A 55,999-nucleotide genomic window follows, 5' to 3' on the forward strand; every position below is an offset into this window, starting at 1 on the left:
TCTTCGGCGTCAAGCGGCTGGGCAGCGGCGCGCCGGTCGTCGGGGTGACCACGCTGCTGCCGATCGTCGTCGGCGCCGCGCTGCTGATCGTCTTCGTCCGCCGGCAGGGCCGCCGTGCCCATCCGCTGATCGACATGCGGCTGTTCGCCCGGCCGGCGTTCGGCACCTCGATCGGGTGCATCGTGCTGGCGATGCTCGCCCTCGTCGGGCTGCAGCTGATCGCCGTCCAGTACCTCCAACTGGTGCTGCACCTGAGCCCGCTGGAGACCGGGCTGCGGATGCTGCCGCTGGTGTTCTCCGCGATGGCCGCCGGCCTCACCGGCTCCCGGCTGCTGCAGGCCCTCGGCCCGCGGCTGATGGTCTCCGGTGGCTTCACCCTCACCGCGATCGCGGTGGTCTCGCTGACCGCGCTGGGCAGCCAGGACCACTTCTGGCAGCTCTCCCTCGGCTTCGTGCTGCTCGGCTTCGGCTTCCAGTCCACGCTCTTCGGGGCGTACGAGTCGATGCTCAGCGAGGCCCCGGCGGCGCAGTCCGGCGGGGCGGCGGCGCTCGGCGAGACCGCCTACCAGCTGGGCGCCGGGATCGGCGTGGCGCTGCTCGGCAGCGTCATGAACGCCGCCTACGCGCCGGGTCTGAACCATGTCGCCGGGGTCTCGGAGGGGGCCGCCCGCTCGGCGTCGCACTCGCTCGGGGAGGCGTACAAGGTCGCCGCCGGGCTGGGCGAGCACGCCCGGGAGGCGCTCCGGCTGGTCGCCCGGGACTCCTTCATCCACGGGCTGCGGGTCACCCTCGTCGCCAGCGCGGTACTGCTGCTGGCCGGTGCCGGGCTCGCGCTGCGGCTGCCGCGCCGGGCCGCGGAGTCCGCGGAACGGGCCGAGGCCGACGCCGCGGCCGAGGAGGGCGCCCCCGCCGGGCGCGAAGGGGCGCCGGCCCCCGCGAGCTCCGGCCGCTGACCGGCGCGACGGGCCGCCGCGCGGCGGTGACCCTTGCCCGCCCGGCGCCGGGGCCCGTACCGTCGGACGCGCGTAACTACCACTGCTAGTTTTTCGCGCGAGCGCCGAATCCGCCGGAGGACCCGCCATGCCCGCAACGCCGTCCCCGCTCCCGCCGTTTGACCCCAGCGACCCCCTGGGCCTGGACGACCTGCTCACCGACGAGGACCGGGCGGTCCGTGCCACCGTCCGCCAGTGGGCCGCCGACCGGGTCCTGCCGGACGTCGCCGACTGGTACGAGCGCGGCGAACTCCCCGCCGTCCGCGAACTCGCCCGCGAACTGGGCGCGCTCGGCGCCCTGGGGATGTCCCTGACCGGCTACGGCTGCGCCGGCGCCTCGCACGTCCAGTACGGGCTGGCCTGCCTGGAGCTGGAGGCCGCCGACTCCGGCATCCGCTCGCTGGTCTCCGTACAAGGCTCGCTGGCCATGTACGCGATCTGGCGGTTCGGCTCCGAGGAGCAGAAGCAGCAGTGGCTGCCGCGGATGGCCGCCGGCGAGGTCATCGGCTGCTTCGGGCTGACCGAGCCGGACCACGGCTCCGACCCCGCGAGCATGCGCACCCACGCCCAGCGGGACGGTACGGACTGGGTGCTGACCGGGCGCAAGATGTGGATCACCAACGGGTCGGTGGCCGGCGTCGCGGTGGTCTGGGCCCACACCGACGACGGCATCCGCGGCTTCGTCGTCCCCACCGACAGCCCCGGCTTCGCCGCCCCCGAGATCCGGCACAAGTGGTCGCTGCGCGCCTCCGTCACCAGCGAGCTGGTCCTGGACGGGGTGCGACTGCCCGCCGACGCGGTGCTGCCGGAGGCCCGCGGGCTGGGCGCCCCGCTGCGGTGCCTGGGCCAGGCCCGCTACGGCATCGTCTGGGGTTCGATGGGGGCGGCGCGCGCCTGCTTCGACGCGGCGCTGGACTACGCGCGCACCCGCGAGCAGTTCGGCCGGCCCATCGGCGGCTTCCAGCTCACCCAGGCCAAACTGGCCGACATGGCGCTGGAGCTCCACAAGGGGGTGCTGCTCGCGCACCACCTGGGGCGGCGGTTCGACGCCGGCACCCTGCGGCCGGAGCAGATCAGCTTCGGCAAGCTCAACAACGTCCGCGAGGCGATCGACATCTGCCGCACCGCGCGGACGATCCTCGGCGCCAACGGGATCTCGCTCGAATACCCCGTCATGCGGCACGCCACGAACCTGGAGTCGGTGCTGACCTACGAGGGCACCGCGGAGATGCACCAACTGGTGCTGGGCAAGGCGCTCACCGGGCTCGACGCCTTCCGGTGAGCGCCCCGCGGCCGGCGCGCGCCTAGGGCTCTGGTTGCCGTGATTCCCGGGGGACAACCCCCGGCCCCCGGCCGAGGAGACCTCTGCGGCTCGTCAACTCTGGTTGAAGAAGCCGCCGTTGCGGTGCGTGCGGGGCTCGCCGGTGACGATCTGGTAGTCGGCGGGGGTGAGCAGGAACACCCGGGTGGCGACCCGTTCGATGGAGCCGCGCAGACCGAAGGTGAGGCCGGCGGCGAAGTCCACCACGCGCTTGGCGTCGGCGGGCTCCATGGCCGTCAGGTTGACGATCACCGGGACACCGTCCCGGAAGAGCTCGCCGATGCCGCGGGCGTCCCGGAACGAGGCCGGGGTGACCGTGGCGATACGGGTGCCCTGGGTACGGGCGGCCTCGTCGGCCACCCGGACCCGGGGGTCGGTCACCCAGGGACCGCTGCCCGAGTCGGCGGAATCGGGTCCCTCGGCGTAGTCGTCGTCGTAGTAGCGCTCGTCATCGTTGTCGTCGACGAGGCCAAGCCAGGCGCTCGCCTTGCGTACCGATCCCATTGACGCCTCCTCTCACTCGCGGCGGGTGTGTTCCGTTCTCCCTATCGTCGTCCATGAGGGCGAGGGTGTGCCAAGCGGATAGCCGCCGCACGGGGGGTTCGTGACATATCTGGTGCAAAGAGGGTGGTGCACCGTCAGCTCGTGTGCCCCGGTGGTGAACTGACAGTACGAAAGGCGTCACGATCGGTACGTGCGGCGGTCCATCGGCCGGTCGACGGGGTGGGAGCGGTCGCGGCTCGCGAGCGGGTCCGGGCGTCGGACCAGGGCTTATGTCCGTGGCGGTGGCGCCGGGTCAGCGGATTTCCGGCGGGCTGATCCGCGAGGTGGTGAGGGCGGAGGAGGAGGTGCCCCACTTCTTCAGGATCCGGGCGTAGGTCCCGTCCTTCCGGAGCCGGTTGACCGCGGCTCGGAAGGCGGGGGCCAGCGGGGTTCCCTTCTTGAAGGCGAAGCCGACGTCCAGACGTTTGAACTCGTTGAGGAAGCGCAGGCCCGGCTGCTGGGCGACGGCGTAGCGCAGGCCGTTGATGGTGCTCATCACCACATCGCTGCGGCCCTGCTGGAGGGAGATCCACAGTGCGCCCTGGTCGGCGTAGGTCCGCATGTCGTAGGGCGGCTTCCCGGCGTCCGCGCAGACGTGCCGGTGCTCGGCGAGGGTCGTCTCGAAGGTGGTGCCGGCGCCGGTGGCCACCGTCAGGCCGCACAGCTGGGTCAGTGCGGTGACCTTCTTCAGCGGGCTGTCCCGGCGGACCGCGAAGCCCTGGCCGTCGTTGATGTAGGTGACGAAGTCGAGGGTCCTGCGGCGCTCGTCGGTGACGCCGAAGTTGCCGGTGCCGACGTCGTACTTGCCGCTGTCCAGGGCCGGCAGGATCGCCTCGAAGCCGGCCACCTCCCGGGTGAGCCGCAGGCCGAGGACCCTGCCGACCGCGTCCGCGAAGTCGATGTCCTGGCCGGCCGGCGTCCGGCCGTCGGGCAGGTAGGTGGCGCCGGGCGGGGTGCCGATGCTGCTGGCCAGGCGGAGGGTGCCGCGGGCGCGGACGTCGGCGGGCAGCAGCGCGGCGGCGGCCGGGTCCTGCCGGACGCCGGAGACGACGTCGGCGGTGGGGATCCGGGCCTGTGCGGCGGCCGGTCCGGCGTCCTGGGCGCCGGCGACCGGGGTGCCGGACCCGCAGGCGGTGACCGTCAGGGCCGCGGTGACCAGGAGGGCGGCGGTGCGCAGCGCGGTGGCGGCGGGCATACGGGTGCGGGTCATGGGCGCGGGGTCTCCAGGTGCTTCTCGAACGGCAGCGGGCCGATCGACTCCGGGTCGGCGGTCAGGTCGAACAGCGGGCGGTAGCCGGCCGCGAGGTAGAGGCCCCGGGCCTCGGGCTGGCGGGGGCCGGTGGTGAGGTGGATCCGCGTGTAGCCGCGGGCGGCGGCGTGCTCTTCCAGGGCGGTCAGCACGTGCCGGGCCAGGCCGCGGCGGCGGTGCGCGTGGTGCGTCCAGATGCGTTTGAGTTCGGCGGTGTCCGGGGCGTAGCGGCGGTAGGCGCCGCCGGCGACCGGGACGCCGTCCTCCAGGAGCAGCAGGAACGCGCCCCAGGGCGGGGCGAATTCGGCGGCCGGGTACTCCCGGCTCAGGTCGACCGGGCGGCCGTAGCGGGTGGTGTATTCGTGCGTCAGCTCGTCCAGGAGCGGGCGGGCGAGCGGGTCGGTGACGGTGGTGTGATGGAGCGTCAGGCGGGCCGCGCGGGGCGGCCGGGGCGCGACAGACATCGGGGCGCCTCCGTGGCCGGTGGCGGTGCTCGGTGGAGTCCGAGCGTGCCGGATGAACGGGGGGCGGGAACAGGGGAGTTGACAGGGGGGAAACGTGCGCGGTGGTGCGAGGGGAGGGGTGCGCCGGACGGCGGCGCGGGTGTGAAGGCGCGCGGCGGGGAAGGCAGAACCGCGGAACGGGTCCGGCCGGGAACGGCGGGCCGCAGGGGCAGGGGGTCAGCTCAACAGGAAGACGACCACACACGACCGAAGTCGATGTGGTCACGGGAGACCAGCCGCTGCCATGGATGCATGCGACCAAGTGGAACAGGCATCCGTTTCCGCGTCAACCACGAAGTGATCCATCGCTCACCGTGCGCACCGCGTCCGGCCGGCCCTTGACAACCGGCCAGGTCCTGCCCATAGCCTCAAGGGCCGGTCGTGCTGAGGGGCGCGACCCGCTCTGCCTGTGTGAAGGCGCTCAACTCCCGTGCTGGATCCCACGTGTCCACGGAGCCTTCGCATGCCTTCCCGTACCCTCGACGCCCCTGCCGTGTCCGCGGCGCCGCCCGGCCCACCGGACCGCACCGCCCCGCGCATCGTGCCGCGCCGCCGCACCGGCCAGTGGGCGGCCGCCGCCGTCCTCCTCGCCCTGCTGGCGCTCGCCCTCGCCTCCGCGGTCCGCAACCCCGCCTTCCAATGGGACGTGGTCGCCGACTACTTCCTGACCTCCGCCGTGCTGCGCGGCCTGGGGCTGACGCTCTGGCTGACCGCCGTGGTGATGGTGCTGGGCTTCGCGCTGGGCACCCTGCTCGCCGTGCTGCGGCTGTCGGGCAACCCCGTGCTGCGCGCCATCGGCTGGGGCTATGTCTGGCTGTTCCGGTCGATGCCGATCCTGGTGCAGCTGCTGTTCTGGTTCAACATCGGGGCGCTGTACCCGGTCGTGCTCGGCGTGCGGACCGTCGATCTGCTCTCGCCGGCCGCCGTCGCCGTCATCGGACTGACCCTGCACGAGGCCGCGTACGCCGCCGAGGTGGTCCGCGGCGGCATCCTCTCCGTCGACAAGGGGCAGTCCGAGGCCGCCCAGGCGCTGGGGCTGGGGGCCGGCCGGCGGCTGCGCCGGATCGTGCTGCCGCAGGCGATGCGGTCGATCCTGCCGCCGGCCGGGAACATGCTGATCGGCACCCTCAAGGGCACCTCCATCGTCAGCGTCATCGCCGTCCAGGACCTGCTCTACTCCGTCCAGTTGGTGTACCACCGCACCTACCAGGTCATCCCGCTGCTGCTGGTGGCGACCCTCTGGTACGTCCTGGTCACCTCGGTCCTCGGCGCCGGGCAGTACCTCGTCGAGCGGCACTACGCCCGCGGCACGGCGGGTGCCCGGTGAGCCCGGCCGCGCGCCACCCGGCCCGGCCGTCCGTGGTGATCGTGGGCGCCGGCCCGCGGGGCACCGGCGTGCTGGAGCGGATCGCCGCCAACGCCCCCGAGCTGTGGGGCGACGCGCCGCTCGACCTGCACCTGGTCGACCCGCACCCGCCCGGCGGCGGCCGGATCTGGCGCCGGGCGCAGTCCCCGCTGCTGTGGATGAACTCCACGGCCGAGGACGTCACCATGTTCACCGACGAGACCGTCGAGCAGGCCGGGCCGGTGCGCCCGGGGCCCTCGCTCGCCGAGTGGGCCCGCGCCGTGCGCGAGGGGCGGCTGCCCGCCCCGCCCGGCCCCGGCGGTGCCGCGGCGGCGCTGGGCCCGCGGGACTTCGCCGGGCGCCGGCTGCTCAACGGCTACCTCCGCTGGGTCCACGAGGACGCGGTGGCCGCCCTCCCGCCCGGCGTCACCGTGCACGTGCACCGGGCGAGGGCGGTGCGCGTCTCCGGCCCGCGCGACGGGCGCCAGCAGGTATGGCTGGCGGGCCGCGCCGCCCCGCTGCTGGCCGATGCGGTCGTGCTGACGCTGGGCCATCTGGAGTCCCGACCGGGCGCGGAGGAACGGGAGTTGGGGGCGTTCGCGGCCCGGCACGGGCTGACGTACCTGCCGCCCGCGTTCACCGCCGACAGCGACCTGAGCGTGCTGCGGCCCGGCGAGGCGGTGCTGGTGCGCGGCTTCGGGCTGGCCTTCGTCGACCTGATGGTGCTGCTGACCGAGGGGCGCGGCGGGACGTACACCACCGGCCCCGGCGGGCAGTTGACGTACCACCCCTCCGGCCGGGAACCGGTGCTGCACGTCGGGTCCCGGCGCGGGGTCCCCTACCACTCCAAGATCGGCTACCCGCTGTCCGGTGAACGGCCGCCGCTGCCGCGGTTCTTCGGGCCCGCCGAGGTCGACGCGCTGCTCGCCCGCCCCGGCGGCGTCGACTTCCGGCGGGACGTCCGGCCGCTGATCGACAAGGAGCTGGGCTTCGCCCACTACCACCGGCTGTTCACCGCGCACGCCGACCGGACCCGGATGGTGTGGCCGGACTTCGAGGAGAAGTACGCCGCCTGCGAACCGGGCGGCGCCGCCCTCCAGGCCCTGGTCTCCGCCGCCGTCCCCGACCCGGCCGACCGGTTCGACCCGGACGCGCTGGACCATCCGCTCGACGGCGTCCGCTACGCCGACGACGCGGCGCTCCAGGCCGGGCTGCGCGGCCACATCGAGGCCGACCTCAAGCGCCGCCACGACCCCGCGCACAGCCCCGACCTGGCGGTCTTCCTCGCGCTGCTGTCGGTCTACGGCCAGCTGACCCGGCTCGGCGACCAGGGGCCCTGGTGGCACGGCTTCTTCAGCTTCCTCGCCTCCGGGCCGCCCGGCCCCCGGCTGCGGCAGCTGTCGGCGCTGTCCCGGGCCGGGGTGGTGCGCTTCCTGGGCGCCGGGCTGACCGTCACCGCCGACGAGGCCCGCGGGGTGTTCCGCGCCCGGTCCACCAGCCTGCCGGGGCCGGGGACCGCGGCCCGGGCCCTGGTGGAGGCGCGCCTGCCGGAACCCTCCGTGGCCCGCACCACGGACCGGCTGCTGCGCGCCCTGCACGCCGACGGCGCCCGCGCCACCGCCGGCGGGCTGCTGGCCGTCGACCCGGCCGACGGCCGGATCCTGGACCGCGCCGGCCGTCCGCACCCGCGCCGGTTCGCCCTCGGCCCGCACACCGATGCCCGGTCCAGCGGCGCCTTCGTCCGCCCCCGCACCAACGCGCCCGCCCTCCGGCAGAACGACGCGAGCGCACGCGCCCTGCTCACCCTCCTCCGCGACCGCACCGCCCCACCGGTCCCGGTCCCCGCACTCACCCCCGAGGACTGACCATGCCGCTGACCAGCGACTCCGCCCTCGCCGGCGATCCACCCGCCGGCCCCGCCCCGGCCGCCCGGCCCGTCCCGCAGCGCGCCGGACCACCGGAACCGGACGATCCGGCGGCCCTGAAGGTCGTCCCCGTACGCCACCCCTGGCGCTGGGCGGGCATCGCGGTGACCGCGGTGCTGCTCGCCCAGTTCGCCCACGGCCTGCTCACCAACCCGGCCTGGGAATGGGGGGTGTTCGCCCGGTTCTTCGCGAGCGGGACGGTACTGAAGGCGGTCGGGGTCACCCTCCAGCTCACCGTCTACGGCACCGCCCTCGGCTTCGCGCTGGGCCTGGTGCTGGCCCTGATGCGACTGTCCGCCAGCCCGTTCCTGCGCTGGGTGGCCTTCGGCTACGTCTGGGCCTTCCGGTCCATCCCGCTCATCGTCCAGCTGCTGTTCTGGTTCAACCTCGCCTACCTCTACCGGCGGCTGGACTTCGGGATCCCGTTCGGCCCCGGCTTCTTCCACTTCGACACCATGGGGCTGGTCGGTGCGATGGGCGCGGCGGTCCTCGGGCTGGCGCTGCACCAGGCCGCGTACGCCGCGGAGATCGTCCGGGCCGGGGTGCAGGCCGTGGACGCCGGGCAGGTGGAGGCCGCCGCCGCGCTCGGCCTGCCGCGGCTGCGCCGGCTGCGGCGGATCGTGCTGCCGCAGGCGATGCGCTCGATCCTGCCGAACGCCACCAACGAGGTGATCTCCCTCTTCAAGGGCACCTCGATCGTCTCGGTGATGGCGATCGGCGAACTCTTCTACCAGGTCCAGGTCGTCTACGGACGGAACGGCCGGGTGGTGCCCCTGCTGATGGTCGCCACCGCCTGGTACATCCTCCTCACCACCGTGCTCTCCGTCCTCCAGCACTACGTCGAACGCCACTACGCCAAGGGGGCCGCGCGATGAGCGCGATGGTCGAAATCCGGTCCGTGCACAAGAGTTTCGGTGCCGTGGAGGTGCTGCGGGGCATCGACCTGGAGGTGGCGGCCGGCGAGGTGACGGTGGTGCTCGGCCCGTCCGGATCGGGCAAGTCCACGCTGCTGCGCACCATCAACCACCTGGAGAAGGTCGACAGCGGCTGGATCAGCGTGGACGGGACGCTGGTCGGATACCGCAGGTCCGGCGACAAGCTGTACGAGCTGCGGGAACGCGAGATCCTCAAGCAGCGCACCGGGATCGGGTTCGTCTTCCAGAACTTCAACCTCTTCCCGCATCTGACGGTGCTGGAGAACCTCGTCGAGGCACCGGTCGCGGTGCAGCGCCGCCCGCGCGCGCAGGCCGAGGCCACCGCCCGCCGGCTGCTGGCCCGGGTGGGCCTCGCGGAGAAGGCGGACGCCTACCCCCGGCAGCTCTCCGGCGGCCAGCAGCAGCGGGTCGCCATCGCCCGGGCGCTCGCCCTGGAACCCCGGCTGCTGCTCTTCGACGAGCCGACCTCGGCGCTCGACCCCGAGCTGGTCGGCGAAGTCCTGGACGTCATCAAGGACTTGGCGCACCAGGGCACCACCATGATCGTCGTCACCCATGAGATCGGCTTCGCCCGCGAGGTCGCCGACACCGTCGTCTTCATGGACGGCGGACGGATCGTCGAGCAGGGCCCGCCGGCCCAGGTGCTCGACCACCCGCGCCACGAACGCACCCGCGCCTTCCTCTCGAAGGTCCTGTGACGTGCCCGCCGCCCCCGTACGCCGCCCGACAAGGAGGCACCCCGTGATCCGCCGTACGCTCGCCGCCGTCCTCGCCCTCGCCGCCGGGTCCGTCCTGCTCACCGCCTGCGGCACCGGCGACGCGGCGAACGCGGAGGTCGCCGCCGGGAACGGCGGCCCGAAGCTCAATATCGGCCCCGACCAGCACCGCATCCGCGGCAGCAAGGACCCGGTGAGCGCCGCGCTGGTGCCCGCCCGGGTCCGGCGGACCGGCGAACTGCGGATCGGGGTGGGCGCCGAGAGCAGCCCCCCGCTGACCTTCTACGCCACCGACGACACCACCCTCATCGGCGTCGAGGAGGACCTGGCCACCCTCGTCGCCGACACCCTCGGGCTGAAGCCGCACTTCGAGCCGCTGTCCTGGGAGAACCTCTTCGTCGGCCTGGACAGCGGCAAGCTCGACGCGGTCTTCGCCAACGTCACCGTCACCGAGGAGCGCAAGGAGAAGTACGACTTCGCCACCTACCGCCTCGACCAGCTGGCCATGGAGGCCAGGAAGGGCAGCGGCTGGAAGGTGCGCGGCCCCGCGGACGTGGCGGGCCGGACCATCGCCGTCAGCTCCGGCACCAACCAGGAGAAGATCCTCCTCGACTGGAGCCGGGAGGACGAGAAGGCCGGCCGCAAACCGGTGGACGTCAAGTACTTCCAGAAGCCCTCGGACGTACAGCTCGCGCTCCAATCGGGCCGGATCGACGGCTACTTCGCCCCGAACCCGACCGTCGCCTACCACGTCGCCACCGCCGGCCGGACCGAGATCGCCGGCACCTTCTCCGGCGGCGGCGCCCACCTCCGGGGCGAGATCGCCGCCACCACCCGTAAGGGCAGCGGCCTGGCCGGGGCGTACGCCGCGGCCCTGCGCAAGGTCATCGCCGACGGCCGCTACGGCCGGGTGCTGGCCCGCTGGGGGCTGTCCGGCGAGGCCGTCGCGACCTCGCGGATCAACCCGCCCGGACTCCCCAGGACCGCCGACTGAACCCGGCGCCCGGCCCCGCACCGCACCGACCGGCCCCCGCACCGGCCGCCCCCGTACCGCACAGAAAGGCTCCCACCATGCCCGTACCGCACCACCCGCCGCGGCTGGCCGTCGCGCTGGACGCCCCGCAGGACCCGCCCCGCCCCGACGCCGGCCACTACACCGCGCTCGCCCGGCTCGCCGAGCGCGGCACCCTGGACTTCGTCACCCTCGGCGACCGCTTCGGCGGCCCCGGCCCGGACGCCCTCGCGGTGCTCGCCCGGATCGCCCCCGCCACCCGAAGGATCGGGCTGGTCCCGACGGTGACCACCACGCACACCGAACCCTTCCACGTCTCCACCGCCGTGGCCACGCTGGACTGGGTCAGCCGCGGCCGGGCCGGCTGGACGGTGGAGGTGTCCACCACCGAGGCCGAGGCCGCGCTCGTCGGGAGGCGCCCGGCCGCCCCGCCCGCCGAGGTCTGGCCGGAGGCCGGCGAGGTCGCCGAGGTCGCCGGGCGGCTGTGGGACAGCTGGGAGGACGACGCGGAGATCCGCGACCGGGCCACCGGCCGCTTCGTCGACCGCGACCGGCTCCACTACGTCGACTTCACCGGCCGGTCCTTCTCGGTCCGCGGGCCGTCCATCGTCCCCCGCCCGCCGCAGGGCCGCCCGGTGACCGTCGTCGACGCGACCGGGGACACCGGCGGGCCCGGGGGAGCGGCCCGCCGGGAGGTGGCCGCCGCCCGGGCCGATGTCGCGCTGGTCCGGGTCGAGGACCCGCAGACCGCCGGCGCCGCCCGCGCCGCACTGCGCGCGCGGGCCCGGGCGCACGGCCGCGACCCCGGCGACCTGCTGGTGCTGGCCTCGCTGCCGGTCGAGCTGGAGTCCGCGGCCGACGCCGCCGGCCTCGCCGACCTGCTCGGCGACTGGTACGCCCAGGGCGCCGCCGACGGCTTCCACCTGCGCCCCGCCGACCCCGCCCGGGACCTGCCCCGGATCGTCGAGGGCACCGTCCCGCTCCTCCGAGAGCGCGGTCTGCTCCGCCGCTCCTACGAGGGCACCACCCTGCGCGCCCACCTCGGCCTGCCGCGCCCCGCCAGCATCTACGCCCTCGCCCGGGAGGCTTCCTGATGGGCTCCGACCCCCGCCCGCGCAAGCAGATCCACCTCGCCGCGCACTTCCCCGGCGTCAACAACACCACCGTCTGGGCCGACGCGCCCACCCGTCGCCCGACCGCCACCCCGGCAGGAGGGGCTCCGCCCCGCCCCTCTCTCGGCAGCCAGATCGACTTCGCCTCCTTCGAGCACCTGGCGCGCACCGCGGAGCGCGGTCTGTTCGACTTCTTCTTCCTGGCCGAGGGGCTGCGGCTGCGCGAGCACAAGGGCCGCATCCACGACCTCGACGTGCTCGGCCGGCCCGAGTCGCTCACCGTGCTGAACGCCCTGGCGGCGGTCACCGAGCGGCTGGGCCTGGCCGGCACGGTCAGCGCCACCTTCAACGAGCCCTACGAACTCGCCCGCCGCATCGCCTCCCTGGACCACCTCAGCGGCGGCCGGGCCGCCTGGAACGTCGTCACCACCTCCGACGCCTTCACCGGGGAGAACTTCCGCCGCGGCGGCTACCTCGACCGCGCCGACCGCTACACCCGCGCCGCCGAATTCCTCGCCACCGCACGGGAGTTGTGGGACTCCCGGCCGGACGGCGGGGCGCCGCGCCGGGTCGAGCACCGCGGGCCGCACTTCACCGTCCGCGGCGAGTTCGCCCTCCCGCGCAGCCCGCAGGGCCACCCCGTCGTCATCCAGGCCGGGGACTCCGCCGAGGGCCGGGAGTTCGCCGCCTCGGCCGCCGACGTGATCTTCACTCGGCACAGCGGCCTGGAGGCCGGCCGGGCCTTCTACGCCGACGTCAAGCGCCGGCTCCCGGCGTACGGGCGGCGGCCCGCGGACCTCAAGATCATGCCTGGGGTGACCTTCGTCCTCGGCGACACCGCGGCCGAGGCCCAGGAGGCGGCCGCCGAGATCCGCCGCCGGCAGGTCTCCCCACAGACCGCGCTGCTCACCCTGGAGCAGGTCTGGGGAGTGGACCTGTCCTCCTACGACCCCGACGGGCCGCTGCCGGAGATCGACCCGGACCCGGACGGCGAGCTGGCCCGGGGCCGGGTCCGGATCGCCGACCCGCGGGCCGTCGCGGACAAGTGGCGGGCGCTCTCCCGCGCCAAGGGGCTGTCCATCCGGGAGACCGTCATCGAGACCACCGGGCGGCAGTCCTTCGTCGGCACCCCGGAGAGCGTCGCCCGCGAGATGGACGCCTTCGTGCAGAGCGACGCCGCCGACGGCTTCATCCTCGTCCCGCACCTCACCCCCGGCGGCCTCGACCCGTTCGTGGCGCGGGTCGTCCCGCTGCTCCAGGAACGCGGCGTCTTCCGCACGGAATACACCGGGACCACCCTGCGCTCCCACCTGGGGCTGCCGGAACCGGCGCGCCCCGCACGGAAGGACTGAGATGACCAGCAGCACGACCCCGCCGGACGCCGCCCGGGCGTGGCAGGAGTGGCACGAGGGGCGCCTGGCCGCGGTCACCGGCCCGTACGGCCCGCTCGCGCTCGCCGGCACCCACTGGCTCGCCGACCACCCCGACGGCCGGATCGACGGGCTGCCGGGGCGCTGGACGGCCGCCGCCGACGGCACCGCGGTGGTCCTGGAGGCCGCGCCCGGGGACGGCCTCACCGTGGACGGCGCACCGGCCGCTGGCGTCCACCGGCTCGACCAGGACGCCGGGCCGGCGGCCGCCCGGGTCCGCCACGGGGCGCGCCGCCTGGTGGTGCTGCACCGCGAGGGGCTGTGGGCGGTCCGCGACTTCGACCCGGAGTCCCCGGCCCGGCGCGCCTTCGCCGGCCTCGACGCCCATCCGTATGACGAGCGCTGGGTGCGGCCGGGCCTGTTCCGCCCGTACGCCGCGCGGCGGACGGTCCAGGTGACCAACGCCGACGGGCGGGAGCGGGGCCTCGTCCTGGGCGGGGAGCTGGCCTTCACCCTCGACGGCGACGAGCACACCCTCCAGGTCGCGGTGGAGCCGGACGGCTCGCTGTGGGCGGTGCTGGCCGACGCCGGCAGCGGCACCGACGGCTATCGCTTCCGCTTCCTGCGGCCGCCCGCGCCGGCCGCCGACGGCACCGTGCCGGTCGATCTGAACCGCACCCAGTTGCCGCCGTGCGCCTTCGCCGACCACTTCCTCTGCCCCTTCCCGCCGCCCGGCAACACCCTGCCGTTCGCCCTGCGGGCGGGGGAGCGGAGCGCGCGCTTCCACTGAGCCGGACCCCGCCCCACCGCGCCGGACGCCGTCCCCACGGGCGGGGCCTGACGCCCCGGCAGTCCCCAACCCGGCTGCCGGGGCGGCGCGTTGGGGGCGCCCGGTGGTAGTGGTGCGCGGGCGCGGAATCGGGTCCTCCCTCTTGCGCGGCGGGGCGCCGCCCCCGAGACTCCCGCCCAGGAGCGTTTGTCAGGGGCACGCAAAGAAATGCGGGGGCCTCCCCTGCACGCGTCCGCGCGCCCCTCGGCTGCGCCTCACCGGCCGCCCACCGGCGGCCCCCGATCCCCCTCGGAGGAATCAGTGAGGAACGAGCGCACCACCCCCCGCAGCGGCGTGGCGAGACGCACCCGGCTGATCGCCGTGGCGTCCGGACTGGTGGCGGTCGGCGCCGTCGCCGTCCCGTCCGCCGCCGGCGCCCAGACCCCCGCCCCTGAAACGTTCAGCGCCGCCCGTCTCACCGCCGCGAGTGACGCGGTCCGCGCCGCGGACGTCGCGGGCACCGCCTGGCAGATCGACCCGGCGACCCACACCCTGGTGGTCACCGCCGACAGCACCGTCTCCACGGCCCGGCTCGGCAGGATCCGGCAGGCCGCGGGGAGCAACGCCGGCGCGCTCCGGATCGAGCGCACCGCGGGCAGGTTCCGCAAGCTGATCTCCGGCGGCGACGCCATCTACGCACCCAGCTGGCGCTGCTCGCTCGGCTTCAACGTCCGCAGCGGCAGCACCTATTACTTCCTGACGGCGGGTCACTGCACCCAGGGCAAACCGCCGTGGTACACCAACTCCTCCGACTCCACCAGCATCGGCCCGACCACCGGCTCCAGCTTCCCCGGCAACGACTACGGCATCGTGAAGTACACCAACGGCTCGCTGGCGCACGCCGGCACGGTCGGCAGCCAGGACATCACCAGCGCCGGGAACCCCACGGTCGGCCAGACCGTCACCCGCCGGGGCTCCACCACCGGCGTGCACCGCGGCAGGGTCACCGCCCTGAACGCCACGGTGAACTACGGCAACGGCGACATCGTCTCCGGCCTCATCCGGACCACGGTCTGCGCCGAACCCGGCGACAGCGGCGGCCCCCTCTACGCCGGCACCAAGGCGCTGGGACTGACCTCCGGCGGCAGCGGCGACTGCACCAGCGGCGGCACCACCTTCTTCCAGCCCGTCACCGAGGCCCTCAGCGCCTACGGCGTGAGCGTCTACTGACCGGCTGATCCCGCCCGGTCCCCAAGGCGGCGAAGGGTCCCTGCCGACCGGTCGGCAGGGACCCGGCGGCGGGCCTGCCGGAAGCCTCGACCGGCCTTATGGGCCGGGTCGCCGGGCCGGGCCTACCATGGGAGGCACAGGCAACCTGGGCGACGCGACGGCACATGTCAGGGGGCCGTGATGGTCGAAGAAGTGGTGGCGGCCGCAGTGGCGCTGGCCTGCGCGGGGACGGTCTATCTGATGGCCGCGGCACGGGTGGTCAAGCAGTACGAGCGCGGTGTGGTGCTGCGCCTGGGACGGCTGACCTCGACGGTGCGCGACCCGGGCTTCACCATGATCATTCCCGGCGTCGACCGGATGCGGAAAGTCAACATGCAGATCGTCACGATGCCGGTGCCGGCCCAGGAGGGCATCACCCGGGACAACGTCACGGTCCGGGTCGACGCGGTGGTCTACTTCAAGGTCGTGGACGCCGCCGACGCGATCGTCCGGGTCGAGGACTACCGCTTCGCGGTCTCCCAGATGGCGCAGACCTCGCTGCGGTCGATCATCGGCAAGAGCGAGCTGGACGATCTGCTGTCCAACCGCGAGAAGCTCAACCAGGGCCTGGAGCTGATGATGGACAGCCCGGCCATCGGCTGGGGCGTGAGCGTCGACCGGGTCGAGATCAAGGACGTCTCGCTGCCGGAGACGATGAAGCGCTCGATGGCCCGCCAGGCGGAGGCCACCCGGGACCGCCGGGCCCGGGTGATCAACGCCGACGCCGAGCTCCAGGCGTCGCGGAAGCTGGCGGAGGCCGCGGCGGCCATGTCCGACCAGCCCGCCGCGCTGCAACTGCGGCTGCTGCAGACGGTGGTGGCGGTCGCCGCCGAGAAGAACTCCACCCTCGTCCTGCCCTTCCCCGTGGAGCTGCTGCGGTTCCTGGAGCGCTCCGGCCTCCAGGCCCAGGCGCAGACCGCGCACACGGAGGCGGAGACCGAACGCGCCCGCGCGCAGCGGCCGGAGACCCCCGACGCGGCCCCGGCCCCGGCGGCTCCGGAGGCCCCGACCCCGCCTCCGGCCCCGGCCCCGGTGGAGGACGGCCACGTCGCCCCGGTGGAGAACGGCCACGTCGACGACGCCCTGCCGGCGCTGGAGGACCTCCCGGAGGCCGAGAACCTCCCGTAGCGCCCGGGGTGCTGCCACTCCTCCCCCCGGTTTTCCGCTTCCGCCGCGGAAAACCGGGGGTCGTTTTCCGGACAGGTGCGACCCTCACACTTCGCGCGCCCCCGGCGGCGCCGTCCGCCCTCTGATGTCCGCACTCGGGATACGGACGCGCGCATATCGGTGTGAACGACTCGTGCCGAAAACGTGAACTCCCGTACCGGAGACCGGAACCCGGTCTTGTGCACGAGTGGGACGGATGGGAATACTCGGCTCCGTTGGCATGGACGCGACGCTCCGCGGCGGCCGCCACGGAGCCGACCCGTCCGTGCCGGGTACTCGCACCTCACTCTCGGGCCCGCCCGACTCCCCACAGTCCCGGGCCCATCCCCCCACGGGAGGCACTGAGTTGACGCACCGACGCATACCCCACCGCCGCGCGATGCTGGCCGGCGCGGGCGCGCTCGCGCTCGCCGCCACCGCGACCGTCACCCTCGCCAACGCCCACGCGGCCCCCGCCCCCACGGTGGCCAGTCTCTCCCCGGCCGCGGCGACCACCCTGGCGTCCCAGCTCAAGTCCGGTACGGCCGGCGCGTTCTACGACGCGCAGGACCGGAAGCTGGTCGTCAACGTGGTGGACGAGGCGTCCGCCGCGGCCGTCCGGGCCAAGGGCGCGGAGGCGAGAATCGTCAAGCACTCGATGGCCCAGCTCGACGCGGCCCGGCAGACGCTGAAGGACCGGGCGACGATCCCCGGCACCGCCTGGGCGATGGACCCCAGGGCCAACAAGGTCGTGGTGTCCGCCGACCGCACGGTCACCGGCGCCAAGCTGGACCGGCTCACCAAGGTCGCCAGGAGCCTCGGCGACACCGTCGAACTGCGGCGCACCCAGGGCGAGTTCAAACCCCTCATCGCCGGCGGCGACGCGATCTGGGGCAGCAGCGCCCGCTGCTCGCTCGGCTTCAACGTGACCAAGGGCGGCCAGCCGTACATCCTGACCGCCGGCCACTGCGGCAACGCCGTCAAGGAGTGGTCCGACCAGCAGGGCGGCCAGACGATCGCGACCACCGAGGACTCCAAGTTCCCCGGTAACGACTACTCGATCGCCAAGTACACCGGCAACACCGACCACCCCAGCGAGGTCGACCTCTACAACGGCAGCACCCAGAAGATCACCAAGGCCGCGGACGCCACCGTCGGCGAGAAGGTGAAGCGGTCCGGCAGCACCACCCAGGTGCACGACGGCACCGTCAAGGCGCTGAACGCCAGCGTCAACTACCAGGAGGGCACGGTCAACGGTCTGATCCAGACCGATGTCTGCGCCGAGCCCGGTGACAGCGGCGGCGCCCTCTTCGACGGCGAGAGCGCCCTCGGCCTCACCTCCGGCGGCAGCGGTGACTGCAGCCAGGGCGGCGAGACCTTCTTCCAGCCGGTGCCGGCCGCCCTCCAGGCGACGGGCACGCAGATCGGCTGAACCGAACGGCCGATCGGCTCCGGCCAACGGCACGAACCGGCCCCCGGACGCTCTCCTCGTCCGGGGGCCGGTGCCGTTCCGTCACGTCGACGCGTCGTTGCGCCGGCGCACCGGTTCTAGAACTCGAAGACCGTGCCCTTGCCGCCCCCCATCTCGCAGGAGTTGGCGAAGGTGTGGGTGTACGAGATCCGGCGGCCCTGCCAGACGCCGTCCGCGGTGACCACGATGGGGGCCCAGATCTTGTTGCATATCCGCTGGCCCGTGGTGTTGGTCACCTTGGCGAAGTCACCGGCGACCGAGCGCAGCTGGGCGCAGGCGGCCTTCGCGTACGGGTGGCTTCCGGTCGCGGTCGGCATACAGCTCAGCGTCGCCGCGCGCAGCGCCGTGGCGGTCGCGCGGCTGTCGCCCTGACCGATCGTCAGGACCATCTCGGTGGGCGCGTAGAGACCACCGGTCCGGGCGGGCTGGGCCGGTGCGGCGGCGGCCTGCGCGGTGGTGGACAGCGCGCCCAGAACCAGCGCCGCGCCAACTGCGACCGCCCCAGTGATGTACCGCATGACGAACACTCCTTTGTGTCGTGGGTGGAGATTCCGGACGCGAGTCTGGACCAACCGCATCTCAAACGCACACGGCCCGATCACTTTCAGGCGATAGGTGAAAGCTGAGAGTAATGGCGCGAAAGTGCCCGGCGCCGCCGGGGGTGGTGCACCCGGGGGTTCGTGCGCTGCCAGCGCGGATGAGGTCCCTCCGGCGGGGCCCGGCGCGCCTCCGGATGGAAGGATTCCGGCCGCCGACCGTCCGTTCGGCCGGGCTTCGATCTCCGGTGATTGGCCGAAGCGCGGGGCCGGGATCCGCCGGTGGATCAGTGCGCGGGCGGGTCCCGGCGGTCGTCGGCGGGCCCCTCGGGACCGTCCAAGTCCCGTTCGCCGCCGCCCCGTTCGCCGGAGTGCACGTCCAGATGGGGCGGGCGGGACTTCGGACTCACCCATCCAGATCGGCCAGTCCCGCGGTGAGCGCCCGCATGCCGCGGACGACCAGCTCCGCGGGGCCGTGCGGGCCGTCCGCCCGCGCGTCGCCCGCGGCCCACTCCTCCACCGCGACCCGCATCGCGGTGTTCGCGGCGGCCGCGGCCAGTCGCACGGTCAGCGGATCGGCGCCGGTGAGCCGCGCCAGCACCGGCCGCAACTCCTCCTCGGAGTCGTGGTGGACGCGGTGCCAGACCGCGCGCAGCGCCGGGTCGCCGGGCATGGCGCGCAGCAGTCCGCGGGTCCACCGCAGCGCCTCCGCGGCCGGTTCGTCGGCGGGGGTCAGTGCCCGGCGGGCGGCCTGCTCCAGCGCCGTGCGGGCCGGCGGTGCCTCCGGTACCGCGGTGGCGGCGGCCAGATCGCCGATCCACTGCCGGACGCCGACCGCGAGCAGCGGGGCCACCGCGTCCTCCTTGGTGCGGAAGTACCGGTAGAAGGTGCGCAGTGCGACGCCCGAGGCGCGGGCGATCTCGTCGGCGGTGACGCCGGGCCCGCGCTCCGCGAACAGCGCCGCCGCGGTGCGGGCGATCTCCAGCTGGGTCTCGGCCTTGCGGCGCTCGGTGAGGGACGGCCGCGCGGGGGCGGGCGGTGCGGTGGGGCGCGGTGCGGTGGGCATGCGGCCAGCTTACGGAGCGCGGTGGCACATCGGCATGTCATGCGAATATGACACATCGTGCCAAGTGGGCGTACCGTGCTAGACGCCCCCAGGCACTTCACGAAACGGAGCAGCACCATGGACCGCTTTGACGGACGCCGCGCACTGATCACCGGAGCCGGCTCGGGCATCGGGCAGGCCACCGCCCACCGGATCCTCGCCGAGGGCGGCCGGGTCGTCGCGGTGGACGTCGACGAGGCGGGCCTGGCGGCCACCGCCGAGCGGGCCGCCGCGGACGGCACCGCCGGCCGCCTGGAGACCGCGCGGCTGGACATCGCGGACGAGGCCGCGGTGCGCTCCGGCGTGGCCGCCGCGGTGGACCGCCTCGGCGGGCTGGACGTGCTGGTCAACGCGGCCGGCATTCTGCGCTCCGCGCACACCCACGCGACCACCCTGGAGTTCTTCGAGCGGATCGTCTCGGTCAACCTGACCGGCACCTTTCTGATGATCCGCGAGGCGCTGCCGGCCCTGTTGGCGGGGCAGGCGCCGGTGATCGTCAACTTCAGCTCCACCTCGGCCTCGTTCGCCCACCCGTACATGGCGGCGTACGCGGCGAGCAAGGGCGGCATCCAGTCGATGACCCACGCCATCGCCGCCGAGTACAGCAGGCAGGGGCTGCGCGCGGTGTGCGTGGCGCCGGGCTCCATCGCCAGCAACATGACCACCGGCCGCGGTCCGGGGCTGCCCGAGGACGCCGACATGAGCCTGTTCGCCAAGCTCGCCCCGGCCATCGGGCAGGGCTTCGCCGGCCCGGAGACCGTCGCCGGCGTGATCGCGATGCTCGCCTCGGAGGACGGCGCGTTCATCACCGGCACCGAGATCCGGATCGACGGCGGTACGCACATGTGACGGACCGACGGCGGCCGGGAATCGACGGTTCCGCGGGGGTTTGCCCGCGGGCCGGGCCGAAGACCGCGAGAATGGGGACGGCGCCTCGCGCGTGCCGCGTCGGGAGGGGCGTGGCAGGTGCGGGGCGCTTCTCGTCGTACCGGGTGTCCGGGGTCAGGCCGGCAGGCTCCCGGCGTCGCCGGTCGGCCCGCCGCCGGCCCGGTCGTCGGCCGTCCGGTGCAGCGTGGCCAGGACGACGGTGACCAGCGCGCCGCCCACTGCCCAGGCGGAGAGCACCAGCAGCGGCCCGGTCAGCGCCCGGCCCCGGAAGTAGGCGATCGAGCGGGCCGCCCAGGTGCCGGCGCCCGGCGGCAGCGCGGGCCCGATCGCCCGCCAGAACGGCGGCAGCAGCGGATACGGATAGGCGCCGCCCGCGCTCGGGTTGCCGAACACCACGATCACCAGGATCGCCAGGCCGATGCCGATGATGCCGAGCAGACCCTGGAAGGCCAGGGTGGTGGCGCCCACCGCGAAGACGGTCAGCGCGCCCAGCCCCCACAGCCCGAAGAGGCTGCCGGGCAGCGCGCCGAGCACCGGGCCGACCACGATCGCCCCGGCCAGCCCGGCGGCGATCGCGTAGAGCGCCAGCGCGGCCAGCCGGATGACCGCCCGCGGGCGGTTGGCCGGGCGGGCCCCGGCGCTGATCGCCAGGATCGCGGCGCACAGATAGCCGCCCACGCACCACCCCACGACGAGGTAGAAGGACGACAGGCTGCGGCCGTCGCCGGGGTCGGCCGGGACCACGTCCTCGGTGCGCACGGTCCGCCCCTGTTGCTTCTCGGCCGCCGTCACCACCGCCTCGACCGCCTGCGCCAGCGAGGCACCGCCGCCGCCGGCGACCAGCAGCCGGTCGGTGGTGCCGCGCGGATCGACCAGCAGCGCGGCGTCGCGGGTGCGGTCCCCGATCCGGCGCCGGGCGTCCTGCTCGGAGGCGGCCGGGCTCGGGTCCAGCGGTGCGCCCGGGAGCCGGTCGAGCTTGTGCACCAGCTCGCCGCGGACCTGGGCGGGGGCGACCACGGCGAGCGGCACCCGGTCCGGCTTCGGGTGGTGGAAGGCGCCGGCGTACGACGTGATGAACGCGACCATCAGGCCCAGCACCCCGATCACCAGGAGTGCCGCGCGGGTCGTCACGGCGCTCCGCACCTCCTCGACGAAGGTGAGGGGCCTGCCGTCGTCGGTCGTGGCCATGCGCCGCTCCGTTCCGGAATCCGTAGATCTTTCAGGGGTTTTTATATCCCTTTGAGGCGATATATCCCGGTCGGAGTGGCCCCCGGGCGTGTGTTCGTACGGATGTTCGAAGAAGCGTTATGGTGGAGGGAAGTGAAACAAGGGACGCGAATACAGCCGGGGGGCGTATGAGGTGCAGGAGGTGCGGATGCCCGGGTTCACGCATCTGCACACCGCTTCGGGCTTCTCGCTGCGCTACGGCGCCTCCCACCCGGAGCGGCTGGCCGAGCGCGCCGCCGAGCGCGGGCTGGACGCCCTCGCGCTGACCGACCGGGACGGGCTCGCCGGCGCCGTGCGGTTCGCCAAGGCCGCCGCCGAGGCCGGCATCCGCCCGCTGTTCGGCACCGAACTCGCCGTGGCCGAACGGGAACCGGCGCCCCGGCCCACCGCCCGCCCCCGCACCCCGGTGCGCGGCGGCGCCTTCCTCGACGAGTCCGCCGCCCGGGTCGTCTTCCTGGCCCGGGACGGCGCCGCCGGCTGGGCCGCCCTGTGCCGGCTGGTCTCGGCCGCCCACGCGGCGCGGGGCGAGCAGCCCGTACTTCCCCAAGGCGCCCTGGAATCCGCCACGGACGGGCTGACCGTGCTGCTCGGGCCGGACTCCGAGGTCGGCCGGGCGCTGGCCGCCGGCCGGCCGGACCGCGCCGCACGGCTCCTCGCCCCCTGGCGCGAGCGGTACGGCGACGCGCTGCGTCTGGAGGCCGTCGACCACGGCCGCCCCGGCAGCGGCCCCGGCTCCCTGCAGCTGGCCGCCCGCACCCTCGGCTTCGCCGTCGACCAGGGCGTCCGCGCCGTCCTGACCAACGCGGTCCGCTACGCCGACCCCGGCCAGGGCCCGGTCGCCGACGTCCTGGACTCCGCCCGCCGCCTGGTGCCGGTGGACCGCCGCCGTCCCGAGACCTGGGACAGCGGCGAACGCTGGCTCAAGGACACCGCCGCGATGGCCGCCGCCGCCGAGCGGATCGCCGAGGCGGCCGGCTTCCGGCGCGGCCTCGCCCACCGGCTGCTCGCCATGACCGAGGAGACCGCGGGGGAGTGCCGGGTGGACCCGCGGGGCGACATCGGGCTGGGCCGCATCCACTTCCCCGAGCCCCGGCTGGTCGGCGCGGAGCACCGCACCGCCGCCCGGGTGCTGCGCTCCCGCTGCGCCGCCGCGATGGTGCTGCGCGGCTACGACCGCGACCGGGAGCGCTGGGCGCGGCTGCACGAGGAGCTGCGCACCATCGAGCGGCTCGGCTTCCCCTCGTACTTCCTGACGGTCTCTCAGGTCGTGGCGGACATCAGGGAGCGGGGCATCCGTGTCGCGGCCCGCGGCTCCGGTGCCGGCTCGCTGGTCAACCACCTTCTCGGCATCGCCCACGCCGACCCGGTCGAGCACGGGCTGCTGATGGAGCGGTTCCTGTCCGAGCGGCGGGCCGCGCTGCCGGACATCGACATCGACGTCGAGTCGGCCCGCCGGCTGGAGGTCTACCACGCGATCTTCGACCGCTTCGGCGCCGCGCGGGTGGCGACCGTCTCGATGCCCGAGACCTACCGCGTCCGGCACGCCGTACGGGACGTGGGCGCCGCCCTCGGCATGGACCCGGCGCGGGTGGACCGGCTCGCCAAGGCGTTCCCGCACATCCGGGCCCGGGACGCCCGCGCCGCGCTGGCCGAACTGCCCGAGCTGCGCGGGGTGCGGGAGGGCGCCGACGAACGGCTGTGGGGGCTGGTCGAGGCGCTGGACGCGCTGCCCCGCGGGATCGCCATGCACCCGTGCGGGGTGCTGCTCTCCGACGCCACGCTGCTGGACCGCACCCCCGTCGTGCCCACCAGCGGCGAGGGGTTCCCGATGTCCCAGTTCGACAAGGACGACGTGGAGGACCTGGGGCTGCTCAAGCTCGATGTGCTGGGCGTGCGGATGCAGTCCGCGATGGCGCACGCGGTCGCCGAGATCGGCCGGGCCACCGGCGCCCGCCTCGACCTGGACGACCCGGCGCAGGTGCCGCCCGGCGACCCGGCCACCTACGGCCTGATCCGCTCGACCGAGACGCTGGGCTGCTTCCAGATCGAGTCGCCCGGCCAGCGCGACCTGGTCGGCCGGCTCCAGCCCGCCACCTTCCACGACCTGGTCGTCGACATCTCCCTCTTCCGGCCGGGCCCGGTCGCCGCCGACATGGTGCGCCCCTTCATCGACGCCCGGCACGGCCGCAGCCCCATCCGCTACCCGCACTCCGACCTGGAGGAACCGCTGCGCGAGACCTACGGGGTGGTGGTCTTCCACGAGCAGGTCATCGAGATCCTGCGGATCATGACCGGATGCCGCCGGGACGAGGCGGACGAGCGGCGGCGGGCCCTGGCCGACCCGGAGAAGCAGGCCGAGGTGCGCGCCTGGTTCGCCGGGCGGACCGCCGCCCGCGGTTACCCGCCCGACGTCGTCGCGCGCACCTGGGAGATCGTCGAGGCGTTCGGCGCCTACGGCTTCTGCAAGGCGCACGCCGTCGCGTTCGCGGTGCCCACCTACCAGTCCGCCTGGCTCAAGGCGCACCACCCGGCGGCCTTCTACGCCGGGCTGCTCACCCACGACCCCGGGATGTACCCCAAGCGGCTGCTGCTCGCGGACGCCCGGCGGCGCGGGGTGCCGGTGCTGCCGCTGGACGTGAACCGGTCGGTGGTCGCCCACCGGATCGAACTGGTGTCCGGTCGGGAGGGTGCTCCGGACGCCTGGGGACTGCGGCTGGCCCTCTCCGACGTGCACGGAATCAGCCAGGCCGAGGCCCGGCGGATCGTGGACGGGCAGCCCTACCGCTCGCTCCAGGACCTCTGGCAGCGAGCCCGCCCCAGCCGCCCGGTGGCCGAACGCCTCGCCCGGGTCGGCGCGTTGGACGCCTTCGGCGCCAACCGGCGTGACCTGCTGCTGCACCTCGCCGAACTGCACCACCACGGACGCAGCGCCCCCGCCGGGCAGTTGACGCTCCACACGGACGGGGAGGAGGGCACCGAACCGGTCGAGCCGGCCGGCCTGCCCGACCTCACCGACGTGGAACGGCTCAGCGCCGAACTGGGCGTCCTCGGCATGGACGCCTCCCGCCATCTGATGGCCGACCACGGCGCGTTCCTCACCGAGCTGGGCGCGGTGCCGGCCCGGCGGCTGCGGGACGTCCGGCACGGCGAGACGGTGCTGGTCGCCGGCGCCAAGGCGGCCACCCAGACGCCGCCGATCCGCTCCGGCCGCCGGGTCATCTTCACCACCCTCGACGACAGCACCGGCCTGGTCGACTGCGCCTTCTTCGACGACAGCCACGAGAGCTGCGCCCGCACCGTCTTCCACTCGTGGCTGCTGCTGGTGCGCGGCACGGTCCAGCGGCGCGGCCCGCGCAGCCTCAGCGTGGTCGGCAGCGCCGCCTGGAACCTCGCCGAACTGGCCGAACTCCGCCGCACCGGCGGCCTGGAGGCGGTCACCGCCCAGCTCTCCGGTGCAAGCACCGGCTCCACCGGAGCGGCTGGCGCCGCGCCCCTTGCTGCGTCCCCGGAGCGCGCGCCCCGGGACGGCGCCGCCGGCGAGCCCGCGCCGGAGCCCGCCGAGGCGGCCGGGACCGGCCCCGGCCGCACCATCCGCCTGGAGACCGGCTACGAGCTGCACCCGTGGGCCGACCTCCAGCCGCCCGGCGAACGCGCCGCCACCGGCCGCAAGTTGTGGCACGCCAGCCCCGGGAGCGCCGGATGACCCCCAAGGCCCCGCCCGTCCCGCCACCCCCGGCCGGCGCCCGGCGGCCGCCCGGCACGCTGTACGTCCGCTTCCGGACCGCCGCCGGCGAGCCGGTGAGCGCCCGCCGGTACGAGCAACTTCTCGGCCTGCTGGGCCAGTTCACCCCGGTCGTCCAGGCGCTGCCGCCGGACGCCGCGCTCGCCGACGTCCGCGGCGCGCTGCGCTACTTCGACCGTGACGCCGCGGGCATCGCCGCGCTGATCCGGCTGCGCGCACTGGCCTGGCACGGCGTGCGGTGCACCATCGGCGTCGGCGGCAACCCGCAGCTCGCCCGGATCGCGGCCCAGGACGCCCCGCCCGGCGGGATCGGCTCGGTGCCCGCCGACCCGCGGTCGGTCGCCGCCTTCCTCGACCGCCGCCCGGCCTCCGCGCTGTACGGCGTCGGACCGGCGGCCGCCCGCGCGCTGTCCGCCTACGGGCTCGACAGCGTCGGCAAGATCGCCGCCGCGCCGCCCGCCACCCTCCAGCGGATCCTGGGCGCCCGGGCCGGCCGGGCGGTCTCCGAGCGCGCCCGCGGCATCGACCCCACCCCCGTCACCCCCAACGCGGCCGCCCGCTCGATCGCCGCCGAACACCGCTTCGCCCACGACGAACTGGACCCCGACCGGCGCCGCCGGGCGCTGCTCTCGCTCGCCGACGAACTCGGCGCCCGGCTGCGGGCCGGCGGACAGGCGGCCCGCGCCCTCACCCTCACCGTCCGCTACGCCGACCGCTCCACCACCACCCGCACCCGCCGGCTGGACACGCCGACCGCGCACGGCCCCGCGCTGACCGCGGCCGCCTACGCGCTGCACACCGCCCTCGGCCTCCAGCGGGCCCGGGTGCGCGCCCTGGCCCTGCGGGCTGATGACCTGTGCCGGGCCGAACACGCCGCCCGCCAGCTGACGTTCGACGCCGCCGACGACAAGGCCCACCGCGTCGAGGCGGCCGTCGACCGCGCCCGCGCCCGCTTCGGCACCGCGGCGATACGCCCCGCCGGAGCGTTCGGGCCGGCCCCGGCCCCTGGACCGACCCGGCCGCGCCGCCGGGCTTAGGGCGCTCCGCGTCACCGCGCCACGTGACCACGCGATTCCGCCGGCGCTCCGGGGCATCGTCTCCCCTGCACGCAACCGCTGTTGCGCACCCGGCTGTGCGGTGTGGATCGTGTAGTGCTTCCTTCACCGTCATACCGCTGGTACACCCTGCTTACCCGCCCGTAACTTAACCGTCAGTTCACAAGTCGGCCCTTGCGATCCGGATCGCAGCTGAACGGCTCACCGAGCACTTCGGAGCCCCCTCACCCTCGCAAGGAGCACCCTATGAAGCTGCGCTGGCCGAGACTGCGCGCCGTACTCCCGGCGTCCGCCCTGGTCATAGGTCTCGCCACGGCAACTCCCGCGGCCGCGGCCCCCACCGTGAGCAGCGGATGGAACGACCTCTCGTGCAAGCCCTCCGCCGCCCACCCCCGCCCGGTCGTCCTCGCCCACGGAACACTCGGCAACTCCGTCGACAACTGGTTAGGGCTCGCGCCCTACTTGGTGGCCCGCGGCTACTGCGTCTTCTCCCTGGACTACGGCCAACTGCCCGGAGTCCCGCTCTTCCACGGGCTCGGCCCGGTGGACGCGTCGGCACGGCAACTCGCCGTCTACGTCGACCAGGTGCGGTCCGCGACCGGCGCGGCCAAGGTCGACATCGTCGGGCACTCGCAGGGCGCCATGATGTCGCGGGTCTACATGAAGTTCCACGGCGGCGCGGACAAGGTGGACACGCTGGTGGGGCTGGCCCCCACCAACCACGGCACCACCCTAAGTGGCCTGACCAAGCTGCTGGACCTCTTCCCGGGCGCCCGGAAGTACATCGACGAGCACGCCCAGGGCCTGACCGACCAGGCCGTCGGATCGGCCCTCCTCAACCGCCTCAACGCCGGCGGCGACACCCTCCCCGGTGTCCACTACACCGTCATCACCACCAAGTACGACGAGGTCGCGACGCCGTACACCACGGGGTACCTCAACGGCCCCGACGTCCACAACGTCCGGCTCCAGGACCTGTGCGCGGTGGACCTCTCCGAGCACGTGGCCATCGGGACCGTCGACCGGATCGCGTTCCACGAGACGGCCAACGCGCTCGACCCGGCCCACGCCACTCCGAGCAACTGCCTCTCCGCCGCGAGCTGAGCGCCGCTCCGGCCCGCGGTCGGCGCGCGGGCCGGGGCCCGGGCCGGGGCCCCGTGACTCAGCGGGTGCCCCGGCCCGTCCTGCGCAGCGTCCGAAAACCACCGGACGCGCCCGCCAGCACCACCGGGATCAGCAGCAGCCACCCGGAGAAGGCGAGCACCCCCGCGGTCAGCAGGACACTGGCCAGCCCGCCCCACCACAGCGGGGTGCGGCGCGGCAGCAGCACCAGCGCGGCGGCCAGCCCCGCCAGGGTCACCGCGGCCAGGCAGGTGGCGGTGGCCCGCATCAGCAGGTCCAGGTCGGCGGTGCCGGACGCGGCTGGCACCGCCAGCGCCGCGGCCACCACGCCGAGCACCGCCAGCGACCGGCGCGGCACCTCGCCCGGCTCGCCGCCCTTGGCCAGCCAGCGGGGCGCCGCCCCGTCCCGGCCGAGCGCAGCGCCGAGCCGGGAGGCCCCGGCCAGATACGAGTTGACCGCCCCGAAGGTGAGGAACAGCGCCGCCGCGGCCGCCACCGGGCGGGCGGCGGTCCCCACGCTCTGCGCGAGCAGCGCGGTCAGCGGCGTGTCGGTCCGGGCGGCGGCCGGGCCCAGCGCCCCGATGGTGGTGACCGCCAGGCCCAGGTAGAGCACGGTGATCACGGCGAGCGTGCGGCGGGTCACCCGCGGCAGGTCCCGCGCCGGGTCGGCGAACTCGCCGGAGAGATGGCTGGCCGCCTCCCACCCGGCGAACGCGAAGAACAGCACCGAGGCCGCCGACCCCACCGACGTCCAGCCGCCCGGCAGGAACGGTGTGAAGTGCGCCGCGGACACCCGCGGCGCGGCCGCCAGCACCGCGCACAGCAGCACCGCCGCCAGCAGCCCGCCGAGCAGCAGCTGCACCCGGCCCGACATCCGCAGCCCGACCGCGTTGGAGACCAGCGACCCGACCAGCACCGCCGCGCCGACCGCGGCCGCGCCGCCCGCACCCCAACCGGCCGCGTCCGCCACGTACTTGCCGCCGATCCAGGCGGCCGAGACCACCCCGAGCGGCACCGCCCCGTAGAACCACCACCCGACCACCGCTGCGGCCCGCGGCCCGATCGCCCGGTGCACATACGTGGCCACGCCGCCGCCGTCGGGGAACCGCGCGCCCAGCGCCGCGAACGACGCGGCCACCGGGACGCACATGGCCAGCAGGACGACCCAGGCCAGCAGGGAGGCGGGACCGGCCGCGGCGGCGGCCAGCGACGGCAGCGTCAGCACACCGGGACCCAGGACGGCACCGGCGCACAGCGCGGTACCGCCACCGATACCCAGCCGCCGTACATCCGGCCGCGCAGAAGCAGTGAGAGATGTTTCTTGTACGGACACAGCCGCAGACGCTAGCCGTAACGTTGATCAGATCGAGCCCTCACCGAACGAAATTCGGCGGCGACCGGCACCATGGGGGGCATGGACGACATTGATTCGGCGATTGTCCGGGAACTGCAGCGCGATGCACGGCAGACCAACCGCGAACTGGCCGGCAAGCTCGACATCGCCCCCTCCACCTGCCTGGAGCGGGTCCGCGCGCTGCGCGCCCGCGGCGTCATCACCGGCTACCGCGCGACGGTGGACCTGCGGGCCCTCAACCGTCCCGTGCAGGCACTGCTGACGGTCCGCATCCGGCCCATGAACCGCGAGGTGATCGAGCGGTTCAAGGCGTTCCTGACCTCCCTGCCCGAGGTGCTCAACGTCTATGTCGTGGCGGGCGGCGACGACTTCCTGGTGCATGTCGCGGTGCCGGACGTGGACAAGCTGCACGCCCTGCTGATGGACCGGATCTTCAAGCGCCGCGAGGTCGTCGACTGCCGCAGCTCGGTGATCTACCAGCACGTCGCCAACGACATCGTCGAGCCGCTGCCGCCCGGGCGGCCCTGACGGGACCGGCCGGGCGGCAGCGGCGGGCGGGCGGCTCAGCCCTGGCGGGCGGCCCTGCGGCGGGCGGCCGCGAACAGCACCCCGGCGCCCAGCGCGAGCACCGCGGCGCCCCCGACGGCCAGCGGGACGGTCGAGCCGTCGCCGCCGGTCTCGGCCAGGTGCTTCCCGCCGACCGGCACCGACGCGCCGTCCGGGTGCGCGCCGCCGGCGGCGCCCATGGCGTGGCCGTGGTGGCCCATGTCCATCGAGGACCGGCCGGCGCCGGCCGCGATCTGACGGTCGGTCGGCGCGGCCGCCGTCGGCGCGGACGCTGCCGCGGCCCCGCGGCCGGCCTTGCCGAAGACCACGTCGGAGCAGGTGTAGAAGGCTTCCGGGCTGTCCGAGCGCTGCCAGATGCTGTAGATCAGGTGGCGGCCGGACCGGGCGGGCACCGTGCCGTCGAAGACGTAACTGCCGTTGGTCAGCGCCGGATCGGTGACCTTCGCGAACGGCCGGGCCTCCAGGTCGGACCACTTCAGCGGCTTCGCCGGGTCGTAGCCGTCCTTGGTGAGGTACAGCTCGAAGGTGCCCTTGTGCGGGGCGGTCGCCTTGTAGTGGAAGGTGTGCCGGCCGGCCTTCATCGGGGTGGACGGCCAGTCGGCGCGCGCCAGGTCGAGCCCCTTGTACTCGTCGTTGCCGGCGCTGCACAGCTTGCCGTCGGGGATCCGCTCCTTCGACCTGCCGCCGGCGTTGCCGTCCCGGACCGCGTTCCAGTCGTAGAGCGCCTGGGCGCCGCCGGCCTGCACGGCGGCCTTGCACGCGGCGGAGGTGGGGTGTTCGGGGCCCTCCGCGTAGCAGGCCGCGACCCGGCTGACCGGGTCCGACATCGACCCGTGCGCGGCGGCCGGGGTCGCGGTGAGCGCAGTGAGCGCCAGCGGGCCGAGGCCGAGCAGCGCGAACACGGTGGCCTTGCGTCCAGCGGTCATCGTGGGGGTCTCCTTCGTCGGAGGGGTGGGGGTGTGGGGGTGGGCGCGCGGCGCACCGAGGGGCGGGAGGTGCGCCGCGCGCGTCCGGGGCGGAAGGCGGGGTGGGGGGTCGGACCCGTGCCGATGACCGGTGCCGCCCCCGGAGAACGGCACCGGCGGGCCCGCGAACCCGCCTTGCGGAGCCGACGCTAGCCGCCCTGAACAGTGGAATTGAGCCCCGGCGGCCGATCCGGCGGATCCTTATGGTCCCGTTAAGGAGCGCCTAAGCGGGGCCACAGGAAAGGGGTGTTCGAGGGCCGGGGAGGGCGGTCGGGTGCACCGGCCGGTGTCGGGGAGCGGCGCCGACGGGACGTCGGACTCACTCCTCCAGGTCCTCGGCGAACGTGGCGAACGCCGGCGCCGCCGGGGCGTCGGGGTCGGCGTCCAGCGGGAGTTCGGCCCAGATGAACTTGCCGTGCGGGGTGTAGCGGGCGCCCCACCGCCGGGCGTACCCGGCGATCAGGAAGAGCCCCCGGCCGCCCTCGTCGGTCGCCCGGGCGTGCCGCAGATGCGGTGCGGTGCTGCTGCCGTCGGAGACCTCGCAGATCAGCGACTCCGCCCGGATCATCCGCAGCCCGATCGGCCCCGAGGCGTGCCGGATGGCGTTGGTGACCAGCTCGCTGACGATCAGTTCGGTGGAGAACTCCAGCCCCGGCAGCCCCCATTGGGCGAGCTGGCCGAGGGCGGCCCGGCGGGCCTCGCCGACCGCCGACGGATCCGCCGGGATGTCCCAGGTCGCCAACTGCTCCTGCGGCAGGGCCCGGGTACGGGCCAGCAGCAGCGCCACGTCGTCCATCGGGCGGGGCCCGGGCAGGGTGCTGACGACCCGCTCGCACAGCTCCTCCAGCGGGGCCTGCGGATCGGCCAGCGCGGTCCGCAGCCGGTTGATCCCGCCGTCCGGGTCGAGGGCCTTCCCCAGCAGCAGCCCGTTGGTGTAGAGCGCCAGCAAGCTGCCCTCGGGCAGCGGAAGTTCGACGGACTCGAAGGGCATCCCGCCCAGGCCCAGCGGTGGCCCGGTCGGCAGCTCCACCATCTGGCAGCCGCCCGCCGGGCCGACCAGCAGCGGCGCGGGGTGCCCGGCCCGGGCCAGCGTGCAGCGGCAGGCCACCGGGTCGTAGACCGCGTACAGGCAGGTCGCCCCCACCACCCCGTCGTCGCCGGGCGCGTCGTGCGCGACCCGGTTGACCATGTCGTCCAGGTGGGCCAGCAACTCCTCCGGGGACAGGTCCAGATCGGCCAGTGCCTGGACCGCGGCGCGCAGCCGGCCCATCGTGGCCGCGGCGTGCACCCCGTGCCCGACCACGTCGCCGACCACCAGCGCCACCCGCGCCCCGGACAGCGGGATCACATCGAACCAGTCGCCGCCCACCCCGGACCGCGAGTCGGCCGGCAGATAGCGGTACGCCGCCTCCACCGCGCTCTGCTCGGGCAACTCGCGCGGCAGCAGGCTACGCTGCAGGGTGAGCGCCGCGGCGTGCTCCCGGGTGTACCGGCGGGCGTTGTCGACGGAGATCGCCGCGCGGGTGACGAACTCCTCGGCCAGGGCCAGGTCGTCGGGCTGGAACGGGCCGGTGGGGCGCCAGCGGGCGAACGCCGCCGCGCCGAGGAAGCTGCCCCGGGCCCGCAGCGGCACCACCATCAGCGAGTGGCAGCCGAACGCCCGCAGCCGCCCGGTCCGCACCGGGTCGTCGGCCGCCCAGTCGTCCCGCTCCAGGTCCAGGTCCAGGTCCGGGATCAGCACCGACTCGCCCTCGGTCAGGCTCAGCACCACCGGCGCCGACGGCGGGTAGGCGGTGCGCTCCCCGATCTCGACCACCGCCTCGGGGCAGCCCTCGCGCACCGACCGCTGCCCGGCCCGGCGCATGGTGAACAGGTCGGCGGTCTCGACCGGTCCGGACGCGGGCTCCGCACCGGTGAACATCGCGTCGAGCAGATCGACGGTGACGAAGTCGGCGAGATCCGGAACGGCCACGTCCGCCAACTCCTGCGCCGTCTGCCAGACGTCCAGGGAACCGCCGATCCGCTCCCCGGCGCGGTTGAGCAGCGCCATCCGCTGCCGGGCGCGGTAGCTCTCGGTGACGTCGACGACCATGTAGCAGATGCCGAGCACCTGGCCGTCCTCGTCCTGCAACCGGAAGAAGGACGTCGAGTAGGCGTGCTCGTGCTGCGGATCGGACTCCGGGCGGCCGAGGTACTCGTAACCGAGGGAGGGCACGCCGGTCCGCAGCACCCGCCCCATCTCGGCCTCCAGGGAGTCCACCGCCAGGCCCGGCAGCACCTCGCCCAGCCGCTTCCCCACCCGCGCGGCGCGGGAGGTGCCGCCCATCCGCTCCAGGGTGTCGTTCAGCCACACGTACCGCAGCTCGCGGTCGAGCATCGCCACCCCGATCGGCGACATCCCGAGGATGCCGTTCAGCAGCGACCGGCCCGCCCCCGCCCAGGGCGTACGGGCCGTCTCGGCGGCCAACACCAGGCGCGCGGACGGCTCCCGGCCGGCCAGCACCGGCAGCACCCGCACCTCCAGGTCGAGCCGTCGGCCGGCGCCGTCGCGCACCGCGGCCAGCCCGCTCCAGCCGCCCTCCGCCGCGAGCCGCTCCCGCCAGACCCCCTCACCGACCGCGGTCCGGGCGTCCGCCGCCGCGAACAGCTCCGCCAGCGGGCGGCCGGCGGCGCCGGACACCCGAGGGCCGAGCAGCCGCTCGGCGCCGGCCGTCCAGCCCCGTACCACTCCCGTCCGATCGGCCAGCACCACGGCGGTCCGGGTGAGGTCGAGGGCCCCGTCTCCGGGGCCGCCGCTGCTCGGGGAGGCACTCATACACGACCGTTCCAATGCCGGCTCCGGCCCCGCGACGGCCCCTGCCGCCGGTCGCCGCCGCGCACCACCAGCCCCTCCAACGGTACTCCCGGAACCTCCCGGGGCGCTTGCCCGCGGGCCCCGCCGCCGGGCCGTCCGCGCAGCTCACCGGCGGTTGTCAGTGCCGCCTGGCACCCTGACGACATGAGCCTCGAAGCATCCTCCGCACCGCCGGCCGGACCCCTGCCCGACGCGACCGCTGCCTACTGGCAGGCCGCCGCCGCGACCTACGACGACGAGCCCGACCACGGCCTGCGCGACCCGTCCGTCCGCGCCGCCTGGGCCGGCCGGCTGCGGGCCTGGCTGCCGCCCGCCCCCTCCGCCGTCCTCGACCTCGGCTGCGGCACCGGCAGCCTGGCCCTGCTCGCCGCCGAAGCGGGCCACCGGGTCACCGGCGTCGACCGCTCACCGGCCATGCTGGCCCACGCCCGGCGGAAGCTCGCCGGCCGGGCCGCCACGCTCGCCGTCGGCGACGCCGCCCAACCGCCCGTGGGGGAGCGGCGGTTCGACGCCGTCCTGGTGCGCCATCTGCTGTGGGCGCTGCCCGACCCGGCCGCCGCCCTGCGCCGCTGGGCGGCCCTGCTCGTCCCCGGCGGCCGGCTGGTGCTGGTGGAGGGCCGCTGGGGCGAGTCCGCCCAGATGGGCCTGACCGCCGCCGAACTCACCGCACTGACCGCCCCGTTGGCGACCGGCACGGAGCTGATACCCCTCTCCGACGACCCGGCACTATGGGGCCGCGAGGTGCACGACGAACGCTATGCGCTGCTCGTCCACGTGGCGCCCGCCGCCGAGCAGGCGGAGGGCCGCGCCCGTCCCGGGGCGGGCGCGGGCTGAGGGGGAGGGGCACGAGCGGCCGCTCGTTGCCCTCCTGGCTCATTCCGGACGGTGGCCCGCATGTATAGGTGGCCGCTGCAACTATCCGGGCGTACGGTGATCGCGCAGGCCGCCGCCGCGAAGGCGGGCGGCTCGCCGTACCCGAAGGAGGAGCCGCAGGCATGTGCGGAATCACCGGATGGATCTCCTACGACCACGACCTCACCACCCAGCGCCCCGTCCTCGACGCGATGACCGCGACGATGACCTGCCGCGGCCCGGACGCCGGCGGCAGCTGGCTCGCCCCGCACGCCGCGTTCGGCCACCGCCGGCTCGCCGTCATCGACATCGACGGCGGCAAGCAGCCGATGAGCGTCGAGCAGGACGGCCGCACCCTGGTCGTCACGACCTACAGCGGCGAGGTCTACAACTACCGCGAACTCCGCGCCGAACTGGAGAAGCTGGGCCACACCTTCCGGACCAGCAGCGACACCGAGGTCGTGCTGCACGCCTACCTCCAGTGGGGCGAGGCGTTCGCCGAGCGCCTCAACGGCATGTACGCCTTCGCGCTCTGGGACCCGCGCACCGAGCAACTCCTGCTGGTCCGCGACCGGATGGGCATCAAGCCGCTCTTCTACCACCCGACCCGCGACGGCGTCCTGTTCGGCTCCGAGCCCAAGGCGGTGCACGCCCACCCGGAGGTCCGCCCCGCCGTCGACGCCGAGGGCCTGGCCGAGCTGATCACCTTCACCAAGACGCCCGGCCACGGCGTCTACAAGGGCCTGCACGAGGTCCGTCCCGGCCACGTCGTCCGGGTCGACCGCAACGGCGTCCACGTCAGCCGCTACTGGGCGCTTGAGGCCCGGGAGCACACCGACGACCTCGACACCACCGTCGCCCGCATCCGCGAACTGCTCGACGACATCGTCGCCCGCCAGCTGATCGCCGACGTCCCGCTGTGCACCCTGCTCTCCGGCGGCCTGGACTCCTCGGCCATCACCGCGCTCTCCGCCAAGGCACTGGCGGCCCAGGGCAGCGGCCCGGTCCGCTCGTTCGCCGTCGACTTCACCGGCTACACCGAGAACTTCACCCCCGACGACCTGCGCGGCACGCCCGACGGCCCGTACGCGCACGCGCTGGCCGAGCACGTCGGTTCCGACCACCACGACATCGTGCTGGACACCGCGGCCCTGATGGACCCGGCCCACCGTGCCGCGGTGCTCGCCGCCCGCGACCTGCCCAACGGCTTCGGCGACGGCGACACCTCGCTCTACCTGCTGTTCAAGGCGGTCCGCGAGCAGTCCACGGTCGCCCTCTCCGGCGAGTCCGCGGACGAGGTCTTCGGCGGCTACCGCTGGTTCCACGACCCGGAGACGGTGCACGCCGACACCTTCCCCTGGATCGCCGCGGGTGTCTCCGGCCGGTTCGCCGGCGGCGACGCGGTCCGTGAGGCGCTGCTCGACCGCGCCCTGCTCAAGCGGATCGACCTGCCCGGCTACGAGCACCGCCGCTACCGCGAGGCGCTCGCCGAAGTCCCCTACCTGGACGGCGACACCGGCCATCAGCGCCGGATGCGCGAGGTCAGCTATCTGCACCTGACCCGCTTCGTGCAGGTCCTGCTGGACCGCAAGGACCGCGCCAGCATGGCCGTCGGTCTGGAGGTCCGGGTCCCGTTCTGCGACCACCGTCTGGTCGACTACGTCTTCAACACCCCCTGGGCGATGAAGACGTTCGACGGCCGGGAGAAGTCCCTGCTGCGCGCCGCCGCCCGCGACGTGCTGCCCGACCTGGTCGCCGACCGCGTCAAGAGCCCCTATCCCAGCACCCAGGACCCCGGCTACGGCGAGGCGCTCCGCGGCGAGCTGCGGGAGCTGGCCGCCGACCGCGACGCCCCCGTCCGCCCGCTGGTGGACTCCGGGGCGCTCGCCGAGGCCATCGCCCCCGGCGCCGACCACGACATCCGCCCCGGCGCCGAACTCGTCCTGGGCATGGATGCCTGGCTGCGCACCACCGGCACCATCCTGGAGCTGTAGGGCTTCCCGCCCGGCCCCCGGGCACGGTGGCCGCTCCTGGCGCACAATGGATGCGACAAAACCGCGCACCCGCGCCACCACCAGCACCAGGAGCGCCACCGTGTCCCCGCAGACGCTGACGATCACCATCGACCCGGCGGCGGCCGAGGCCCCGTTCGAGCAGGTCCGCACCCAGATCGCCGACCAGGCCCGGACCGGCACCCTGCCGGTCGGCCACAAGCTCCCCACCGTCCGCGGCCTCGCCGAGGAGCTGGGCCTGGCCGCCAACACCGTCGCCAAGGCGTACCGCGCCCTGGAGACCGACGGGGTGATCGAGACCCGCGGCCGCAACGGCAGCTTCGTCGCCGCGGCCGGCGACGCCGCCCAGAAGGAGGCCGCCGCGGCCGCCGCGGCCTACGCCCACCGCGCCCGGCGCCTCGGCCTGGACCGCGCCGCCGCGCTCGCCGCCGTCACCGACGCCCTGCGCGCCACGTACGACGACGGCACCTGAGGGACCGNCCCCGACCAGCGGCCGGGCCCCCGACCGGGCGGCCCGGCCCCGCCCCCGCCCCCGCCCCAGCCCCGGAGGAGCCCATGCCCAGCCGGCACGCCCTCGTGCGACGCCCCGGCCCCCGACTGGCCGACGGCCTGGTCACCCATATCGAGCGGCGGCCGGTGGACGCCGCACGGGCCCTGCGCCAGTGGGAGGCGTACGTCCAGGCGCTGCGCGACCACGGCTGGCGGACCACCGAGGTCGCGCCCGCCGACGACTGCCCCGACGCGGTCTTCGTCGAGGACACCATGGTCGTCTTCCGCAACGTCGCGCTACTCGCCCGTTCCGGCGCCGACGCCCGCCGCCCCGAGCTGCCGGCCGCCCGCGAGGCCGCCGAGGCGCTCGGCTGCTCCCTGAACGCGGTGCGCGCCCCGGGCACCCTCGACGGCGGCGACGTCCTCAAGGTCGGGGACACCGTCTACGTGGGCCGCGGCTGCCGCACCAACCTCGAAGGGGTCCGGCAACTGCGCGCCGCCTTCGAGCCGTTGGGCGCCACGGTGATCGCCGTGCCGGTCAGCCGGGTGCTGCACCTCAAGTCGGCGGTCACCGCTCTCCCCGACGGCACCGTCGTCGGCTACCCGCCGCTGGTCGAGGACCCGTCGGTCTTCCCGCACTTCCGGCCTGTCCTGGAGGAGTCCGGGGCGCATGTCGTCCTGCTGGGCGGCGACGCGCTGCTGATGGCCGCCTCCGCGCCCCGGACCGCCCAGCTGTTCACCCGCCTCGGCTACCGCCCGGTGCCCGTCGACATCAGCGAGTTCGAGAAGCGGGAGGGCTGTGTCACCTGCTTGTCGGTGCGCCTGCGCGAACTGCGGGAATAGGCCCACGGGGCACGGAAAGTGACGGTACGTCATACAGCGGACCCGGGCGCCGGCACGCCCCGACGACGGCCGCCGGCGCGTCGCGGTCGTCCATGGCCGGCCGGAGCGGCACGGACTCCTCGGCGCGGGCGGGCGGTCGCCCGCGGGCGGTACGCGCGCCGGAACGCGCCCTGTGCGCGCCCGCCGGGCCGGTCCTAGGGTGGTCCGCCGTGCGACGTCGAGGTGGGGAACGTCAGGGGCGGCCGGACGGCGGACGGCTGCGGGGGCGCCGGGGGACGGCCTTCGGGGTGGCGGTCGTGGTCGGGGTGGCGGCGCTGGCGCTGCTGCTGGTGATGTGCGGTGCGGGCGGCGGGCACCGGACCTCTGCCCGGGCGGGCCCGGCGGCGGGCGGCCGCTCCCGCACGACGCCGTTCCGGAGTCCTGCCGCCCTGCAGTCCCGTGCCCCTGCCGTCCTGGATTCCTGCCGTCCTGCTGTCCTGACGTCCCGTTACGGCAAGGCGCCCACAGACGGCGCAATGGCCCGGTGCCGCGAGGGCCGTCCGGAGACTGACAGGACGCCGAACTGTCGGGACGCCGGCCCGAGGTGCCCGGTGGAAGGAGCCGATCCGTGGAGCCGCCGAGCGGAGCCGCCCTGACGGTGGTGATGGTCTGCCTGACCGTCGTGACCGGTGTGCTCGACGCCGCCAGCTTCCTGACCCTCGGCCATGTCTTCACCGCGAACCAGACCGGCAACCTGCTCTTCCTCGGCTTCGGCCTTGCGGTACAGGGCGGGCTGCCGGTGGCCGCGCCGGTGGTCTCGCTCGGCGCGTTCCTGGCCGGGGCGGTGGCCGGGGCCCGGCTGGAGTCCACGCTGGCCGACCGCCGGCGCCCGTGGTTCCCGGTGGCCCTGCTGGCCGAGGCGGCGCTGCTGGCCGGCGCGGCGGTGGCCGGCTGGGAGGCGGCGCCGGCCCGCGAAGTCGCCGCGCCGCAGCGCTACGTGGTGATCGCGCTGATGGCGGTCGCGATGGGGGTGCGCAATGTCACCGCGATGCGGGCGGCCGTCCCGGATCTCCCCACGACGGTGGCGACCCGTGCGATGACGGCCCTGGTGAGCGGTTCCGTGCTGGGCGGCGACCGGCGGCTGGGCTACGGCACCGGCGCACTGCCCCGCCGGCTCGGCTCGGTCGGCGGGATGCTCGCGGGCGGCCTGCTGGGCGCGTGGCTGATCGGCCTGGGCACCCGCACACCGCTGGTCCTGCTGCTGGCAGCGGTGACCGTGGCGGCCACCGCCTTCCTCGTGCCGGGTCTGGATGAGTGAGTCCGACGGGCGGAGCGCCGGCGGCTGACCGACCGGCCGCCGGCGCCCCGCACCTGCCGAGCCCTCGTGGGCCCGCCGCCGGGTGGTCCGGCGGGAGCGTTCGCTACGGGACGAGCTTCAGCAGCTTGTTGGGCGAGCCGCTGCCGGGGTTGGTCACGACCCCCGAGGTGGCGCCGTTCACCAGGGCCGTGGCGACCTGGGCCGGGGTGGCGGTCGGGTGCCCGGCGAGGTAGACCGCGGCGGCGCCCGCGACGTGCGGGGTGGCCATCGAGGTCCCGGAGATGGTGTTGGTGGCGGTGTCGCTGGTGTTCCAGGCGCTGGTGATGCTGCTGCCGGGCGCGAAGAGGTCCACCCGGGAGCCGTAGTTGGAGTACGAGGCGCGCGCGTCGGCCGAGGTCGTCGCGCCGACGGTGAGCGCCTCGGGGACCCGCGCGGGGGAGTAGTTCTGCGCGTTGTCCCCCGAGTTGCCGGCCGCGACGGCGTAGGTCACGCCGCTCTTGATGGAGTTGCGCACGGCGGCGTCCAGGGCCGCGTCCGGGCCGCCGCCCAGCGACACATTGGCCGCCGACGGGCCCTTGTGGTTCTTGGTGACCCAGTCGATGCCCGCGACCACCTGGGCCGTGGTGCCGGAGCCGGAGTCGTCGAGCACCCGCACGGCGACGATCTTCGCCTTCTTGGCGACGCCGAACGTCGTACCGGCGATGTTGGCCGCGACGTGGGTGCCGTGGCCGTTGCCGTCCTGGGCGACGTTGTCGTTGTCGACCGCGTCGTAGCCGTTCGCCGCCCGGCCGCCGAACTCCTTGTGGGAGATCCGCACTCCGGTGTCGATGACGTACACCGTGGCGCCGGAGCCGGCGGTGGCGGGGTAGGAGTACTTCTTGTCCAGCGGCAGCTTCGCCTGGTCGATCCGGTCCAGGCCCCAGGACGGCGGGTTGGTCTGGGTGTCCAGGGCGTGCACGGTGCGGTCCTGGTAGACGTGGTCGACGGCGGGGTCGGCCGCCAGCTGTCTCGCCTGGGCCGCGGACAGGGTGGCGGCATAGCCGTTGAGCGCGGCCGTGTAGGTGCGTTTGACGGTGCCTCCGTGGGCGGATATCACGCCGCGGCCGTCCGCCGACGCGGCCTTGAGGCCGGCGCCCGGCTTGAGCGTGACGAGGTAGCTGCCGGGCACCGCGTCCGCCGCGCCGGCGCCGATCACGGTGCCCCGGGCGGGTGCCGCCTGGGCCGGGAGGGCCAGGACGCCGAGGGTGGCGGCGGCCGCGGCCGCGGTGACCGCCGTGGCGATCCGCAGGGTGGTGGCACGCCGTTGGGCGGCCCGGGAGTTGGTGGAACGCATCACTGCCATCGCGAGGGGTCCTCCTCATCGGTGGCGCGCCGTGGTGCGCGCGCAAGGTGGGCGTACGGGGGCCGTACGCAATCGGCCGATCAGGAAACGTCCTTGACCGGTCGTCAAAAGGTTCGATGAGCCGCGGACAGGTATCAAGAGTCCCAACGCAATGTCATATGCGCGTCATGAACGGGCAATGACGATGCAGTGAGGAATCTGGCATGTCGGCAGATTTGCCATGAACTCTGTACCACTTTTGGCATGGACACTATCAACGACGCGGGTCTCCTGGTACGACGGATCGCGCAGCGATCCTGCTAAGGGAGGTTCCATGAGAGTGTCCCGTTATGCGGCATTGACATCCGCCTTCTTCGTCGCCTCGTCGCTCGCGCTCACCGGCGCCGGCACCGCGACGGCATCCCAACTCCCCGCCAACGGGGGCTATGTGGCCCTCGGCGACTCCTACTCCGCCGGCGTCGGCGCCGGCAGCTACGACAGCGGCAGCGGCTCCTGCAAGCGCAGCACCAAGGCGTATCCGGCCCTCTGGGCGGCCGCGCACCGCCCGTCGTCGTTCTCCTTCACCGCCTGCTCGGGGGCCCGAACGGGTGATGTCGTCAGCGGTCAGCTAGGCCCGCTGAACTCCGCCACGAGCCTGGTCAGCATCACCATCGGCGGCAACGACGCCGGATTCGCCGACACCATGACCACCTGCGCCCTCCAGGGCGAGAGCGCCTGCCTCGCCCGCATCGCCGAGGCCCGCACCTACATCGACAACACCCTCCCGGCCAAGCTCGACACCGTGTACAAGGCCATCGCCGACAAGGCACCCTCCGCACACGTCGTCGCCCTGGGATACCCCCGCTTCTACAAGCTCGACGGCGACTGTGACGCCGGCCTCACCGAGAAGTCCCGGGCCGCCGTCAACGCCGCCGCCGACGCCATCGACGGCGTCATCGCCAAGCGCGCCGCCGACCACGGCTTCGCCTTCGCCGATGTCAACCCCGCCTTCGCCGGCCACGAGCTGTGCTCCGGCAGTCCGTGGTTGCACAGCGTGACCTATCCCGTCGACGAGTCCTACCACCCCACCTCCGCCGGCCAAGCCGACGGCTATCTCCCGGTGTTCGGCTCCGCTGCGTGATCTTCCGTGCACAGGGCGCGGGGGTGGGTGCCTCCCCCTCCGCGCCCGGCCCTCGCCGGAACCCTCCCGCGACCGCTCAACTCGCCCTGGCGCACGCGCAGTACGTGACATTCCGTATGGTGTTCGTCAACGTCAAGGCAAGGCAGGTGAATCCGTTGACCGGTCTGCACGCGTGTCCTCCAAGAGAGATAGGGTTACCCTGCCCGTTGGCCGGGTGCCCTCGTACGGGTGGGGAGAGTCATGGAACAGATAACAGTGCGCAGCAGGGCGCGGGTCCCTGCCATCACATGCGGGAGCAGCGCGTCCAGCGCGCGGCTGGACCGTCATCTCGCGGTGCTCGGCGGTCCCGCCATCCCGCAGCGCGAGGCCGCGGGGGCCACCTCGCTGATGCAGGAGATCACCGCGCGTGACCACACGCGCATGAGGAAGAGCCGCGGCCACCGCGTGTCGCTGTTCGCCCCGCTGCGCAGGCTCCGCCGCTCGCTCTTCGGCGGCCACGGCTGAGCCACCTCTGAAGCGGCACCATCGGCTCAGGCGACCCACCGCCCCGGCTCGGCGCAGCGCCAGGTGCCGCCTTCTCACCACCCGTCACCTCGTGGCGGGTGGTTCCTTGTGTGCCCGGACACCTGCCGCGCGGCGCACGCCGGCGGCATGGGGACGGAGCCCCGACGGCGGGTTCACAAGAGCGCGAACTGGCCGTCCGGGCCCTCCTCCCGGTGGTCCAGTACGGACGCCGGACGGGCCGCCGCGGCCGGCACCGGCAGCACCCCCGCGGCCCGCAGCTCCGCCGCCCCGATCAGCGGCCCGTCCGCCACCGCCCGCGCCAACTGCGCCAGCTCCGGCTCCAGTTCGGCCCGCAGCGCCAGCACGGTCACCAGCTCCAGCAGTTCCGAGGTCCACTCCTGCGGCCAGGCCGCGGGCCGCAGCGCCGCCAGCGAACCGGGCTCGGCGGGCTCATGGCCGGCCGCCCCCGCGCCCGCGCGCTGCGCGAACCACTCCGCGAGCACCCGTACGCCCCCGGCGTGGAACTCCCAGGCACCCGACGGCACCGGTGCGATCCGGCCGTCGCCGAGCGACAGCGTCTCGTCGTCGGGGTCGTAGGCGAGGGTGTCGGGCAGTCCGCGGACGGGCAGCGCGGCCCGGACGTAGGGCCGCCGGCCGCCGGGCAGCCGCGGCCGCCCGCCGGACCCCTCCGGCCCGTCCACCTGGTACGCGCCCCAGGTGGACAGCCACAGCAGACGGGCGCCCAGTGCCACCCCGCGGTCCCACAGGGCCGCATCGGCGGTGAGCGGTACCGCGGTGCCGTCGGGCGAGTGCACGGCGGTGGCGGCGATCCAGGCGAGCAGGCCGTCCGGCGGGACCGTACGGTCCAAGTGGCGGGCGAGGAGCGCGGTGAGGCCCGGCGCGAGGTTGGGTTCGGTGCCGCCGGGCCGGCGGTAGAGCGGACGGATCCGGCCGGGGCGCCCGGCGGGCGAGCGACCGTCCGGAAGTAGCGCGGAGCAGACCACCGCGGGGCCGGAGGTCCCCGGCTCCTGCCCCAACTCCACCAGGAACAGCTGGTGTTCGTCGGCCACCCGCCACAGCTCCGGGCGGGCCGCGTCGATCAGCCGGTGGTCGGGCAGCAGCCATTGCCGGTCGAACGGGCCGTGCAGCACCCGCACCGGCTCCGGGCACGGGCCGACCGCCCGGGCCAGCCGTGCGGTCGGGGTGTCCTGCCCGGGGAGCTGGCCGACCGCGGAGTGCAGGGTGCGGGCCCGGGACGGGCCGAACAGCCGCTCTCGGTCGGCCGGGTCCGCGGTGTCCGCGAGCATCTTCCACCGGGCGCGCAGGGTGGCCGGATCCGGGCCCCGCACCCAGGAGCGGCCGAGCCGCAGCGGCGCCGCGGACCACGGCATCAGATCGGACAGCCGTGGCGCGTCCAGCCCTGGCGCGCCCTGCTTCGCCGTCAACGGGGCATCCTCCGCAGGAGATCCCGCCGTTCAGGCTGTGGCGGGGATGCCTCCCGCATGCGGGAGACAACTCCGGCTCGTGCGAAGCGTGGCAGGGATACCCAGTCCACTGTCGGAGCGATTCGACCTTCCCCTGTCTCGAAGGTGGAGCAGGCCACAGCGGGATGGAGGAGCAACTGTCATACCTCCCAGGTAGGTTGTTGAGCATGACGGGGACACTGAAGGCGACTGAGTATGCCGGTTGTGCCCGGTACACATATCGGCTTCGTGTGTCCGCCGGCGCGAACACGGCGCTGGCTGCGGAGTGGGACCGTTGCCGCTGGACCTGGAACGAATGCGTTGCCAAGTCCAAGAAGGTGTACCTGTACAACGCGGCACATCCTGACGATCGGCAGACCTGCGGCCCAGCCCAGCTCGACAGAATGCTAACCAAGGCCCGACGTATAACCTCCTGGCTGCGTGAGGGTGCGTCCGTGCCGCAGCAGCAGGTCGTACGGGACTTCGCCGCGTCGCGTGCCAAGGCGCTGAAGGACATCAAGGCAAGGCTTCCGATGCGGCAGCGGGCCGGGATGCCCAAGTACAAGAAGAAGGACAAGGCTGATCCGAGCCTGAATTACACCCGGCGTGGTTTCCGGCTCAAGGACGGGCGCCTGTATCTGGCATGCGGCATCGTGGTGACGGTGGTGTGGTCACGGAAGCTGCCCGCAGAGCCGTCGTCGGTGCGCGTGCACCGGGATAGCCTCGGGCACTGGTACTGCTCGTTTGTCGTTCCCGTCACTGCCGAGCCCTTGCCGAGCACGGGAGCAGTGATCGGGATTGACTGGGGCGTGCGTGAGACGGCTACCACCACGAGCGACGCCCACGATCTTCCCCACGTCGAGCACGGTCGCAAAGCGGCTTCGCGACTGGCCCGGTACCAGCGCATGATGTCCCGCCGTGGGCGTCCGAAAGGCAAGCCGCAGTCCCGCGGATACCGAAAAGCGCAGCGACAGGTCGCCAAGCTGCACAAGAAGATCGCCCGTCAGCGGCAGGACACCGGGCGCAAGTGGGCCAAGGGCGTCGTGCGTGACCACGACGTGATAGCGGTGGAAGACTTCCGACCGAAGTTCCTTGCCAAGACCACGATGGCCCGCAAGGCATCTGATGCCGCCGTCGGCGCCACCAAGGCGGCGCTGATCGAGATGGGCCGCAAACACGGGCGCGACGTGCGCCTGGTACATCCCGCGCATACCACCATGGATTGCGCATCGTGCGGAGCGAGAACCAAGCACGCACTGCCTCTTTCGGAACGCACATACACCTGCACTCGGTGCGGAGCCATATCCCCCAGGGATAAGAACTCCGCCCGCGTGATGCTGGCCCGGGCAGGTCTGAACCCGGCTGGTGCTGATCGCGTAAGACTCGTTCGTCAGCTTGACGACCAAGCAGCGTGAGCCAGGGATCCGCCCGTCCGCGGGTGGAGCAGTCAAGCGGAGCCCCTCCCGGAGCACGCACGGCGTCCTGCTGGATCTCCGGTTCAGTGTGCGTCCAGCGTCACCGTGAACGAGAAGCGGTCGCCCCGGTAGTGGATCAGGGCGACGTCCAGCACCCGGCCGGACTCGTCGTAGGTGACGCCGGTGTAGTGCAGGATCGGGCTGAGCAGCGGCACCCGCAGCAGCCGGGCGGTCTCCGGATCGGCCAGCCGCGCCTCGACGGTGTCGGTGATCCGGCCGATCCGCAGGCCGAGCGCGTCCCGCAGCACCTTCGTCATCGGCCAGCGCTCCAGGTCCGCGAGGTCGATCCGGGCGGCGACGTCGGGGCGGACGTAGTTGCGCGCGTGGTTGGTCGGCTCCGCCGTCTCCTCGTCGCTGCGCAGCCGCCGGAAACCGGTCACCTCCGCCATGTCCGGGAAATGCTCGGACAGTTCGGCCGGAACCGGTACCGGTCCGTGCTCCAGCAGGACGGTGCGCATCCCGGACTGCTGGGCCACGATGGCGTCCACGGAACCGAGCAGCCGCACCGGCGCACCGCGCCGCGCATGCGGCTCGATGAAGGTGCCGCGGCGCCGGTGCCGGCTGATCAGCCCCTCCTCCTCCAGCTCCTTGAGTGCCTGACGCATCGTCAGCATGCTGACGCCGTAGTGCGCCGCGAGCGCGTCCTCGGTCGGCAGCCGCAGCGGCGCCTCCGGGGAGCGGCCGAGTATGGACGCGCGCAGGGACTGCGAGACCTGGTACCACAGCGGCAACTTGCGGTTCAGGGCGAGCGAGTCGGGAGCGAAGGTGGTCAAGGGCGTTCCCCGGTCTGCAGAACTGGTCCCGGCGCTACGGGCGGAAGTGGCGCTGGAGACCCTGCCATACGCCGTCGTAGCCGCGCTGCAGGTGGTCGGCGTTCCGGGCCTGCTCGGTGAGGGTCAGCGGCCAGCGGGTCTCGAACATGAAGGCCAGCCCGTCGTCGACCTTCTGCGGGACCAGCTCCGCGGCGCTGGCCCGCTCGAAGGTCTCCCGGTCCGGGCCGTGCGCCGACATCATGTTGTGCAGCGAGCCGCCGCCCGGGACGAAACCCCCTCGGCCGCCGGTCTTGGCGTCGTAGGCGCCCTCGATGAGGCCCATGTACTCGCTCATCACGTTGCGGTGGAAGTACGGCGGCCGGAAGGTGTCCTCGCCGACCAGCCAGCGCGGGGCGAACACCACGAAGTCCACGCCCGCCAGGCCCGGGGTGTCCGAGGGCGAGGTCAGCACCGTGAAGATCGACGGGTCCGGGTGGTCGTAGCTGATCGAGCCGATGACGTTGAACCGGCGCAGGTCGTAGACGTAGGGGACGTGGTTGCCGTGCCAGGCGACCACGTCCAGCGGCGAGTGGTCGTAGGTCGCGGTCCAGAGGTGGCCGCAGAACTTGTTGACCACCTCGACCGGTCCCTCGACGTCCTCGTAGGCGGCGGCCGGGGCGAGGAAGTCCCGGGCGTTGGCCAGGCCGTTGGCGCCGATCGGGCCGAGGTCGGGGAGCTCGAAGGGGCGGCCGTAGTTCTCGCAGACATAGCCCCGCGCGGTGGCGTCCAGCAGCTCGACCCGGAAGCGGACCCCGCGCGGGATCAGCGCCACGTGGCCCGGCTCGGCCCGCAGCAGCCCGAACTCGGTGCGCAGCAGCAGCCCACCGCGCTCCGGCACGATCAGCAGCTCGCCGTCGGAGTCGCCGAACACCCGCCGTTCCATGGAGGTGTTGACGTGGTAGAGGTGCACCGCCATGCCGGTGCGCTGGGTGGCGTCGCCGTTGCCGCCCAGCGTCCACAGGCCGTCGACGAAGTCCGTCGGGTCGGCCGGCTCCGGCAGTGGGTCCCAGCGCAGGCGGTTGGGGTCGGGCAGGGTTTCGGTGAACGGCGCGGAGCGGATCTCGCCGCGGTTGGCGCGGGCGAACGGCGGGTGCGCGGCCGACGGCCGGATGCGGTAGAGCCAGGACCGGCGGTTGTGGCGGCGCGGCTCGGTGAACGCCGAGCCGCTGAGCTGCTCGGCGTAGAGCCCGAGGGGCGCTCGCTGGGGGGAGTTGCGGCCCACCGGCAGCGCGCCGGGGACCGCCTCCGAACTGTGCTCGTTGCCGAAGCCGGAGGAGTGGGCGAGGCCCTCGGCCGCCTTCCTCGCCTGCTCGTTGGCCGTACCTGTCATCACACGCTCCCGCCGCTCACGGAACCAGACGTCCACGGAATCCAAGGCACCACGGGATCCGGGACCGGCCCGGAATCCTATGCAAGACCTTAGGATTGAGTGGAGGGCGCGTCAACGAGGGGTGCCGCACTGGCGGGGCCGGTTCGCGCCACGTCGGGAACGTGCCGGATCCCGGCCGGGGTGGCCGGATCGCCCCGCCCGGCGATCCCCGGCCCGTACGCCGGGCAAGATGACCCCGTGCAGCCTTCGACGCCCCGACCCGTCCCGCGGTCCACCCCCGTCCCGCAGCCCGCCGCCACCCCCGCACCGTCCCCGCTCCGCCGGGCGCCCGTCCAGCGGCGCAGCGCCCAGCGCCTGGCCCGGATCCTCGACGCCTGCGCCGAACTGCTCGACGAGACCGGCTACGAGGACCTGAGCACCCGCGCGGTGGCCGGCCGCGCCGGGGTCCCGATCGGCTCCGTCTACCGCTTCTTCCCCAACAAACGCGCCATGGCCGAGGCGCTCGCCCGGCGCAACCTCGACGCCTACGCGGACCGGATCAGCGCCCGGCTGGCCGCCCCCGGGCAGCCGCCGGGCTGGCGCGCCGCGATGGACGTGGTGATCGACGAGTACCTGGCCATGAAGCGGACGGTGTCCGGCTTCGCCCTGGTGGAGTTCACCGTGCCCGCCCCGCGCGAGTCCCGGCAGGCCAACTACGAGGTCGCCGACCGGCTGCTGCGGCTGCTCGCCGGGCGGCTCGGCCTGGACCCCGCCGACGACCGGCTGCGCACCGTCTTCCTGGTCGGCGTGGAGAGCGCCGACGCGCTGCTCCAGCTCGCCTTCCGCACCGACCCCGAGGGCGACCCGGTCATCGTCGCGGAGACCAAGGCGTTGCTCCGGGCCTATCTGGCCCGCGACCTGGACGGGACGGCCGGGGCGGCCGGGCCCGGCGGGGCGGCCGGGTCCGCCGCCGGCGACGAAACTACCGGCGCTAGTTTGGCCGGTGGCACCCTGGGAAGCGGCCCGGGGCACCCCTAGGGTGCGACCACCACCAGTCGGCCAGGGAGGACCACGGCGTGCAGCACCACGACACGATGTACATCGGCGGACGCTGGCGGCCCGCCGCGGGCAGCGGCACGATCGAGGTCGTCAACCCGGCCGACGAGCAGGTCATCGGCACCGTCCCGGCCGGCTCCGCCGAGGACGTGGACGCCGCGGTGCGGGCCGCCCGCGCCGCCCTGCCCGGCTGGGCCGCCACCCCGCCCGCCGAGCGCGCCGACCGGATCGCCGCCCTGCGCGACCGGCTCGTCGACCGGACCGAGGAGATCGCGCAGACCGTCACCGCCGAACTCGGCGCGCCGCTCGCCTTCAGCCGGACCGTGCACGCCGGGGTGCCGGTCGCGGTCTGCGGCTCGTACGCCGAGATCGCCCGCACGCACGCCTTCGAGGAGACCCTCGGCAACTCCACCGTGCTGCACGAACCGGTCGGCGTGGTGGGCGCGATCACCCCGTGGAACTACCCGCTGCACCAGATCGTCGCGAAGGTGGCCCCGGCACTGGCGGCCGGCTGCACCGTCGTCCTCAAGCCCGCCGAGGACACCCCGCTGGTGGCCCGGCTGTTCGCGGAGTGCGTCGAGGCGGCCGGGATACCGGCCGGCGTGGTCAACGTCGTCACCGGCCTCGGCCCGGTCGCGGGCCGGGCGCTGGCCGAGCACGACGACGTCGACCTGGTCTCCTTCACCGGCTCGACCGCGGTGGGCCGGACCGTCGGCGCGCTCGCCGGCGGCGCGGTCAAGCAGGTGGCCCTGGAACTGGGCGGCAAGTCCGCCAACGTCATCCTGCCGAGCGCGGACCTCGGCCGGGCGGTCGCGGTCGGCGTCGCCAACGTGATGGCCAACTCCGGCCAGACGTGCAGCGCCTGGAGCCGGATGCTGGTGCACCGCGAGCAGTACGACGAGGCCGTCGCGCTGGCCGCCGCCGCGGCCGCCAAGTACGTCCCCGGCGAGCGGCTCGGCCCGCTGGTCAGCGCCCGCCAGCGGGACCGCGTGGTCGGCTACCTCGAACGCGGCGTCGCCGAGGGCGCCCGGCCCGTCGCGGGCGGCCCGCGCCCGCCCGAGGGCCCCGGCTTCTACGTCCACCCCACCGTCTTCGCCGACGTCACCCCGGAGATGACCGTCGCCCAGGAGGAGATCTTCGGCCCGGTCCTGACGGTGCTGCGCTACGAGGACGAGGACGACGCCGTGCGGATCGCCAACGGCACCGTCTACGGCCTGGCCGGCGCGGTCTGGGCCGGCGACGACGCCGAGGCGGTCGCCTTCGCCCGCCGGCTTCAGACCGGCCAGGTCGACATCAACGGCGGCCGCTTCAACCCGCTCGCCCCCTTCGGCGGGTACAAGCGGTCCGGGGTCGGCCGGGAGCTGGGGCCGTACGGCCTGACCGAGTACCTCCAGACCAAGTCGCTGCAGTTCTGAGCCGGTCCCGCACATCCCGGCCGCCCGCCGTCCGCCCACGCCCCGAGGAGATCCCGTGGTCCGCGCCGCCGTCCTGCCCGCCGTCAACGCCCCGCTCCAGGTCACCGAGATCGAGCTGCCGGAGCCCGGTCCCGGACAGGTCCGGATCCGGCTCGCCGCCGCCGGCGTCTGCCACTCCGACCTCTCGCTGTCCAACGGCACCCTGCGCCAGCCGGCCCCGGCCGTGCTCGGCCACGAGGGGGCGGGCACGGTCACCGCCGTGGGGCCGGACGTGACGGGGGTGGCGGCCGGCGACCGGGTGGTCCTCAACTGGGCGCCGTCCTGCGGCGACTGCCACTTCTGCGGACTGGCCGAACCCTGGCTGTGCGCCGAGGCCGGGCGGGCCGCCGGTGCCCCGTACGCCACCCTCGGCGCCGACGGCAGCGCGCTCTACCCCGGACTGGGCACCGCCGCGTTCGCCGAGGAGACCGTGGTGCCCGCGCACGCCGCGCTGCCGCTGCCGGACGGCATCCCGCTGACCGACGCGGCCCTGCTCGGCTGCGCGGTGCTCACCGGCTGGGGCGCCGTCCACCACAGCGCCCGGGTCCGGGCGGGGGAGTCGGTGCTGGTCGTCGGCGTCGGCGGGGTGGGCCTGGCGACCCTCCAGGCGGCGCGGATCGCCGGGGCTGGCCCGATCGTGGCGGTGGACGTCTCACCGGCGAAGGAGGAGCTGGCCCGCGCGGCCGGCGCCACCGACTTCCTGGTCGCCGACGGGCCGGCGTTCTTCGAGAAGGACGGCGCCAAGCGGGTCCGGGCGCTCACCGGCGGCGTCGGCGCCGATGTCGCGGTGGAGTGCGTGGGCCGCGCGGAGACCATCCGCGCGGCCTGGTCCGCCACCCGCCGCGGCGGCCGGACGACGGTGGTGGGCATCGGCGGCAAGGACCAGCAGGTCGTCTTCTCCGCCCTGGAGCTCTTCTACTTCGGCCGCACGCTCGCCGGCTGCGTCTACGGCAACAGCGACCCGGCCCGCGACCTCCCGGTGATCGCCGAACACGTCCGCTCCGGCGCGCTCGACCTCTCCGCGCTGGTCACCGAACGGATCGGACTGGACGGGATCCCGGCCGCGTTCGAGGCGATGCTCGCCGGGAAGGGCGGGCGGGCCCTGGTGGTCTTCTGACCCGCCGGGCCCGTCCGCGGCCGGCGGCCGGTCAGCCCGCGGCCCGGCGCAGCCGCGGGAAGGCCGGTACGGCCGCCAGGAACACCAGCGTCACCAGCACGAACGGCCAGGTGAAGGCGTGCCCGCCGGACGGCGCGAAGAGCGCGCCGAGCGCCGGGCCGAGCACGGTGGAGGCGACCGCGCCGACCATCGCGTACCCCACGCTCCAGGCGTCGGTGACCAGGAAGACCCCGCCCAGCGCCATCGCGACCAGCACCGCGTCGTAGCCCATCAGGCCCTGGCGCACCTGGTTGGCGGGGGCGCCCAGCGCCCAGGACGTCAGGAGGGCGACGGCACTGCCGGCACAGGCCAGGGCGCCCAGCCGGCGGTCGGCGAGGAAGATGCCGGCGAGGAAGACCAGGCCGACGTACCACTGCGGCATCAGGAAGATCTCGCCGAAGTCGGCGAAGAAGGCGTGCCACAGGTCGGTGAAGCCGAGCGCGGTGGGGCCGGACGCGGTGCCGGGCAGCGCGGCGAGCGCGCCGGACCGGTGCCAGACGTGCCGGAAACCGGGCGCGGCGACGGTGAGCGCGGTGGCCGTCAGACAGAACGGCAGGGTGAGGGTGGGCAGTTCCCACGTGCCCAGCACCCGGGCGGCGGCCGCCGTGACGACCGTGACCACCGCACTGGCGGCCACCGCCACCAGCAGCGTGGACAGCCGGCCGGCGTCGAGGAAGACCGCACAGGCCACCCCGACCAGGCAGGAGTTGAACCCCTCGAGGCCGGCCGCGACCCGGCCGCGGTCCACGCCCAGCAGCCGCGCGGTGCCGGTGCCGACGGCCGCGCCCGTCAGGCCGTAGAGGCCGTACCGCCAGCCGGCGGCGAACAGCGCGAGGGAGAAGACCAGTCCGGTCAGCGCGTCGGGCAGGAAGTCGACCTGCGCCTGGCCGCGCAGCACCTCCGTGACAAACCGCCCCCGCCGGCTCGCCGCCACCTCGTGACGCTTGGCCGCCGGTTCTTCGGCCGTGCCCGGCTGGCGCATTTCCGCCTCCCGCAGGACGCACACCGCCCCTGCCCGCCAGGGACTGGTGCACTCTACATCTGTATCCTGAAATCGCTCTCGGGAGGGGTGAGTTCGGGGTGATGCAGCGTCAGTCCGTCCACCAGCGCCAGCAGTCCGTCCTCGAACGCGCCCTCGTCCACCCGGCGCTGGTGCTCGGGCAGCAGATGGGCCCGGCCGAGGTGCGGGTAGGCGTCCGGGTCGTAGGCGCCGGGGTCGTCCACGAAGCCGCGGGCGAACGAGCCGAGCGCCGAGCCCGCGACGAAGTACCGCACCATCGCACAGACCTTGGTGGCCAGTGCGGGCGGCCAGCCCGCCGCCACCATGCCGCCGAAGGCCGCGTCGGCCATCTTCAGCCCGGCGGGCCGGCGGCCGGGGCCCTGGGCGAGGAACGGGACGATGTGCGGGTGGGCGGCGAGCGCCGCGCGGTAGGAGCGGGCCCAGGCGAGCAGGCCGGTCCGCCAGTCGACGCCGCCGGCCAGGGCCGAGACGTCGACCTGTGCGATGACGGAGTCGGCCACCGCGTCCAGGATCTCGTCCTTGGTCGTGAAGTGGTTGTAGAGGGAGGGGCCGCTGACGCCCAGTTCCGCCGCCAGCCGGCGGGTGGAGAGCGCGCCCAGCCCCTCCGCGTCGACCAGCGCCAGCGCGGTGGTGATGATGCGCTCGCGGCTCAGCAGGGGCTTGCGGGGTCGGGCCATGCCGCACATGGTAGGGGCTGCTCCCAAAAAACTAGCATCGCTAATCAACTGTCGCCGCATCTCCCGTTCCCGCCGACAAGGGACCCGAGATGAACCAGGAGCTCACGCCCGAGCAGACCGCCGTACGCCGGCTCGGCCGCGCCCTGGCCGGCGTCTCCGCCTCCTGACCGGCCCGCGGCCGCCCGCGCCGGCCCGTCCGGCGCCCGCTCCCGGACAGCCCCTAAGCGCTTGCTCACCAGCACGGTATGGTGTTCGATCCGGCAGCGGAAGGCCCCTGGCGGAGCGAGAGCGGGGAGCGGCGATGGGTGCGGCCGAGCGGGCGGCGGAGGAGAGCGGCGAGTGGTCCGACGTGACCCCGGACGCCGCGCGGCGGCTGGTCAGCGCGGCCGTCCAGGCGTTCGCCGAGCGCGGCTACCACGCCACCACCACCCGTGACATCGCCGGCCGCGCCGGGATGAGCCCGGCCGCGCTCTACATCCACTACAAGACCAAGGAGGAGCTGCTCTACCGCATCAGCGGCATCGGCCACGAGAAGGCCCTGCGTATCATGGGCGCCGCCGCCGAGGCCCGGGGCAGCGCCACCGACCGGCTCCGCGACGCGGTGCGCACCTTCGCCCGCTGGCACGCCGAGCACCACACCACCGCCCGGGTCATCCAGTACGAACTGCAGGCCCTCGGCGCGGACCACTACGCCGAGATCGCCGCGCTGCGCCGCCGCACCGACCGGCTGCTCCGGCAGATCATCCAGGACGGCGCGGACAGCGGGGAGTTCGCCGTGGACGACGTCCCCGGCACCACCCTGGCCGTGCTGTCGCTGTGCGTGGACGTCGCCCGCTGGTTCTCCGCCGAGGGCCCGCGCACACCCGACGAGGTCGGCACCCTCTACGCCGACCTCGTCCTACGGATGGTGGGCGGCGCCTCCTAGATGAGTGAGTCCGGCCCGGCGGCCGCCGCCCCGGTTACAGGTGGAACCGGCTGACCGACTCCGCCACGCACACCGGCTTCTCCTCGCCCTCCCGCTCGACCGTTACCACCGTGGTGAGCTGCACCCCGCCGGTCACCTCGGCCACCTCCGCGATCCGCGCCCGGGCCCGCACCCGCGAGCCGACCGGGACGGTGGCCGGGAAACGCACCTTGTTGGTGCCGTAGTTGATGCCCATCTTCACGTTGTCCACCCGCAGCAGCTGCGGGACCAGGACCGGCAGCAGCGACAGGGTCAGATACCCGTGGGCGATGGTCGTGCCGAAGGGGCCGGCCGCGGCTTTCTCCTGGTCGACGTGGATCCACTGGTGGTCGCCGGTGGCCTCCGCGAACAGGTCGATCCGCTTCTGGTCGATCTCCAGCCAGTCACTGGGGCCCAGCTCCTCGCCGACTGCCGCCCGCAGTTCCTCGACCGACCCGAACACCCGGGGCTCTGCCATCCTCGTCCGCCTCCTCAGCCGTGTTACTAAGCGCTTGCTCAGGATGCGAGGGTGGGCGCCCGCTGTCAACGCCCCGGCCGCCGGCCGCCCCGGCGGATCCCCGGGCAGGCCGTAGGGTTGACGGCGTGCCCCAGCTTCCGTTCAAGGTCCATGAGCTCTCCGTCGGCCAGCTCTCCGCACGCAGCGGCGCGGCCGTCTCCGCGCTGCACTTCTACGAGTCCAAGGGGCTGATCAGCAGCACCCGGACGGCCGGCAACCAGCGCCGCTACACCCGCGAGACCCTGCGCCGGGTCGCGTTCATCCGGGCCGCGCAGCGGGTCGGAATCCCGCTCGCGGTGATCCGCGACGCCCTGGCGGAGCTGCCGGACGAGCGCACCCCCAACCGCGAGGACTGGGCCCGGCTCTCCGAGGTCTGGCGCACCGAACTCGACGAGCGGATCGGCCAGCTCGTCGAACTCCGCGACCGCCTCACCGACTGCATCGGCTGCGGCTGCCTCTCCCTCCAGACCTGCGCGCTGTCCAACCCCTACGACAACCTCGGCGAACAGGGCCCCGGCGCCCGCCGCCTACGGGTGGACCGCCGCGCCCAGGCCCCAGCACCGGCCCCGAAGGCCACCACCGCGACCCGCGCCCCGGACGCACCGACCTGCGCGCCCGGCGAAGCGAAGCGCCAGGAGCCCTGACGGACAGCAGCCCAGCCACATCAGCCCCCACCCACCGTCTTCATGACCACCCACGGGAGGTGACGGGCCGGAGGGGCAGGGGTGTGCCGGACGTAAAGCGAAGCAGTCCGGCACACCCCTGCCCCTCCGGCCCGTCACCGCACCCGACAGCCCCGCGCAGCGGACTCCATGCGCCGAAGGCGCATAAGGACAACCACGGCGGGACAGCCGACAACGTGGGAAGCCGGCCGAACGCAGTGAATATTCACCAGACGGGCGGCTTGCGATGCGCCCACGGCCGCGCCGCCTCCAGCTGCGCCGAGAGCGCGATCAGGGTGGCCTCGTCGCCGTAGCGGCCGGCCAGCATCACGCCGATCGGCAGGCCCTCGGCGTTCCAGTGCAGCGGGACGCTGACCGCGGGCTGGCCGGTGATGTTGTAGAAGGCGGTGAACGGCGTGAAGCGGCCGACCGCGGCGAACTCGGCCTGGGGATCGGCGTCGTTGCGCAGTGTGCCGACTGGGTGCGGTGGCGCGGCCAGGGTGGGGGAGAGGATCACGTCGTAGCCGGTGCCGGGCGGCATGACGTCGTCGGCGAGGGTCTGGGCGAGGGCCCGGAAGGCGTAGAGGGAGCCGGCGAGGTCGGTGCCGGGGACCTCGCGGCCGCGGGCCCGCAGATAGCGGGTGAGCGGCATCAGCAGTTCCTCGCCCTCCGGTGGGACGGGGCGGAGGGCGGCCAGCACCGACCAGGCCCTAGTGAAGGCGTGCAGGATCGCGTCGTCGACGGGGAAGGTCAACTCCTCGGCCCGGTGGCCGAGTTCGCCGAGGAGTGCGGTGGTCTCGGCGACCGCGGCGAGGCAGTCGGGGTGCACCTCGATGCCCGGGAGCGGCGCCTGGCTGAGCACCGCGATCCGCAGCCGGCCGGGGTCCCGGCGGACCTGCCCGGCGAAGGTCTCGCCCGGCGGCAGGGACGGCGCGGCATACGGGTCGCCGGGCAGGGTGCCGGCCATCGCGTCCAGCAGCGCGGCCGCGTCGGCGACCGTACGGGCCAGCGGGCCGGAGGTGCTCAGACCCGTCACGTCGTGCAGCAGGGGGCCGTCGCTGACCCGGCCGCGGCTGGGCTTGATGCCGAAGAGCCCGCAGACCGACGCCGGGATGCGGATCGAACCGCCGCCGTCGCTGCCCTGCGCGACCGGTGCCAGTCCGCCGGCCACCGCCGCGGCCGCCCCGCCGCTGGAGCCGCCCGCCGAGCGCTCCAGGTCCCAGGGGGTGCGGGCGGGCGGGGCGAGGGCGTTCTCGGTGTAGCAGGGCAGCCCGAACTCGGGGGTGTTGGTCTTGCCCAGCAGGATCGTGCCGGCCCGGCGCAGCGCGGCGGTGATGTGATCGTCGATCTCCGGGACGTAGCCGGCCAGCGCGGCCGAACCCATCGTGCAGCGCACCCCGGCGACCTGGCTGAGGTCCTTCACGGGCACCGGGACGCCGTGCAGCGGTGGCAGCGCGCGGCCCTGGCGGCGGGCGGCGACGGCCTCGCTCTCGGCCTCCGCGGCCTGCTTGCGGGCGATCTCCGGAGTGCGGGTGAGGAAGGCGCCCAGGGTGTCGTCCAGCCGCTCGATCCGGGCGAGGTAGTGCTCGGTGAGCTCGACCGGGGAGAGTTCCCCGTTCCGGATCTCCTCGGCCTGTTCGAGCGCGGTGAGGTCGTGTAGTTCGGCCATGGACGTCCACCCTCTCGTCGGGTCCCGCGCGGCCCGGATGCCGTGCGGGCGGGACGGGCCGGCGCCGGGGCGCACGTCCGCCGGTGATCAGCCTGGCAGCATTTGTTTCAGTTTGCGGGACGGCTCGTAAAGGGGCGTGCTCCTCCGGGCGGTGGGGCGGCCCGGCGCGGGGCGTGCCGGGCCGCCCCCTTACGTCGGCCGGAAGCGGGGTGAGTCCGTCGCCGTGGGCGGTG

At 74.3% G+C, this 55,999-nt stretch carries 48 protein-coding genes and 1 pseudogene (1 of these 49 cut by a window edge); 31 read left to right on the top strand and 18 right to left on the bottom strand.

Translation table 11 applies throughout. The features are described from left to right. Positions 1 to 953, top strand: the 3' portion of a protein-coding gene (locus B073_RS0105465; RefSeq protein ID WP_026247090.1) for an MFS transporter. The gene continues 688 nt to the left of window position 1, outside the view; 953 of the gene's 1,641 nt are visible here — the last part of the coding sequence; the start codon falls outside the window, past its left edge; its stop codon occupies positions 951 to 953. Positions 954 to 1,080: 127 nt separating this feature from the next. Continuing rightward, entirely contained in the window at positions 1,081 to 2,274 is a 1,194-nt protein-coding gene (locus tag B073_RS0105470) for an acyl-CoA dehydrogenase family protein (RefSeq protein WP_018537084.1), read from the top strand. Positions 2,275 to 2,367: 93 nt separating this feature from the next. Here the strand turns inward: B073_RS0105470 and B073_RS0105475 are convergent, their stop codons facing one another. The 3 genes from B073_RS0105475 to B073_RS0105485 all read right to left on the bottom strand — a co-directional run bounded on the left by B073_RS0105475 (position 2,368) and on the right by B073_RS0105485 (position 4,569). Further along, positions 2,368 to 2,817 carry a cell division protein SepF gene (locus B073_RS0105475; protein ID WP_018537085.1) on the bottom strand — a complete coding sequence of 150 codons (450 nt, stop codon included), beginning with the start codon at positions 2,815 to 2,817 and terminating at the stop codon, positions 2,368 to 2,370. A gap of 292 nt (positions 2,818 to 3,109) precedes the next feature. Further along, complete coding sequence (locus tag B073_RS0105480; RefSeq protein WP_018537086.1) at positions 3,110 to 4,066, bottom strand: ABC transporter substrate-binding protein; 957 nt, start codon at positions 4,064 to 4,066, stop codon at positions 3,110 to 3,112. Then, positions 4,063 to 4,569: a GNAT family N-acetyltransferase gene (locus B073_RS0105485; protein ID WP_018537087.1), complete on the bottom strand. Its 507-nt coding sequence runs from the start codon at positions 4,567 to 4,569 to the stop codon at positions 4,063 to 4,065. The genes B073_RS0105480 and B073_RS0105485 overlap by 4 nt, the downstream gene beginning before the upstream one ends. 502 nt (positions 4,570 to 5,071) lie before the next feature. Between B073_RS0105485 and B073_RS0105490 the strand changes: the two genes are divergently transcribed. The 11 genes from B073_RS0105490 to B073_RS0105540 all read left to right on the top strand — a co-directional run bounded on the left by B073_RS0105490 (position 5,072) and on the right by B073_RS0105540 (position 17,639). Beyond that, entirely contained in the window at positions 5,072 to 5,935 is an 864-nt protein-coding gene (locus tag B073_RS0105490; RefSeq protein WP_018537088.1) for an amino acid ABC transporter permease, read from the top strand. Further along, positions 5,932 to 7,818: an FAD/NAD(P)-binding protein gene (locus B073_RS39185; protein ID WP_018537089.1), complete on the top strand. Its 1,887-nt coding sequence runs from the start codon at positions 5,932 to 5,934 to the stop codon at positions 7,816 to 7,818. The genes B073_RS0105490 and B073_RS39185 overlap by 4 nt, the downstream gene beginning before the upstream one ends. A 2-nt stretch (positions 7,819 to 7,820) precedes the next feature. After that, positions 7,821 to 8,753: an amino acid ABC transporter permease gene (locus B073_RS0105500; RefSeq protein WP_018537090.1), complete on the top strand. Its 933-nt coding sequence runs from the start codon at positions 7,821 to 7,823 to the stop codon at positions 8,751 to 8,753. Continuing rightward, positions 8,750 to 9,511: an amino acid ABC transporter ATP-binding protein gene (locus tag B073_RS0105505; RefSeq protein WP_026247091.1), complete on the top strand. Its 762-nt coding sequence runs from the start codon at positions 8,750 to 8,752 to the stop codon at positions 9,509 to 9,511. The genes B073_RS0105500 and B073_RS0105505 overlap by 4 nt, the downstream gene beginning before the upstream one ends. Before the next feature lie 43 nt (positions 9,512 to 9,554). Next, entirely contained in the window at positions 9,555 to 10,523 is a 969-nt protein-coding gene (locus B073_RS0105510; protein ID WP_018537092.1) for an ABC transporter substrate-binding protein, read from the top strand. 77 nt (positions 10,524 to 10,600) lie between these two features. Next, entirely contained in the window at positions 10,601 to 11,635 is a 1,035-nt protein-coding gene (locus B073_RS0105515) for an LLM class flavin-dependent oxidoreductase (protein WP_018537093.1), read from the top strand. Next, complete coding sequence (locus B073_RS0105520; protein ID WP_018537094.1) at positions 11,635 to 13,005, top strand: NtaA/DmoA family FMN-dependent monooxygenase; 1,371 nt, start codon at positions 11,635 to 11,637, stop codon at positions 13,003 to 13,005. Before B073_RS0105515 ends, B073_RS0105520 begins: the two co-directional genes overlap by 1 nt. 1 nt (position 13,006) lies before the next feature. After that, positions 13,007 to 13,813 (top strand): DUF1684 domain-containing protein, encoded by an 807-nt coding sequence (locus tag B073_RS0105525; protein WP_018537095.1) that lies wholly within the window; start codon positions 13,007 to 13,009, stop codon positions 13,811 to 13,813. A 300-nt stretch (positions 13,814 to 14,113) separates the two neighbouring features. After that, positions 14,114 to 15,022 (top strand): S1 family peptidase, encoded by a 909-nt coding sequence (locus tag B073_RS0105530; RefSeq protein WP_018537096.1) that lies wholly within the window; start codon positions 14,114 to 14,116, stop codon positions 15,020 to 15,022. A gap of 180 nt (positions 15,023 to 15,202) precedes the next feature. Continuing rightward, complete coding sequence (locus tag B073_RS39190; protein ID WP_018537097.1) at positions 15,203 to 16,189, top strand: slipin family protein; 987 nt, start codon at positions 15,203 to 15,205, stop codon at positions 16,187 to 16,189. Positions 16,190 to 16,607: 418 nt separating this feature from the next. After that, the gene (locus B073_RS0105540) at positions 16,608 to 17,639 is read left to right on the top strand and encodes a S1 family peptidase (protein ID WP_018537098.1); all 1,032 of its coding nucleotides are present in this window, start codon (positions 16,608 to 16,610) and stop codon (positions 17,637 to 17,639) included. 116 nt (positions 17,640 to 17,755) lie between these two features. Here the strand turns inward: B073_RS0105540 and B073_RS0105545 are convergent, their stop codons facing one another. The 3 genes from B073_RS0105545 to B073_RS0105555 form a co-directional block, all read right to left on the bottom strand. Next, positions 17,756 to 18,196: an SSI family serine proteinase inhibitor gene (locus B073_RS0105545; protein WP_018537099.1), complete on the bottom strand. Its 441-nt coding sequence runs from the start codon at positions 18,194 to 18,196 to the stop codon at positions 17,756 to 17,758. A 305-nt stretch (positions 18,197 to 18,501) separates the two neighbouring features. Next, positions 18,502 to 18,624 (bottom strand): hypothetical protein, encoded by a 123-nt coding sequence (locus B073_RS48700; RefSeq protein ID WP_018537100.1) that lies wholly within the window; start codon positions 18,622 to 18,624, stop codon positions 18,502 to 18,504. Continuing rightward, a complete protein-coding gene (locus B073_RS0105555) occupies positions 18,621 to 19,280 on the bottom strand; it encodes a TetR family transcriptional regulator (protein WP_018537101.1) in 660 nt (219 codons plus the stop codon). Before B073_RS0105555 ends, B073_RS48700 begins: the two co-directional genes overlap by 4 nt. Positions 19,281 to 19,397: 117 nt before the next feature. Here B073_RS0105555 and B073_RS0105560 point away from each other — a divergent pair, with 117 nt between their 5' ends. Continuing rightward, positions 19,398 to 20,168, top strand: a complete 771-nt coding sequence (locus B073_RS0105560) for an SDR family NAD(P)-dependent oxidoreductase (RefSeq protein WP_018537102.1) — start codon at positions 19,398 to 19,400, stop codon at positions 20,166 to 20,168. 153 nt (positions 20,169 to 20,321) lie between these two features. Here the strand turns inward: B073_RS0105560 and B073_RS0105565 are convergent, their stop codons facing one another. Then, positions 20,322 to 21,395, bottom strand: coding sequence for a hypothetical protein (locus B073_RS0105565; RefSeq protein ID WP_018537103.1), 1,074 nt, complete (start codon positions 21,393 to 21,395; stop codon positions 20,322 to 20,324). A 187-nt stretch (positions 21,396 to 21,582) separates the two neighbouring features. On the opposite strand from B073_RS0105565, the gene B073_RS0105570 reads away from it, so the two are divergent. From B073_RS0105570 to B073_RS0105580, 3 genes are all read left to right on the top strand, one after another. Beyond that, entirely contained in the window at positions 21,583 to 25,137 is a 3,555-nt protein-coding gene (locus B073_RS0105570) for a DNA polymerase III subunit alpha (RefSeq protein WP_018537104.1), read from the top strand. Beyond that, a complete protein-coding gene (locus tag B073_RS0105575) occupies positions 25,134 to 26,213 on the top strand; it encodes a DNA polymerase Y family protein (RefSeq protein WP_018537105.1) in 1,080 nt (359 codons plus the stop codon). The genes B073_RS0105570 and B073_RS0105575 overlap by 4 nt, the downstream gene beginning before the upstream one ends. Before the next feature lie 264 nt (positions 26,214 to 26,477). Next, positions 26,478 to 27,335, top strand: a complete 858-nt coding sequence (locus tag B073_RS0105580) for an esterase/lipase family protein (protein ID WP_018537106.1) — start codon at positions 26,478 to 26,480, stop codon at positions 27,333 to 27,335. 58 nt (positions 27,336 to 27,393) lie between these two features. On the opposite strand, the gene B073_RS0105585 is transcribed toward B073_RS0105580, so the two are convergent. Beyond that, entirely contained in the window at positions 27,394 to 28,686 is a 1,293-nt protein-coding gene (locus B073_RS0105585) for an APC family permease (RefSeq protein WP_051093923.1), read from the bottom strand. An 81-nt stretch (positions 28,687 to 28,767) separates the two neighbouring features. On the opposite strand from B073_RS0105585, the gene B073_RS0105590 reads away from it, so the two are divergent. Continuing rightward, positions 28,768 to 29,235, top strand: a complete 468-nt coding sequence (locus B073_RS0105590) for an Lrp/AsnC family transcriptional regulator (RefSeq protein ID WP_018537108.1) — start codon at positions 28,768 to 28,770, stop codon at positions 29,233 to 29,235. 35 nt (positions 29,236 to 29,270) lie between these two features. On the opposite strand, the gene B073_RS0105595 is transcribed toward B073_RS0105590, so the two are convergent. Together B073_RS0105595 and B073_RS0105600 are read right to left on the bottom strand one after the other, a co-directional pair. Further along, entirely contained in the window at positions 29,271 to 30,200 is a 930-nt protein-coding gene (locus B073_RS0105595; RefSeq protein WP_018537109.1) for a lytic polysaccharide monooxygenase, read from the bottom strand. A gap of 358 nt (positions 30,201 to 30,558) precedes the next feature. Further along, on the bottom strand, positions 30,559 to 33,054 hold the full coding sequence (locus B073_RS0105600) for a SpoIIE family protein phosphatase (RefSeq protein ID WP_018537110.1): 2,496 nt from the start codon (positions 33,052 to 33,054) through the stop codon (positions 30,559 to 30,561). Positions 33,055 to 33,237: 183 nt separating this feature from the next. Here B073_RS0105600 and B073_RS0105605 point away from each other — a divergent pair, with 183 nt between their 5' ends. The 5 genes from B073_RS0105605 to B073_RS0105625 all read left to right on the top strand — a co-directional run bounded on the left by B073_RS0105605 (position 33,238) and on the right by B073_RS0105625 (position 38,586). Then, complete coding sequence (locus B073_RS0105605; RefSeq protein ID WP_018537111.1) at positions 33,238 to 33,927, top strand: class I SAM-dependent methyltransferase; 690 nt, start codon at positions 33,238 to 33,240, stop codon at positions 33,925 to 33,927. A 161-nt stretch (positions 33,928 to 34,088) separates the two neighbouring features. Next, positions 34,089 to 35,939, top strand: coding sequence for an asparagine synthase (glutamine-hydrolyzing) (gene asnB, locus B073_RS0105610; protein ID WP_018537112.1), 1,851 nt, complete (start codon positions 34,089 to 34,091; stop codon positions 35,937 to 35,939). Positions 35,940 to 36,039: 100 nt separating this feature from the next. Beyond that, complete coding sequence (locus B073_RS0105615) at positions 36,040 to 36,429, top strand: GntR family transcriptional regulator (RefSeq protein ID WP_018537113.1); 390 nt, start codon at positions 36,040 to 36,042, stop codon at positions 36,427 to 36,429. Between the two features lie 83 nt (positions 36,430 to 36,512). Next, positions 36,513 to 37,289, top strand: a complete 777-nt coding sequence (gene ddaH / locus B073_RS0105620; RefSeq protein WP_018537114.1) for a dimethylargininase — start codon at positions 36,513 to 36,515, stop codon at positions 37,287 to 37,289. Positions 37,290 to 37,896: 607 nt separating this feature from the next. Then, a complete protein-coding gene (locus B073_RS0105625) occupies positions 37,897 to 38,586 on the top strand; it encodes a YoaK family protein (protein WP_018537115.1) in 690 nt (229 codons plus the stop codon). Positions 38,587 to 38,689: 103 nt separating this feature from the next. On the opposite strand, the gene B073_RS0105630 is transcribed toward B073_RS0105625, so the two are convergent. Further along, entirely contained in the window at positions 38,690 to 39,928 is a 1,239-nt protein-coding gene (locus B073_RS0105630; protein WP_018537116.1) for a S8 family peptidase, read from the bottom strand. A 313-nt stretch (positions 39,929 to 40,241) separates the two neighbouring features. Between B073_RS0105630 and B073_RS0105635 the strand changes: the two genes are divergently transcribed. Together B073_RS0105635 and B073_RS0105640 are read left to right on the top strand one after the other, a co-directional pair. After that, a complete protein-coding gene (locus tag B073_RS0105635; RefSeq protein ID WP_026247095.1) occupies positions 40,242 to 41,048 on the top strand; it encodes an SGNH/GDSL hydrolase family protein in 807 nt (268 codons plus the stop codon). A gap of 240 nt (positions 41,049 to 41,288) precedes the next feature. Continuing rightward, on the top strand, positions 41,289 to 41,552 hold the full coding sequence (locus tag B073_RS0105640) for a hypothetical protein (protein ID WP_018537118.1): 264 nt from the start codon (positions 41,289 to 41,291) through the stop codon (positions 41,550 to 41,552). A 173-nt stretch (positions 41,553 to 41,725) separates the two neighbouring features. Here the strand turns inward: B073_RS0105640 and B073_RS0105645 are convergent, their stop codons facing one another. Next, positions 41,726 to 42,997, bottom strand: a complete 1,272-nt coding sequence (locus B073_RS0105645) for a type ISP restriction/modification enzyme (protein ID WP_018537119.1) — start codon at positions 42,995 to 42,997, stop codon at positions 41,726 to 41,728. Positions 42,998 to 43,203: 206 nt separating this feature from the next. On the opposite strand from B073_RS0105645, the gene B073_RS0105650 reads away from it, so the two are divergent. Next, a complete protein-coding gene (locus tag B073_RS0105650) occupies positions 43,204 to 44,430 on the top strand; it encodes an RNA-guided endonuclease InsQ/TnpB family protein (RefSeq protein WP_026247096.1) in 1,227 nt (408 codons plus the stop codon). Positions 44,431 to 44,513: 83 nt separating this feature from the next. Here B073_RS0105650 and B073_RS0105655 read toward each other — a convergent pair whose 3' ends face one another. Beyond that, positions 44,514 to 45,263, bottom strand: coding sequence for a GntR family transcriptional regulator (locus tag B073_RS0105655; RefSeq protein WP_018537121.1), 750 nt, complete (start codon positions 45,261 to 45,263; stop codon positions 44,514 to 44,516). Positions 45,264 to 45,297: 34 nt separating this feature from the next. Next, positions 45,298 to 46,632: a homogentisate 1,2-dioxygenase gene (hmgA, locus tag B073_RS0105660; protein WP_018537122.1), complete on the bottom strand. Its 1,335-nt coding sequence runs from the start codon at positions 46,630 to 46,632 to the stop codon at positions 45,298 to 45,300. Between the two features lie 354 nt (positions 46,633 to 46,986). On the opposite strand from hmgA, the pseudogene B073_RS0105665 reads away from it, so the two are divergent. The 3 genes and pseudogenes from B073_RS0105665 to B073_RS0105675 form a co-directional block, all read left to right on the top strand. After that, a pseudogene (locus B073_RS0105665) lies at positions 46,987 to 47,535 on the top strand (TetR/AcrR family transcriptional regulator); the annotation flags it as partial. Positions 47,536 to 47,687: 152 nt separating this feature from the next. Next, on the top strand, positions 47,688 to 49,082 hold the full coding sequence (locus B073_RS0105670) for an aldehyde dehydrogenase family protein (RefSeq protein ID WP_018537124.1): 1,395 nt from the start codon (positions 47,688 to 47,690) through the stop codon (positions 49,080 to 49,082). Between the two features lie 55 nt (positions 49,083 to 49,137). Further along, positions 49,138 to 50,238: a Zn-dependent alcohol dehydrogenase gene (locus B073_RS0105675; protein WP_018537125.1), complete on the top strand. Its 1,101-nt coding sequence runs from the start codon at positions 49,138 to 49,140 to the stop codon at positions 50,236 to 50,238. Positions 50,239 to 50,269: 31 nt separating this feature from the next. Here the strand turns inward: B073_RS0105675 and B073_RS0105680 are convergent, their stop codons facing one another. Together B073_RS0105680 and B073_RS0105685 are read right to left on the bottom strand one after the other, a co-directional pair. Further along, positions 50,270 to 51,259, bottom strand: coding sequence for an urea transporter (locus B073_RS0105680; protein WP_018537126.1), 990 nt, complete (start codon positions 51,257 to 51,259; stop codon positions 50,270 to 50,272). 53 nt (positions 51,260 to 51,312) lie between these two features. Further along, the gene (locus tag B073_RS0105685; RefSeq protein ID WP_018537127.1) at positions 51,313 to 51,975 is read right to left on the bottom strand and encodes a TetR/AcrR family transcriptional regulator; all 663 of its coding nucleotides are present in this window, start codon (positions 51,973 to 51,975) and stop codon (positions 51,313 to 51,315) included. Positions 51,976 to 52,276: 301 nt separating this feature from the next. Between B073_RS0105685 and B073_RS0105690 the strand changes: the two genes are divergently transcribed. Beyond that, a complete protein-coding gene (locus B073_RS0105690) occupies positions 52,277 to 52,900 on the top strand; it encodes a TetR/AcrR family transcriptional regulator (RefSeq protein ID WP_018537128.1) in 624 nt (207 codons plus the stop codon). A 34-nt stretch (positions 52,901 to 52,934) separates the two neighbouring features. On the opposite strand, the gene B073_RS0105695 is transcribed toward B073_RS0105690, so the two are convergent. Next, complete coding sequence (locus tag B073_RS0105695; RefSeq protein WP_018537129.1) at positions 52,935 to 53,396, bottom strand: MaoC family dehydratase; 462 nt, start codon at positions 53,394 to 53,396, stop codon at positions 52,935 to 52,937. 125 nt (positions 53,397 to 53,521) lie between these two features. Here B073_RS0105695 and soxR point away from each other — a divergent pair, with 125 nt between their 5' ends. Further along, positions 53,522 to 54,079, top strand: coding sequence for a redox-sensitive transcriptional activator SoxR (gene soxR / locus B073_RS39195; protein WP_018537130.1), 558 nt, complete (start codon positions 53,522 to 53,524; stop codon positions 54,077 to 54,079). A 244-nt stretch (positions 54,080 to 54,323) separates the two neighbouring features. Here the strand turns inward: soxR and B073_RS0105705 are convergent, their stop codons facing one another. Further along, positions 54,324 to 55,766 carry an amidase gene (locus tag B073_RS0105705; protein ID WP_018537131.1) on the bottom strand — a complete coding sequence of 481 codons (1,443 nt, stop codon included), beginning with the start codon at positions 55,764 to 55,766 and terminating at the stop codon, positions 54,324 to 54,326. Between the last annotated feature and the right edge of the window lie 233 nt (positions 55,767 to 55,999).

This window comes from Streptomyces sp. MspMP-M5 (assembly GCF_000373585.1).
Lineage (GTDB): Bacteria > Actinomycetota > Actinomycetes > Streptomycetales > Streptomycetaceae > Streptomyces.

What these genes read in the sequence shown, in the direction of transcription:
- B073_RS0105470 (WP_018537084.1), top strand. Translation starts at nt 1,081, where the DNA reads ATGCCCGCAACGCCGTCCCCGCTCCCGCCGTTTGACCCCAGCGACCCC.
- B073_RS0105475 (WP_018537085.1), bottom strand. Translation starts at nt 2,817, where the DNA reads ATGGGATCGGTACGCAAGGCGAGCGCCTGGCTTGGCCTCGTCGACGAC.
- B073_RS0105480 (WP_018537086.1), bottom strand. Translation starts at nt 4,066, where the DNA reads ATGACCCGCACCCGTATGCCCGCCGCCACCGCGCTGCGCACCGCCGCC.
- B073_RS0105485 (WP_018537087.1), bottom strand. Translation starts at nt 4,569, where the DNA reads ATGTCTGTCGCGCCCCGGCCGCCCCGCGCGGCCCGCCTGACGCTCCAT.
- B073_RS0105490 (WP_018537088.1), top strand. Translation starts at nt 5,072, where the DNA reads ATGCCTTCCCGTACCCTCGACGCCCCTGCCGTGTCCGCGGCGCCGCCC.
- B073_RS0105500 (WP_018537090.1), top strand. Translation starts at nt 7,821, where the DNA reads ATGCCGCTGACCAGCGACTCCGCCCTCGCCGGCGATCCACCCGCCGGC.
- B073_RS0105505 (WP_026247091.1), top strand. Translation starts at nt 8,750, where the DNA reads ATGAGCGCGATGGTCGAAATCCGGTCCGTGCACAAGAGTTTCGGTGCC.
- B073_RS0105515 (WP_018537093.1), top strand. Translation starts at nt 10,601, where the DNA reads ATGCCCGTACCGCACCACCCGCCGCGGCTGGCCGTCGCGCTGGACGCC.
- B073_RS0105520 (WP_018537094.1), top strand. Translation starts at nt 11,635, where the DNA reads ATGGGCTCCGACCCCCGCCCGCGCAAGCAGATCCACCTCGCCGCGCAC.
- B073_RS0105525 (WP_018537095.1), top strand. Translation starts at nt 13,007, where the DNA reads ATGACCAGCAGCACGACCCCGCCGGACGCCGCCCGGGCGTGGCAGGAG.
- B073_RS39190 (WP_018537097.1), top strand. Translation starts at nt 15,203, where the DNA reads ATGGTCGAAGAAGTGGTGGCGGCCGCAGTGGCGCTGGCCTGCGCGGGG.
- B073_RS0105540 (WP_018537098.1), top strand. Translation starts at nt 16,608, where the DNA reads ATGCTGGCCGGCGCGGGCGCGCTCGCGCTCGCCGCCACCGCGACCGTC.
- B073_RS0105545 (WP_018537099.1), bottom strand. Translation starts at nt 18,196, where the DNA reads ATGCGGTACATCACTGGGGCGGTCGCAGTTGGCGCGGCGCTGGTTCTG.
- B073_RS0105555 (WP_018537101.1), bottom strand. Translation starts at nt 19,280, where the DNA reads ATGCCCACCGCACCGCGCCCCACCGCACCGCCCGCCCCCGCGCGGCCG.
- B073_RS0105560 (WP_018537102.1), top strand. Translation starts at nt 19,398, where the DNA reads ATGGACCGCTTTGACGGACGCCGCGCACTGATCACCGGAGCCGGCTCG.
- B073_RS0105565 (WP_018537103.1), bottom strand. Translation starts at nt 21,395, where the DNA reads ATGGCCACGACCGACGACGGCAGGCCCCTCACCTTCGTCGAGGAGGTG.
- B073_RS0105570 (WP_018537104.1), top strand. Translation starts at nt 21,583, where the DNA reads ATGCCCGGGTTCACGCATCTGCACACCGCTTCGGGCTTCTCGCTGCGC.
- B073_RS0105575 (WP_018537105.1), top strand. Translation starts at nt 25,134, where the DNA reads ATGACCCCCAAGGCCCCGCCCGTCCCGCCACCCCCGGCCGGCGCCCGG.
- B073_RS0105580 (WP_018537106.1), top strand. Translation starts at nt 26,478, where the DNA reads ATGAAGCTGCGCTGGCCGAGACTGCGCGCCGTACTCCCGGCGTCCGCC.
- B073_RS0105590 (WP_018537108.1), top strand. Translation starts at nt 28,768, where the DNA reads ATGGACGACATTGATTCGGCGATTGTCCGGGAACTGCAGCGCGATGCA.
- B073_RS0105595 (WP_018537109.1), bottom strand. Translation starts at nt 30,200, where the DNA reads ATGACCGCTGGACGCAAGGCCACCGTGTTCGCGCTGCTCGGCCTCGGC.
- B073_RS0105600 (WP_018537110.1), bottom strand. Translation starts at nt 33,054, where the DNA reads ATGAGTGCCTCCCCGAGCAGCGGCGGCCCCGGAGACGGGGCCCTCGAC.
- B073_RS0105605 (WP_018537111.1), top strand. Translation starts at nt 33,238, where the DNA reads ATGAGCCTCGAAGCATCCTCCGCACCGCCGGCCGGACCCCTGCCCGAC.
- asnB (WP_018537112.1), top strand. Translation starts at nt 34,089, where the DNA reads ATGTGCGGAATCACCGGATGGATCTCCTACGACCACGACCTCACCACC.
- ddaH (WP_018537114.1), top strand. Translation starts at nt 36,513, where the DNA reads ATGCCCAGCCGGCACGCCCTCGTGCGACGCCCCGGCCCCCGACTGGCC.
- B073_RS0105630 (WP_018537116.1), bottom strand. Translation starts at nt 39,928, where the DNA reads ATGGCAGTGATGCGTTCCACCAACTCCCGGGCCGCCCAACGGCGTGCC.
- B073_RS0105635 (WP_026247095.1), top strand. Translation starts at nt 40,242, where the DNA reads ATGAGAGTGTCCCGTTATGCGGCATTGACATCCGCCTTCTTCGTCGCC.
- B073_RS0105640 (WP_018537118.1), top strand. Translation starts at nt 41,289, where the DNA reads ATGGAACAGATAACAGTGCGCAGCAGGGCGCGGGTCCCTGCCATCACA.
- B073_RS0105650 (WP_026247096.1), top strand. Translation starts at nt 43,204, where the DNA reads ATGACGGGGACACTGAAGGCGACTGAGTATGCCGGTTGTGCCCGGTAC.
- hmgA (WP_018537122.1), bottom strand. Translation starts at nt 46,632, where the DNA reads ATGACAGGTACGGCCAACGAGCAGGCGAGGAAGGCGGCCGAGGGCCTC.
- B073_RS0105680 (WP_018537126.1), bottom strand. Translation starts at nt 51,259, where the DNA reads ATGCGCCAGCCGGGCACGGCCGAAGAACCGGCGGCCAAGCGTCACGAG.
- B073_RS0105685 (WP_018537127.1), bottom strand. Translation starts at nt 51,975, where the DNA reads ATGGCCCGACCCCGCAAGCCCCTGCTGAGCCGCGAGCGCATCATCACC.
- B073_RS0105690 (WP_018537128.1), top strand. Translation starts at nt 52,277, where the DNA reads ATGGGTGCGGCCGAGCGGGCGGCGGAGGAGAGCGGCGAGTGGTCCGAC.
- B073_RS0105695 (WP_018537129.1), bottom strand. Translation starts at nt 53,396, where the DNA reads ATGGCAGAGCCCCGGGTGTTCGGGTCGGTCGAGGAACTGCGGGCGGCA.
- B073_RS0105705 (WP_018537131.1), bottom strand. Translation starts at nt 55,766, where the DNA reads ATGGCCGAACTACACGACCTCACCGCGCTCGAACAGGCCGAGGAGATC.